The 57,671-nt window shown below is 47.1% G+C and carries 47 protein-coding genes, 1 tRNA gene and 1 riboswitch (2 of these 49 running past the window's edge); of the genes, 21 read left to right on the top strand and 27 right to left on the bottom strand.

Annotated elements, in window-relative coordinates:
- From B5D42_RS08915 to B5D42_RS08905, 3 genes are all read left to right on the top strand, one after another.
- On the top strand, positions 1 to 468 hold the 3' portion of the coding sequence (locus B5D42_RS08915) for a complex I subunit 4 family protein (RefSeq protein ID WP_078831134.1). The gene continues 963 nt to the left of window position 1, outside the view; 468 of the gene's 1,431 nt are visible here — the last part of the coding sequence; its start codon lies off the left edge, out of view; its stop codon occupies positions 466 to 468.
- 96 nt (positions 469 to 564) lie between these two features.
- Positions 565 to 1,959, top strand: a complete 1,395-nt coding sequence (locus B5D42_RS08910; RefSeq protein ID WP_078831133.1) for an NADH-quinone oxidoreductase subunit N — start codon at positions 565 to 567, stop codon at positions 1,957 to 1,959.
- A gap of 86 nt (positions 1,960 to 2,045) precedes the next feature.
- A complete protein-coding gene (locus B5D42_RS08905) occupies positions 2,046 to 3,320 on the top strand; it encodes an ABC transporter permease (RefSeq protein ID WP_078831132.1) in 1,275 nt (424 codons plus the stop codon).
- An 80-nt stretch (positions 3,321 to 3,400) separates the two neighbouring features.
- On the opposite strand, the gene B5D42_RS08900 is transcribed toward B5D42_RS08905, so the two are convergent.
- Complete coding sequence (locus B5D42_RS08900; RefSeq protein ID WP_078831131.1) at positions 3,401 to 5,029, bottom strand: amidohydrolase; 1,629 nt, start codon at positions 5,027 to 5,029, stop codon at positions 3,401 to 3,403.
- Positions 5,030 to 5,102: 73 nt separating this feature from the next.
- Entirely contained in the window at positions 5,103 to 6,026 is a 924-nt protein-coding gene (locus tag B5D42_RS08895) for a helix-turn-helix domain-containing protein (protein WP_078831130.1), read from the bottom strand.
- 197 nt (positions 6,027 to 6,223) lie between these two features.
- Here B5D42_RS08895 and gyrB point away from each other — a divergent pair, with 197 nt between their 5' ends.
- The 3 genes from gyrB to B5D42_RS08880 all read left to right on the top strand — a co-directional run bounded on the left by gyrB (position 6,224) and on the right by B5D42_RS08880 (position 9,967).
- Positions 6,224 to 8,203, top strand: a complete 1,980-nt coding sequence (gene gyrB / locus B5D42_RS08890; RefSeq protein WP_078831129.1) for a DNA topoisomerase (ATP-hydrolyzing) subunit B — start codon at positions 6,224 to 6,226, stop codon at positions 8,201 to 8,203.
- A gap of 117 nt (positions 8,204 to 8,320) precedes the next feature.
- Positions 8,321 to 9,673, top strand: coding sequence for a hypothetical protein (locus B5D42_RS08885; RefSeq protein ID WP_078831128.1), 1,353 nt, complete (start codon positions 8,321 to 8,323; stop codon positions 9,671 to 9,673).
- Positions 9,674 to 9,760: 87 nt separating this feature from the next.
- A complete protein-coding gene (locus B5D42_RS08880; protein WP_078831127.1) occupies positions 9,761 to 9,967 on the top strand; it encodes a hypothetical protein in 207 nt (68 codons plus the stop codon).
- 60 nt (positions 9,968 to 10,027) lie between these two features.
- Here the strand turns inward: B5D42_RS08880 and mfd are convergent, their stop codons facing one another.
- Positions 10,028 to 13,432 (bottom strand): transcription-repair coupling factor, encoded by a 3,405-nt coding sequence (gene mfd / locus B5D42_RS08875; RefSeq protein ID WP_078831126.1) that lies wholly within the window; start codon positions 13,430 to 13,432, stop codon positions 10,028 to 10,030.
- A gap of 69 nt (positions 13,433 to 13,501) precedes the next feature.
- On the bottom strand, positions 13,502 to 13,921 hold the full coding sequence (locus B5D42_RS08870; RefSeq protein ID WP_139367070.1) for a carboxypeptidase regulatory-like domain-containing protein: 420 nt from the start codon (positions 13,919 to 13,921) through the stop codon (positions 13,502 to 13,504).
- A gap of 134 nt (positions 13,922 to 14,055) precedes the next feature.
- Between B5D42_RS08870 and B5D42_RS18240 the strand changes: the two genes are divergently transcribed.
- Entirely contained in the window at positions 14,056 to 17,886 is a 3,831-nt protein-coding gene (locus tag B5D42_RS18240) for a S8 family serine peptidase (RefSeq protein WP_078831124.1), read from the top strand.
- Between the two features lie 85 nt (positions 17,887 to 17,971).
- The gene (locus B5D42_RS08860) at positions 17,972 to 18,688 is read left to right on the top strand and encodes a carboxypeptidase-like regulatory domain-containing protein (protein ID WP_139367069.1); all 717 of its coding nucleotides are present in this window, start codon (positions 17,972 to 17,974) and stop codon (positions 18,686 to 18,688) included.
- Between the two features lie 66 nt (positions 18,689 to 18,754).
- On the opposite strand, the gene fumC is transcribed toward B5D42_RS08860, so the two are convergent.
- Entirely contained in the window at positions 18,755 to 20,158 is a 1,404-nt protein-coding gene (gene fumC / locus B5D42_RS08855) for a class II fumarate hydratase (protein ID WP_078831316.1), read from the bottom strand.
- Between the two features lie 207 nt (positions 20,159 to 20,365).
- On the opposite strand from fumC, the gene B5D42_RS08850 reads away from it, so the two are divergent.
- On the top strand, positions 20,366 to 23,302 hold the full coding sequence (locus B5D42_RS08850) for a M16 family metallopeptidase (protein WP_078831122.1): 2,937 nt from the start codon (positions 20,366 to 20,368) through the stop codon (positions 23,300 to 23,302).
- 77 nt (positions 23,303 to 23,379) lie between these two features.
- Positions 23,380 to 24,465, top strand: coding sequence for an alkaline phosphatase family protein (locus B5D42_RS08845; protein ID WP_078831121.1), 1,086 nt, complete (start codon positions 23,380 to 23,382; stop codon positions 24,463 to 24,465).
- A gap of 34 nt (positions 24,466 to 24,499) precedes the next feature.
- Here B5D42_RS08845 and B5D42_RS08840 read toward each other — a convergent pair whose 3' ends face one another.
- Complete coding sequence (locus B5D42_RS08840; RefSeq protein ID WP_078831315.1) at positions 24,500 to 25,276, bottom strand: enoyl-CoA hydratase/isomerase family protein; 777 nt, start codon at positions 25,274 to 25,276, stop codon at positions 24,500 to 24,502.
- Positions 25,277 to 25,382: 106 nt separating this feature from the next.
- Here B5D42_RS08840 and B5D42_RS08835 point away from each other — a divergent pair, with 106 nt between their 5' ends.
- Positions 25,383 to 25,982 (top strand): trimeric intracellular cation channel family protein, encoded by a 600-nt coding sequence (locus B5D42_RS08835; protein WP_078831120.1) that lies wholly within the window; start codon positions 25,383 to 25,385, stop codon positions 25,980 to 25,982.
- 5 nt (positions 25,983 to 25,987) lie between these two features.
- Here B5D42_RS08835 and B5D42_RS08830 read toward each other — a convergent pair whose 3' ends face one another.
- From B5D42_RS08830 to gltX, 3 genes are all read right to left on the bottom strand, one after another.
- On the bottom strand, positions 25,988 to 26,404 hold the full coding sequence (locus B5D42_RS08830) for a cobalamin B12-binding domain-containing protein (protein ID WP_078831119.1): 417 nt from the start codon (positions 26,402 to 26,404) through the stop codon (positions 25,988 to 25,990).
- A gap of 64 nt (positions 26,405 to 26,468) precedes the next feature.
- A complete protein-coding gene (locus B5D42_RS08825; protein WP_078831118.1) occupies positions 26,469 to 28,007 on the bottom strand; it encodes a glycosyltransferase family 39 protein in 1,539 nt (512 codons plus the stop codon).
- A gap of 88 nt (positions 28,008 to 28,095) precedes the next feature.
- Positions 28,096 to 29,625: a glutamate--tRNA ligase gene (gltX, locus tag B5D42_RS08820; protein WP_078831117.1), complete on the bottom strand. Its 1,530-nt coding sequence runs from the start codon at positions 29,623 to 29,625 to the stop codon at positions 28,096 to 28,098.
- A gap of 61 nt (positions 29,626 to 29,686) precedes the next feature.
- On the opposite strand from gltX, the gene B5D42_RS08815 reads away from it, so the two are divergent.
- The 3 genes from B5D42_RS08815 (at position 29,687) to B5D42_RS08805 (ending at position 31,400) form a co-directional block, all read left to right on the top strand.
- Entirely contained in the window at positions 29,687 to 30,328 is a 642-nt protein-coding gene (locus B5D42_RS08815; protein WP_078831116.1) for a polysaccharide deacetylase family protein, read from the top strand.
- Positions 30,329 to 30,509: 181 nt separating this feature from the next.
- Positions 30,510 to 31,277 carry a TatD family hydrolase gene (locus B5D42_RS08810; RefSeq protein WP_078831115.1) on the top strand — a complete coding sequence of 256 codons (768 nt, stop codon included), beginning with the start codon at positions 30,510 to 30,512 and terminating at the stop codon, positions 31,275 to 31,277.
- 36 nt (positions 31,278 to 31,313) lie between these two features.
- Positions 31,314 to 31,400: transfer RNA gene (locus B5D42_RS08805), tRNA-Ser, on the top strand.
- A 173-nt stretch (positions 31,401 to 31,573) separates the two neighbouring features.
- On the opposite strand, the gene B5D42_RS08800 is transcribed toward B5D42_RS08805, so the two are convergent.
- The 9 genes from B5D42_RS08800 to B5D42_RS08760 all read right to left on the bottom strand — a co-directional run bounded on the left by B5D42_RS08800 (position 31,574) and on the right by B5D42_RS08760 (position 38,204).
- Positions 31,574 to 32,755 (bottom strand): TlpA family protein disulfide reductase, encoded by a 1,182-nt coding sequence (locus B5D42_RS08800; protein WP_176112955.1) that lies wholly within the window; start codon positions 32,753 to 32,755, stop codon positions 31,574 to 31,576.
- 380 nt (positions 32,756 to 33,135) lie between these two features.
- Complete coding sequence (locus B5D42_RS08795; protein WP_176112954.1) at positions 33,136 to 33,897, bottom strand: WG repeat-containing protein; 762 nt, start codon at positions 33,895 to 33,897, stop codon at positions 33,136 to 33,138.
- 4 nt (positions 33,898 to 33,901) lie between these two features.
- Complete coding sequence (locus tag B5D42_RS08790; RefSeq protein ID WP_078831112.1) at positions 33,902 to 34,378, bottom strand: hypothetical protein; 477 nt, start codon at positions 34,376 to 34,378, stop codon at positions 33,902 to 33,904.
- A gap of 126 nt (positions 34,379 to 34,504) precedes the next feature.
- A complete protein-coding gene (locus tag B5D42_RS08785; protein ID WP_078831314.1) occupies positions 34,505 to 34,894 on the bottom strand; it encodes a DUF1398 domain-containing protein in 390 nt (129 codons plus the stop codon).
- An 86-nt stretch (positions 34,895 to 34,980) separates the two neighbouring features.
- A complete protein-coding gene (locus B5D42_RS08780; RefSeq protein ID WP_078831111.1) occupies positions 34,981 to 35,745 on the bottom strand; it encodes a response regulator transcription factor in 765 nt (254 codons plus the stop codon).
- A 61-nt stretch (positions 35,746 to 35,806) separates the two neighbouring features.
- The gene (locus tag B5D42_RS08775; RefSeq protein ID WP_078831110.1) at positions 35,807 to 36,832 is read right to left on the bottom strand and encodes an acyltransferase family protein; all 1,026 of its coding nucleotides are present in this window, start codon (positions 36,830 to 36,832) and stop codon (positions 35,807 to 35,809) included.
- A 3-nt stretch (positions 36,833 to 36,835) separates the two neighbouring features.
- Complete coding sequence (locus B5D42_RS08770) at positions 36,836 to 37,408, bottom strand: ankyrin repeat domain-containing protein (protein WP_078831109.1); 573 nt, start codon at positions 37,406 to 37,408, stop codon at positions 36,836 to 36,838.
- 38 nt (positions 37,409 to 37,446) lie between these two features.
- Entirely contained in the window at positions 37,447 to 37,653 is a 207-nt protein-coding gene (locus tag B5D42_RS08765; RefSeq protein ID WP_078831108.1) for a helix-turn-helix domain-containing protein, read from the bottom strand.
- Positions 37,654 to 37,655: 2 nt separating this feature from the next.
- On the bottom strand, positions 37,656 to 38,204 hold the full coding sequence (locus B5D42_RS08760) for a DUF2975 domain-containing protein (protein ID WP_078831107.1): 549 nt from the start codon (positions 38,202 to 38,204) through the stop codon (positions 37,656 to 37,658).
- A gap of 259 nt (positions 38,205 to 38,463) precedes the next feature.
- Positions 38,464 to 38,656: riboswitch (cobalamin riboswitch) on the top strand.
- Positions 38,657 to 38,802: 146 nt separating this feature from the next.
- On the opposite strand from B5D42_RS08760, the gene metE reads away from it, so the two are divergent.
- Complete coding sequence (gene metE, locus B5D42_RS08755; protein WP_078831106.1) at positions 38,803 to 41,121, top strand: 5-methyltetrahydropteroyltriglutamate--homocysteine S-methyltransferase; 2,319 nt, start codon at positions 38,803 to 38,805, stop codon at positions 41,119 to 41,121.
- A gap of 117 nt (positions 41,122 to 41,238) precedes the next feature.
- Positions 41,239 to 41,622 (top strand): acyl-CoA thioesterase, encoded by a 384-nt coding sequence (locus tag B5D42_RS08750; RefSeq protein ID WP_078831105.1) that lies wholly within the window; start codon positions 41,239 to 41,241, stop codon positions 41,620 to 41,622.
- A 53-nt stretch (positions 41,623 to 41,675) separates the two neighbouring features.
- Here the strand turns inward: B5D42_RS08750 and B5D42_RS08745 are convergent, their stop codons facing one another.
- Positions 41,676 to 42,101, bottom strand: a complete 426-nt coding sequence (locus B5D42_RS08745) for an SRPBCC family protein (protein WP_078831104.1) — start codon at positions 42,099 to 42,101, stop codon at positions 41,676 to 41,678.
- A 10-nt stretch (positions 42,102 to 42,111) separates the two neighbouring features.
- The gene (locus tag B5D42_RS08740; RefSeq protein WP_245825621.1) at positions 42,112 to 42,447 is read right to left on the bottom strand and encodes an ArsR/SmtB family transcription factor; all 336 of its coding nucleotides are present in this window, start codon (positions 42,445 to 42,447) and stop codon (positions 42,112 to 42,114) included.
- 111 nt (positions 42,448 to 42,558) lie between these two features.
- On the opposite strand from B5D42_RS08740, the gene B5D42_RS08735 reads away from it, so the two are divergent.
- On the top strand, positions 42,559 to 42,990 hold the full coding sequence (locus tag B5D42_RS08735; protein WP_078831103.1) for a DUF6526 family protein: 432 nt from the start codon (positions 42,559 to 42,561) through the stop codon (positions 42,988 to 42,990).
- On the opposite strand, the gene B5D42_RS08730 is transcribed toward B5D42_RS08735, so the two are convergent.
- From B5D42_RS08730 to B5D42_RS08715, 4 genes are all read right to left on the bottom strand, one after another.
- Positions 42,991 to 44,355, bottom strand: coding sequence for a HAMP domain-containing sensor histidine kinase (locus tag B5D42_RS08730; protein ID WP_078831102.1), 1,365 nt, complete (start codon positions 44,353 to 44,355; stop codon positions 42,991 to 42,993).
- A 1-nt stretch (position 44,356) separates the two neighbouring features.
- Positions 44,357 to 45,034 carry a response regulator transcription factor gene (locus B5D42_RS08725; protein ID WP_078831101.1) on the bottom strand — a complete coding sequence of 226 codons (678 nt, stop codon included), beginning with the start codon at positions 45,032 to 45,034 and terminating at the stop codon, positions 44,357 to 44,359.
- A gap of 461 nt (positions 45,035 to 45,495) precedes the next feature.
- Positions 45,496 to 45,723, bottom strand: coding sequence for a hypothetical protein (locus B5D42_RS08720; protein ID WP_078831099.1), 228 nt, complete (start codon positions 45,721 to 45,723; stop codon positions 45,496 to 45,498).
- 8 nt (positions 45,724 to 45,731) lie between these two features.
- Entirely contained in the window at positions 45,732 to 45,914 is a 183-nt protein-coding gene (locus tag B5D42_RS08715) for a hypothetical protein (protein ID WP_078831098.1), read from the bottom strand.
- Between the two features lie 104 nt (positions 45,915 to 46,018).
- On the opposite strand from B5D42_RS08715, the gene B5D42_RS08710 reads away from it, so the two are divergent.
- The 3 genes from B5D42_RS08710 to B5D42_RS08700 all read left to right on the top strand — a co-directional run bounded on the left by B5D42_RS08710 (position 46,019) and on the right by B5D42_RS08700 (position 51,017).
- Positions 46,019 to 46,522 (top strand): pyridoxamine 5'-phosphate oxidase family protein, encoded by a 504-nt coding sequence (locus B5D42_RS08710; RefSeq protein ID WP_078831097.1) that lies wholly within the window; start codon positions 46,019 to 46,021, stop codon positions 46,520 to 46,522.
- Positions 46,523 to 46,686: 164 nt separating this feature from the next.
- Positions 46,687 to 49,500 carry a TonB-dependent receptor domain-containing protein gene (locus B5D42_RS08705; RefSeq protein WP_078831096.1) on the top strand — a complete coding sequence of 938 codons (2,814 nt, stop codon included), beginning with the start codon at positions 46,687 to 46,689 and terminating at the stop codon, positions 49,498 to 49,500.
- 44 nt (positions 49,501 to 49,544) lie between these two features.
- A complete protein-coding gene (locus tag B5D42_RS08700) occupies positions 49,545 to 51,017 on the top strand; it encodes a beta-helix domain-containing protein (RefSeq protein WP_078831312.1) in 1,473 nt (490 codons plus the stop codon).
- Between the two features lie 306 nt (positions 51,018 to 51,323).
- On the opposite strand, the gene B5D42_RS08695 is transcribed toward B5D42_RS08700, so the two are convergent.
- The 3 genes from B5D42_RS08695 to B5D42_RS08685 all read right to left on the bottom strand — a co-directional run bounded on the left by B5D42_RS08695 (position 51,324) and on the right by B5D42_RS08685 (position 54,802).
- Positions 51,324 to 51,785 carry a DUF983 domain-containing protein gene (locus B5D42_RS08695; RefSeq protein ID WP_078831095.1) on the bottom strand — a complete coding sequence of 154 codons (462 nt, stop codon included), beginning with the start codon at positions 51,783 to 51,785 and terminating at the stop codon, positions 51,324 to 51,326.
- 51 nt (positions 51,786 to 51,836) lie between these two features.
- Positions 51,837 to 53,114 (bottom strand): UDP-N-acetylmuramoyl-tripeptide--D-alanyl-D-alanine ligase, encoded by a 1,278-nt coding sequence (locus B5D42_RS08690; RefSeq protein ID WP_078831094.1) that lies wholly within the window; start codon positions 53,112 to 53,114, stop codon positions 51,837 to 51,839.
- 122 nt (positions 53,115 to 53,236) lie between these two features.
- The gene (locus B5D42_RS08685) at positions 53,237 to 54,802 is read right to left on the bottom strand and encodes an SUMF1/EgtB/PvdO family nonheme iron enzyme (protein ID WP_078831093.1); all 1,566 of its coding nucleotides are present in this window, start codon (positions 54,800 to 54,802) and stop codon (positions 53,237 to 53,239) included.
- Between the two features lie 331 nt (positions 54,803 to 55,133).
- On the opposite strand from B5D42_RS08685, the gene porU reads away from it, so the two are divergent.
- Positions 55,134 to 57,671 carry the 5' portion of a type IX secretion system sortase PorU gene (porU, locus tag B5D42_RS08680; RefSeq protein WP_078831091.1) on the top strand. 873 nt of this gene lie beyond the right edge of the window, so 2,538 of the gene's 3,411 nt are visible here — the first part of the coding sequence; it begins with the start codon at positions 55,134 to 55,136; its stop codon lies beyond the right edge, outside the window.

Genomic DNA, 57,671 nt, shown 5'->3' with positions numbered 1-57,671 from the left:
CAAATGTTTAACCATGGTATCAACGTGATCGGTTTGTGGATCGTGGCAGATGCGATTGAGAAACAACTGGGAACCCGCAGGTTCAGTGAATTGGGTGGTCTGGCGCAAAAAGCACCGGCACTGGCGATCCTGTTCGTGGTGATGGCATTCGCCAATATTGCACTCCCGCTCACCAACGCATTTGTGGGCGAGTTCCTGATGTTCAACGGATTGTTCCGTTATAATATATGGATCGCCGCGGTAGCAGGGATCAGCATTATACTGGCAGCAGTATATACGCTGAACAGTGTGCAGAAAATATTTTATGGCAACACGGTTACAGCAACAGCGAATGCGCAGGAAGCGAATAAAAATGTGCAATGGGTACTGGTGATCATCACCCTGCTGATCATTGCGCTGGGTGTATATCCGCAACCGCTGATCGATCTTACCAAAGACACGGTGAACGCGGTAATGGCAGGACGTTAAAAGCAGGTATTCTAACGGATACCGGGAAGAAAAAATATTCTATCATTTTGAAAGCTGAAAGGCTTTCAGCAAAAGCCCCCCGGGGTTTTGGGTTTTATGAATGCAATTATATTTTCGGCATTAGCAGGTGTGGTGATGATGTACAGCGGCATTATCACAAGCAAAAAGACTGTAATAAAATACATTGCAGCTATCGCGCTCGTGGTACTGATCGCGGCGAACCTGTTGCAGGTATATGGTATCTGGCAGATCAGCGTGGATACACGCGATATGCTCAGCTTCGAGAAGTTCGGACTGGTATTCAATACACTTGCATTCACTGCAACGCTGATCTATGTATTACTGAGCGGAAAAGAAATAGAGAATGCCGGTGTAAATGTTGCTGAATATTTTGCGCTTATCTTCTTTGTATTGTGCGGTGTGAGTATACTTTCATCGTTCAACGGCCTGCTGATGATGTTCCTGGGTATCGAGATCCTGACGATCCCGCTTTATATCTTAACCGCATCCGACAAACGCAACCTGAGAAGCAATGAAGCATCACTCAAGTATTTCCTGATGGGATCATTCTCTACAGGAATCATGCTCATGGGTATTGCACTGGTGTATGGTGCCACAGGTTCTTTTGCATTACATACCAATGCCCCGGTCGCGCTTTCCGCAACCGGAGGTATCAAAGCATCCTTCCTTGAAGTAGCAGGTATGATACTGATGTTTGTGTCGATGGCATTCAAAGTATCGGCTGCTCCCTTTCATTTCTGGACGCCGGACGTGTACGATGGTGCTCCGGGCGTATTCACTTCCTTTATGGCTACAGTGGTAAAAGCTGCCGGCTTTATCGCCTTTATCCGCCTGTTTGAAGGACATACAGCGATATTGGGACCAACCTGGAAAATATTACTCGCATTCGTGATCGTGGCCACCCTGCTGATCGGTAACGTTACTGCAGTATTCCAGCAGAGTGTGAAAAGGATGTTGTCGTATTCAAGTATTGCGCAGGCGGGCTTTATGCTCTTTGCATTGTACAGCAGCAATGATATGGCGAAAGAAGGGCTGTTGTTATATTCTGTAGCCTACAGTCTGGCCACCATCGGCATCTTCGCCGTGCTGATCAAGCTGAAGGATTATGCTTTCGATGACTTTAACGGACTCGGAAAAACGCACCCTGCACTTGCTTTCGCTACAACGGTTTGCCTGTTGTCGCTGGCCGGTATCCCGCTTACGGGTGGTTTCTTTGCGAAGTACTATATGCTGGCTTCTATGGTAAAAGAAGGCGGACCACTCTGGCTGCTGATCGTTGCGGTATTATTTGCAGCGGTTAGCGTGTACTATTATTTCAGGGTAATACAGGCTATGTATTTCAAAGAAGGTACCCCATCCGTACAGACAGAGATCACATCCGGCTTTAAAGCGGGCATGGTACTACTGGCGATCCTCATCATCCTTTTGGGAATTGCGCCTTCGCTGGTACTGAACCTGTTCTATTTTTAGCCATTCCTCATATTTATCCCGGCAGTCTTTGCCGGGATGGGCAATCTCAGCTATCTTAGTGGGAAGTTGAATGAAATATTGTTGACATGACAACGCTCGATTCTCTTTCACTGGCCTGGCGGACTGTACGCAGCAATAAACTGCGCACGGGGATCACTGTTGCTATTATCGCTTTCGGTATTATGGCGCTGATCGGTATTATTACCGCCATTGAAGCCATGAACCAGAGCCTGAAAGAGAGCTTTTCTTCTATGGGTGCGAATGCCTTCAACATCCGGTTCAAAGAATCACGGGTGCGGATAGGAGGCGGGAATACGGAAGTAAAAAAAACAGTACGCGGCCGAAAGGCAAAGAAATCAAACCTCGGCAAACCCATCCGTAAAGAAGACGCAGAGTTCTTCAAGAATAATTATCACTTTCCGGGAGCAATGGTGAGCATATACAGGCGGGGCCCGGGTGCACAGGAGATTCATTACGAAGAGAAAAAAACCAATCCGCAGATCAATTTATGGGGTGGTGATGAGAATTACCTGCAGGTAAACGGTTATACTGTACAGGCAGGACGGAATCTCAACAGCCTCGATGTGCAGAGCGGAAGAAACGTTTGCCTGATCGGCAGCAATGTGGCATCCACACTTTTTGGCGAAAGACCGGAACGGGCAGTGGATAAGATCATCCGCATCGGAAGTATGCCATACCGCGTGGTGGGCCTCCTGAAAAGCAAGGGCTCAAGTGCTATGATGCGTCAGGATGATGTGATCATCACCTCCTATACCAATATCCGCCGGTTCGAAAATATTACACCTTCCTATATGGTAGGCGTAATGGTTGGCAATGTAAATGAGCTGGAAGCCGCTACGGATGAAGCCACTTCGGTTTTCCGTGCAGTGCGCAAACTGGAACCCATGGAAGAAGAGAATTTTGTGATCGAACGCAGCGATAAGTTTGCAGAAATGTTCATCGGCTTCCTGAGCAGCATTACCGGTGCAGCCAGCGCCATCGGTCTTATCACACTGATCGGTGCGGCAATCGGGTTAATGAATATTATGCTTGTGGCGGTAAATGAACGCACCAAAGAAGTAGGACTGATCAAAGCCATTGGCGGAAAGAGCAGCAATGTACGGCAGCAGTTCCTGTTCGAAAGTATGATCATCAGTCTGCTGGGTGCTTTATTCGGTATCATACTCGGCGTCCTGGTCGGAAATATATTCGGCATCATTCTCAAAACCGGCTTCATAGTGCCCTGGGCCTGGGTGATCATTGGTATTGTGATCTGTTCGGTTGTTGGTCTGGCCGCAGGTATTTATCCTGCCATGAAAGCCGCAAGGCTCAACCCGATCGTGGCACTGCGTTATGAATAGGAAAAGATATATTGAACGATAATAAAAAAGACTGCATGTATTGCAGTCTTTTTTATTATATCCGGATATCTCAATAAAATCTAACCGTGTACTTTCTTACCACCGAGATAGGTGGCAGTTACTTTTACTTTGAGGATGGATGTATCGGCAACTTTCATCAGGTCCTGGTCGAGCAGGATAAAATCAGCTTTCTTACCTGCCTCCAGGCTACCGGTTTCTTTCTCCATGAAATTGGCTTTTGCTGCCCAGATGGTCATTCCCCTGATCGCTTCTTCACGTGAGAGTGCATTATCCATCTGGAATCCGGCTGCAGGATATCCGCTTGCATCTTTACGTACCACAGCTGCCAGGAAGGTTTTAAACGGTGAGATATCTTCTACAGGAAAATCCGTTCCCAGCGGGAGCCAGCCATTCTGCTGTAACAATTGTTTGTATGCATAAGCACCTTTCAGTCTTTCAGCGCCCAGTCTTTCTCCTGCCCAGTACATATCACTGGTACCATGCGTAGGCTGCACGGAAGGGATAACGGATGCTGAACCAAACAGCGGGAAGTCCTGCTGACTGATCACCTGCGCATGTTCTATGCGCCAGCGCTTATCGTTTTTGCCTTTCAGGTATTTGTTATAAATGTTCAGGATGGCCCTGTTGGCGCTGTCGCCGATCGCATGTGTACACATCTGGAAATCCGTTCCGGCCAGTACCTGTGCCAGTGAGTCATAATGTTCTTTGTTGCGTAACAGGAATCCCTGCCAGCCCGGCTTGTCGCTGTAAGGCTGTAACAGGCATGCGCCCCTGCTGCCAAGCGCTCCGTCGGCATATACCTTGATCCCTTTTACAAAAAGCTTTTCTGTTTTGTAAGGACCTTTTTTCAGGTATTTATCGTAGTTCTCCTGGTCGTCGCTGAGCATGACATATAAACGCATATCCAGTTTGCCCTCCTGCTGCAGAGCGTCAATATAATCCACATCTCGGTAGCTTAATCCGCAGTCCGTAATGGTGGTCAGTCCCTGCGCAAAACAGTTTTTCTGTGCAGCTTCCAGCCATTGGGCATAGGTTTCTTTAGAGGGTGCTGGAACCTTTGCATATACCTGGCCACAGGCATTATCGATCAGTACGCCTGTCAGTTTTCCGTTGATGGTTTCGATAGAGCCGCCGGTGATGGTTTGTCCGGCTTTGATACCTGCAAGATCAAGCGCTTTCTGGTTGGCAATAGCCGCATGTCCGTCTACGCGTGTGAGTACTACCGGTTTGTCGGGGAAAGCCGAATTCAGCATATCGTTCAGCGGGAAACTTTTACCGGGCCATTTGTTCTGGTCCCAGCCGCGTCCCTGGATCCATTCGAGGTCAGGGTGTGCGGCAGCAAAGGCTTTAACGCGTTCAACCGCTTCCTGCCAGCTGGTGGTACCAAAGAGGTCTACCTGGAATAACGAACGGCCATAGCCTACAAAATGTGCGTGTGCATCTGTAAAGCCCGGGTAAATGGTTTTGCCGCCGGCATCCACGCTGTTGGCAGATGTGTACTTTTTCAGAATGTCATCGTTGGTGCCGGTTGCAAGGATTTTACCGTCTTTCACAGCCATGGCTTCGGCAACGCTGAAACTGCTGTCTACGGTATAGATCACTGCATGATGAATGATCAGGTCTGCCTGGTTACTGCTGCTGCAGGAGCTCAGCAATAACAGGAGGGCAAATGCAAATATGTTTCTCATAATGGTTTGGTTAGCTCTATAAAGATAGACGCATAAACCTATATGATAAAACCGCGGGGATGAGCGGGGGAAATCATTTCAGCAGTTCGCAGGGTTTGATACCGGTATGTTTTTTAAAAGCTGCCGAGAAATGTGAGATCGACGAATAGCCGAGCAGTGCGGATACATCGGTTACGCTCAGGCCTTTTTCGTAGAGCAGGTATTTGGCATGCTCCATGCGCTGCTGCTGGTAAAAATCGAATATAGTGGTACCGAAGACCTCTTTGAATCCTTTCTTAAGGTAACATTCGTTCATAGCCACTTTACGGCTGAGTTCCTTGATGGTGATAGGGTCGCCAATATGCTGGAGCAGGATCTCCCGGGCCTGGTAAATGCGATCGCGGCCGCTTTCGTCTGCCAGGAACTTACAGGTAAAGCCTTCTTCTTTCTCGTCTACCAGACATTCCAGGCTGTACAGCAGGAGTTCGTGTACTTTGGCGTTGACGAAGATATTTTCGAGCGCACCGGAATAGCTGTGGTTCAGCAATGAATCGAGCGCGTTGCGTTTACGGTTACAGAGGGGGAAGATCTTGGTAAAAGCGTGCGGGTGTTTGAATGCCAGCACTTCATCCTTCCTGTTACTCAGCTTTACATTATGTACAAACTGCTGCAGGAAAGTACCCGTAAAATGAAAAGTGAACACATCCACCGTCTGGTGTTTGCCGCTGCAGTTGTCTGTTGGCAGTTCCGCACAGCCGCTGCAACTTTTCTGGTTACAATACCGGTTGCCCGTAGTACAGTAACGAAGCTCCAGGTAATTCTCCTCCGAGCGGCTGGTACTGTAATGATACACCATCATACCCGTATCTTCCGCCACCCACGGGTGATGCGCATAATACCGTTTGATGTTGTACTGGATAGAACCCGGCACATGCTGGTCCTTCTGGTATAACAGATCCATTTCCATCTCACTTGCCGGCTTGCCTGTCATCTTCAGTATATCCATTACCTGTACCATAGCTACAAAATTAATGTACAAACATTCAATTACCTAAAGGCGGGTTGTGAATATGCGTCATAAAACGGTCATATCAGGTAAATTACAGGCTTCGGGATGGGGAAAACTAGGCTTGTTTCCATGCCTGAAAGCCCTATATTTTCATTAACTTTGTACACTTGTCAAATTCACTAAAAACACAGGATTATCAAGCATTTATGAGCCAGGAACAATTGAATGAGCAGACTCCGCAGCCGAAGACATATGGTGCAGACAGTATACAGGTACTGGAAGGTCTGGAAGCGGTACGCAAAAGGCCTGCGATGTATATTGGTGATGTGGGTGTAAAAGGACTTCACCACCTGGTATACGAGGTGGTGGATAACTCGATCGATGAAGCGCTTGCCGGCTATTGTAAAAACATTTCGGTAACTATTCACGAAGACAATTCGATCAGCGTGCAGGATGACGGACGTGGTATCCCTACCGGCATCAATACCAAGGAGCAGAAAAGCGCTCTTGAGATCGTAATGACCGTACTGCATGCCGGCGGTAAATTCGATAAAGATACTTACAAGGTTTCCGGTGGCCTGCATGGTGTGGGTGTGAGTTGTGTGAATGCACTCAGTACCACTTTGCATGTAACCGTTCACCGTGAAGGCAAAATATTCGAACAGGAATATAAGATCGGCGTTCCGCAGTATCCGGTGCGTGAGATCGGCACCAGCGATATCACAGGTACACTGGTTCATTTCTGGCCGGATGCAACCATCTTCCAGGATACCGTTTACCGGAAAGACATACTGGAAGCCCGTCTGCGCGAGCTTTCCTACCTGAACAAACGCATCAGCATCACACTTACAGATCTGCGTGAGAAAGATGAAGAAGGTAATGTGTATTCCAAAAACTTCTACAGCGAAGGTGGTATCATCGAATTCGTATCCATGCTCGATAAGAACGGTAACAGAACACCGATCATCAGCAATCCTTTATATGTGGAAGGTCATGACGCCGCCACCAATGTTGCGGTAGAAGTGGCATTGAGCTATAACGACGATTTCAAGGAACATATCTTCTCTTACGTCAACAACATCAATACCATCGAGGGCGGAACCCACGTAACCGGTTTCCGCCAGGCTCTGACCCGCGTATTCAAAAGCTACGGTGACAGGGAAGGTCTCTTTGAAAAAGCGAAAGTAGTAGTAGAGGGCGATGATTTCCGTGAAGGACTGAGCGCCATCATTTCTGTTAAAGTACCCGAACCGCAGTTTGAGGGTCAGACCAAAACCAAACTCGGTAACAGTGAAGTAAGCGGTGTTGTACAAACCACCGTTGCGCGTGTACTGGAGGCTTATCTCGAAGAGAACCCGAAAGAAGCGAAGCATGTTATATCCAAGATCGTTCTTGCTGCACAGGCGCGTGTTGCTGCCAAGAAAGCAAGGGATATGGTTCAGCGTAAAACTGTATTGAGCGGCGGTGGTCTCCCGGGTAAACTGGCCGACTGCAGTGAGCGCGATGCTGAAAAATGCGAACTCTACCTGGTGGAAGGAGACTCGGCAGGCGGTACGGCCAAACAGGGGCGCGACAGAAGCTACCAGGCCATCCTGCCTTTACGCGGTAAGATCCTGAACGTGGAAAAAGCAATGGAGCACAAGATCTACGAGAACGAAGAGATCCGCAACATGTATACTGCTCTTGGTGTAACCGTTGGCACACCGGAAGATCCGAAAGCCCTGAACATTGCAAAACTGCGTTACCATAAACTCATCATCATGACGGATGCCGATGTGGATGGTTCGCATATCGCCACGCTGATCCTCACTTTCGTTTTCCGTTATATGAAAGAACTGGTAGAACAAGGCTATGTATACATTGCTCAGCCGCCACTCTACCAGGTGAAGAAAGGAAAAGAGAATGCATACGCCTACAATGAAGAGCAGCGTAAATTCTGGATCGAAAAACTGGGTGGTGGAAAAGAAGACAGTGTTACTGTTCAGCGATACAAAGGTCTTGGTGAAATGAACGCAGACCAGCTCTGGGAAACCACCATGGATCCTGCACGCAGAACATTGAAACAGGTTACCATTGAAAGCGCCGCTGAAGCAGATCGTATCTTCAGTATGCTGATGGGGGATGATGTTGCACCACGCCGCGACTTCATCGAAAGCCATGCCAAATACGCAAAGATCGACGCATAAGACTGCTGATAAACAGTACAGATATTTCAGGGCCGGTTTACCGGCCCTTTTGCATACCACAAAATCGGTACATGCCGGCCCTTCTTTGCACAGTATCTTTCGGTCCAAAGACCACTTATGAAAAGCATGATCCGGCTGCTGCTGTTATCCGGCCTTATAGCAATATCAGCATTGCTTTCCGCCCAGAGCAAAGATTACAAAGTAGAAACAACACAGGAACTTTTCTACGAAGCAGACTCATTTCAAAAAGGCGCTGCGGGAAATATTACCGTGAAGATCACGTATGATGTTTTTTTCGGAGATGCTACATTCAAAGCACTGGCAGGTCGTTTCAAACCCGGCAGCTATTTTTATTATGGCGGGAAACGCTATCTCATGAGCATCCTGCCCGCAGCAGTTGCGGAAAAGATAAAACTGTCTTCCGTTGATGTCTGTTACGATATCAGCAGCGGCGGAAAAACAGTGGTTACAAACATCTGCAAGAAACAGCTGATGGATTTTGATATGGCCGGCAGTCCCAACTGGTCGCAGGTATTTCCCGGCCTGAATGCACAGCAGGCAAAAGATCTTTATAAAGCCGGCTTTACCATCATCAACCTGCGGATCACAGGCGTGTCTATGAATTATCCCTCAGACATCAGCAAATACCTGAATGGTGCCAGTACTTCCGGTCCGGGTAATAATACTTCATCTTCCGGCAGCAGTGAAGTGCAATGGGAAGCGGTTCGTTATTACCGTAAAGGCGACAGTCTTTTTATCTATCACAACAATAATGTCATTGAGAAATTCCGCATATGCGGAACTCCTGCTACCGCTACTCCCGGAAGAAGACCTGGCACAACTTATACAGGCACAGATCTGAGCGGTATCAATTTCCCGCCACCGATCTATTATAACCAACAGACCGGTGAGATCTATATTCCCGGCCAGGTGGATACAAGGAATACAGCGCAGCAGCCCGGATCGAACAATAATACATCCACCTCCGGAAATACAGCACCTGCCAGTACTGTAACAATTCCCCTGTTGTCACCCTATTACGATGGTAATGCAATTGTGTGGGGTACACAGCTTCCATCCGGTAAATGGAAAGTGGTAAAACGTAACACAACCATTTTTTCGGAAGTGAGCAGAACAGATTACGAGAATATGAAAAAGGAGAGCCTGCTTACCATGGATAAAATGGATGGCGACTGGGATGAACCTTCCGGTACATTCGGCAAAGGGAGACTGAGTCCTAAATACCCTGTTAAGCAGCCTGTTGGCGCAGGTGCGGCCCCCGGAAGATTCGAGCCGGATTATGTGAAGATGATCGTAGTACGTGTATTCGATGGCAGCAGGTATGTGGATGGTATCGGGCAACCGGGGAAGAAATGGCTGTTCATGGAATCTAATGGGTTCACTTTCAGTATCGATGAAACCTTGTTTAAAGAAATGATCAGCCGGCAGCGAAAAGATGTCCGCTATTGAATTGCTGTAAAAGAACTCTTCCGTATTTGACGGAAAAAGTCTTATTTTACAATGGCTGATATTTATTAACCTGTAAATTCAAGAACTATGGACACTTCAAAGATGATCAAAGCATATTGCCTGAAAACAAAAGAAAAAAATGTTCCTATGCATGATGCTGTGGTTACCAAAACCGCCCGCGGTGGTTATATGGCTTCCGGTCATGACGGAAAAGGAAATAAAATGGCGGCTATTCTCAGCGAGGCTAAAGCACTGCAGGCAATCGCTGACGGTGTAGCTAAGAAAGACTTCTAGTTTGCCCTGATAACCTGCAAAAATGAATTACTTCCGGCAGTACATGTACTGCCGGATTTTTTATACACCTGCAACTGCGGGAATTACATGATCGTGCATATGTTGCAGGAAACGATGCATGGCTTCCATATCTTTTATATTATCTGCAACGAGCAGGAAATTCTTTCCGGCCTGTTTCAGCCTCGCTTTATTGGTGCCTGTTTGCAGGTAATGTAATACCTGTTTAAAGAGTTCTGACTCGAAATAAGGCGAGTCGGGTTTGTTGATAAAATAACAACGCATGGTCTGGTCTTTCAGCGTCATTTTTTCAAAACCTATCTTCACCGCGAGCCAGCGGCATCTTACAGTAGTGAAAAGATCTTCCACCTGTGATGGCATTGGTCCGAAACGGTCTGTCATTTCACGATGGAAATCCTGCAGCTCTTCTTCTTTTTCGCAGTTGTCGAGCCTTGTATACAATGAAAGCCTTTCTGTGATACTTTCTACATAATGATCAGGGATCAATACTTCAAGATCGGTATCAATGGTACAGTCGCTTACATAATCATCCTGCTTGCTGATCTCTTCCTTGAACAGATCCTTGAATGAAGTCCGTTTCAGCTCCCTGATCGCTTCTTCCAGGATCTTCTGGTACATTTCAAAACCGATATCGGCCATGAAACCGCTTTGTTCACCACCGAGCAGGTTACCCGCACCACGGATATCCAGGTCACGCATTGCAATCTGGAAGCCGCTTCCCAGGTCGCTGAACTGTTCCAGTGTCTGTAATCTTTTTCTGGAATCGTCCGGCAATGTGCTCATCGGGGGCGACAATAAATAACAGAATGCTTTTTTATTGCTGCGTCCTACGCGTCCTCTCAGCTGGTGCAGATCGCTCAGTCCGAAATGGTGTGCGTTATTGATGATGATGGTATTCACGTTCGCAATATCCACGCCGCTTTCCACGATATTGGTACATACCAGCACATCGTACCTGCGGTCTATAAAATCGAGGATCCGTTCTTCCAGTTCATGCCCTTCGAGCTGGCCATGTGCAAAGCCGATACTCAGATCGGGGCACAGACCCTGTATCAATGCGGCCATTTCCGGAAGCCCCTGTACACGGTTATGAATGAAGAACACCTGCCCGCCGCGCTCGGTTTCGAAATAGATTGCATCGCGGATGAAGTCGTCATTGAATACATGCGCTTCTGTCTGTATCGGTTGCCTGTTCGGCGGCGGTGTGTTGATGATGCTGAGATCACGCGCACCCATAAGGGAAAACTGCAGCGTTCTCGGGATGGGCGTTGCAGTAAGCGTAAGACAGTCTACATTCGTTTTAAGCGTTTTCAGCTTTTCCTTATGCGCTACACCAAATTTCTGCTCTTCATCAATTACCATGATGCCGAGATCTTTGAACTTTACTTCTTTTCCAAGCAGACCGTGTGTTCCTACAATGATATCGATCTTACCTTCTTCTAATTTTTTAAGTGTTTCCTTTTTCTCTTTTGAAGATTTGAAACGATTGATATAATCAACCGTAACCGGAAAATCCTTCAATCTTTCTTTAAACGTTTTATAATGCTGGAAAGCCAGGATAGTAGTTGGAACAAGCACCGCAGCCTGTTTACCATCTACCACCGATTTGAATGCTGCGCGTACTGCGATCTCTGTTTTGCCAAAACCCACATCGCCGCAGACAAGCCTGTCCATCGGCGCCGGATTCTCCATGTCCTTTTTCACATCTGCAGTTGCCTTGCTCTGATCGGGCGTGTCTTCATAAATGAAAGAGGCTTCCAGTTCGGTCTGCATGTAGTTATCCGGCGTATGTGCAAAGCCATGCTGCGATTTCCGTTGCGCATATAACTTGATCAGGTCAAAAGCCACTTCTTTTACCTTGGCTTTTGTTTTGTCCTTGAGTTTGGTCCACACATCACTGCCCAGCTTGTTGATCTTCGGCACCGTTCCTTCCTTGCCGGTATACTTGGAGATCTTGTGCAGTGAATTGATGTTCACGTACAGGATATCACTGTCCTTGTAAATGATGCGCACTGCTTCCTGCAGCCTGCCGTTCACTTCCAGTTTCTGCAGTCCGCTGTACGTTCCCACACCGTGATCGATATGTGTGACGAAATCTCCCGGTTGCAGGTCGCGCAGGGTTTTCAGTGTTAGTGCCTTGTTCTTGTTATAAGCCTGCTTTACACGGTATTTATGGTAGCGCTGAAAGATCTGGTGATCGGTATAGCAGATCACTTTCAGGTCTTCATCGATAAAGCCCTCATGTATGCTTGTAGCCACGGGAACAAATTGGATCTCTGTATTGAGATCTGTGAAAATGCTGTTCAGTCGTTCCAGCTGGCGGGCCTGTTCTGCAAAAATATAAATGCCGTAACCTGCACTTTCATGCGCTTTAAGATCCTTGATCAGCAGGTCGAATTGCCTGTTGAATGCGGGCTGTGGTCTTGTATGGAAAGAGATCTCGAAATTGGATAACTGCGCCTTGTAACCGAATTCCACCAGGTGACGTTTGTTCAGCTGTTCCGAAAGCTGATCGGGTAACACAAAGTCTTTCTGACTTACCTGTTTTACAATTTTGGTATCGTCTTCATCTGTCTGGGTGGAAGTCTCGCCGCCATTGGCCAGCAGCTGGATAAAGTTTTCAAGATCTTCCTGCTGCTGCCTGATCCTTTCATCGATCACATCCCAGTCTTTCATCCACACCACGGTATTCTCCGGAAGGAATTCTGCGAGTGATACTTTCTCGCTGCTTTCGAATTGTGTTTCCACATTCGGAATAATGCTTACCTGCAGCAGCTTCCGTTCGCTAAGCTGTGTTTCGGGATCGAAGATGCGGATGCTGTCTACCTCGTTGCCGAACAACTCTACCCGGTAAGGTTTTTCATTACCAAAAGAGTAGATATCGAGGATCCCGCCCCTGATCGCAAACTGGCCGGGCTCATAAACGAAATCGGTGCGCTGGAATCCATACATTACAAACAGCTCCATCAGGCTTTCGGGGTTGATGGTGTCGTTTGTTTTGATCTGGATGATGTTACTGTTAAGCGTATTGGGTAATACTACTTTTTCAAATAATGCCTCGGGGTACGATACGAGTATTTTCCTGTTGCCTCCGGCCGATATTTTGGTAAGGGCTTCTGTGCGCAGCATCACATGTGAGCTGTTCAGCACTCTGAAATTCCGGCGATTTTTAAAGGAAGAAGGAAAATAGAACAGGTCCAGTGCATTCGTCAGATTTTCCAGTGTATTGTGGAAATAAGCGGCTTCTTCCGCATCGTTCAACACCACCAGGTGGTTAAGCTGCTCGGTTGCGGGATGCATAAAAACCGAACTCACGATGAATTCCGCACTGCTGCCCTGTAAGTTTTTCAGGAAGATTTTCTGGGTATCGGCAAAAGAAAGCCTGTCCGCCAGCTGGAAAAGGCGGGGGTCGTTTTTAAACTGCTCCAGCAACACATTCAGGTTCATAGTTGCAACTCCTGTTCTGCAAAAGAGGTCCTTTTGCCCCAAAGGAATGCAAAGATAACCCGTTTACGGTTAATAAACGGCGCCGGTATTGATGGTAAGCTTTACGCGGGTAAGCTGGCCTTCGCCCACTGTAAAAAGGGCAATATTGTTCTGGGTATCGAAAAGGTTGCCGTAATATTCCCTGCCCTGTTTAATGAACAGCGAATAGGAGCCGGGTGCCAGCGCTACGGTAAAATAGCCTGTGCTGTCTGTCTGTACCGAATCAATCAATTTCGTGTGAATAGCCGTATATAGGGGGGCTGTGCCGGTGCGGGTTACCTGGCTGATATTGGTTGGTTCATATATAAGTACCTTGACCTTCACGCCTTTAGGTTCCGGAAGCTGGGCGCCTACCATGGGCATGCGGTTGCCGGTTTCCTCCACCACCCGGCCGGTAATGCCCTGCTCGATTGCCGGCGATTTGGCTATTTTATGCGATGAACAGGCCATAAATGTTAAACAGGCTGAAAAAATGAAAAAAAGAATCTGCTTCATACATCACATTGAATGGTGAAAGTATCTAATTTAGTAAACATTCTTGAGGAAAATGCCGTTTATCCCCGGGCAAATAAACTAAACCGGTTATGCTGAAAAAAATTCTACTTGCTTTAACGTGCACATGCGGAATCTTTTATACTACTCATGCGCAGGTCGTTACCAATAAATCTGTCCTGGAAGAAAGCGCCCGGCAATTCAAACTGAAAGATGAAGTGGATTATGCCCGTACGCTTTCCATGGCCAGGCAAAAGGGCTGGGAGCTGACCGTCCGCGGCAGAAACAATACCCGCGGCGTACTGATCGGTGTTGATGCTTTTGGCTTCCCGAAATATTATATGTCCAGCAGCAATGCCATCGCTGCGGCTACCACAAGGGCAAACCAGTTATGGCCGGGTGGTAGTTCAGGATTATCGCTTAGCGGCAATTCTGCTTTCCTGAAAAACAAACTGGGTATCTGGGATGGCGGTAAGGTACTCGAAAGCCACGTAGAACTGAAAGGCCGCGTTACGCAGAAAGATAATCCCGCTTCTTTCGAAGATCATCCTACGCACGTAGCCGGTACCATGATCGCTACAGGGATTAACCCGAGCGCAAAAGGTATGGCTTTCGCAATGCCCGGAATCGTTGCTTACGATTATACCTCTGATATCGTTGAAATGACGGCCGAAGCACCAAACCTGCTTTTGTCGAACCATTCCTATTCCGTTATTTCAGGCTGGAACTACAATTCCTCGCAATCCCGCTGGGAGTTCTACGGTCGTCCCAATGAAAATGAAGATTATAAATTCGGTTATTACAGCGACGATGCCCAGTCGCTCGATTCAATTGCCTATAACGCACCTTTTTACCTGATCGTGAAATCGGCGGGAAACAACCGCAACGAGAACGGTCCCGCGGTGGGTGAATCTTATTACAGGTATAACGCCAGCAACCAGATGGCTGCAGCGGGCGCAAGGCCGGCTGGTATCAGCAGCAACGATAGTTATGGTTCCATTACCTGGGATTGTAACGCGAAAAATATTCTTACGGTAGGAGCTGTACAGGGATTGCCCGGCGGTTACAACCGTGCACAGGATGTGGTAATGAGTTCTTTCAGCAGCTGGGGGCCAACAGATGACGGACGAATCAAACCGGATATTGTTGCAGATGGTGTAAGTGTATTATCAACAGTAGCCGGCAGTACTACCAGTTATGCGAGCCTGAGCGGAACATCTATGGCAGCGCCCAATGCAACAGGATCATTACTGCTGCTGCAGGAATATTACGGCAAGCTGAAAAGCGGCTCATTTCTGCGTTCGGCAACACTGAAAGGACTGGCCATTCATACTGCAGAAGAAGCAGGAGCAGCGCCGGGTCCGGATTACCAGTATGGCTGGGGTTTGCTGAACGTGGAAAAAGCAGCAGCTGTGATCACTGCGGCGGTTCCTTCCAATAACGCAGCTACGAGTGCACATTTGCTGTATGAAAATGTATTGAATAACGGCGGCAGTTTTTCAATACCGGTGATAGCATCAGGTAAGGGAGAACTGCGTGCAACGATCTGCTGGACGGATGTAAAGGGGGATGTGGAGAAAACGAATGTCCTCAACAACACAACACGGAAACTTGTTAACGACCTGGATATACGGATCACCCGTGGCACAAGAACCTACATGCCCTGGATCCTTGATCCTGCCAATCCAGCGCTTGTGGCAACACCGGGGGATAATATTATTGATAACGTTGAAAGGATAGACCTCGACAGCACCATTGCAGGTCAGACCTATACCATCACTGTATCGCATAAGGGAACACTGGCCCGCGGTTCACAGGCCTATTCGCTGCTGGTGAGCGGTGTGGGCGGAACGGCTTATTGTGCATCGGCACCGGCATCAAATACCGGCTCCAGGATCGACAGCGTGAGCTTCAATAATATTAAAAAACAGAATCCGGCAGGAAATACCAGCTATACCAACAATACCAATATTGTAACGGATGTAGAACCATCACAGGTGATCCCGCTTGCAGTGAAAGTGGGAAGCTCAGATGCAAGCAATGCCAACAAGATCGTAAAAGTATTTATCGATTATAACAACAACGGCGTATTCACCGATGCCGGCGAACTGGTGGCAACAAGCGGTGTACTTTCCAATGGCGCGCTGTTCACTGCCAATGTTACAACGCCTGCAAGGTTAACAGTAGGCAGTGTAAGCATTATGCGCGTGGTGGTGCAGGAAACATCCGTTGCTTCCGATGTAACATCCTGCGGTACTTATAATAACGGAGAAACACAGGATTACCGCATTCGTGTAGTACCAGCTTCTACCGATGTTGCAGTAAGTGATATCGTGACACCCTTATCCGGCGATTGTGAGAATGCATCACAATACGTGACCATCCGCATCAAGAATAACGGAACCGCAGCGCAATCCAATATACCAGTTGCGCTGGATGTTAAGAATGGTGCCACAACTGTTGCTACGGTATTCAGCACTTATAAAGGAACCATTGCAGCGTTAAGTTCTGCAGATTTTACCTTCCAGACATCTTTCGCTGCGGTGGCGGGCACAACTTATACCATTACCGGTACGGCAACTGTTACAGGTGATCAATCACCCGCCAACAATTCGCTTGCTGCGAGTATTTCCATCAGCCAGAGACCGGCCGGGCCAACAGGTACAGCGGATATCTGCGGTACCAGTGCAAGCCTCACCGTAACCAACCCGCTTACAGGCGGCAATTATTTCTGGTATTCTTCTGCAACGGCAACATCACCACTGGCAACGGGAACTACAGCATCAACAACAACCATTCCTTCCAATAATACCTATTACCTGGCAAAAGAAGCGAGCGCGAATATCGGTCCTGCCAACAAGCTGGTATATACCGATGGAGGTTATAACAATTTCAGGGGTAACTATGTACGCTTCAACAACAGTGTTCCTGTTATTCTTGAAAGTGTGCGCCTGTATATCGGTAATCCGGGAACCATAAAGATTACGGTGGGTAACCTGGTATCGACCAATGCAGACGGCTCATTCAGGTACACGATCCTGTCATCCACCACACTGGATGTGGCGGCCACGCACCCGAACCCTACACCCGCACCGATCGTTACCGCTGCCGATGGCTCACAGACCACGGCGGAAGTACCTGGTAACAGTGCTGTTGATCCGGGTGCAGTCTTTATGCTGAACCTGCCGGTAACACAAACAGGAGATCATATCCTGCTGGTGGAATGCGACAAGAATGGTGCTACCATTTTCCGTAACAAGAATATCGCAGGTACCACAACTTATCCGCAGGGTGTTCCCGGTCTTATGACTATTACAGGTAACAGTGCAGGTACTGATCCGAGCGCTTATTCACCTTTCTATTATTTCTTCTATGATATGAAAGTAACCACCGGCGCATGCGTGAGCGACAGAACAGCGATCACTGCTACAACGGTAGCTGCGCCTGTGATCACGCAGGTAGGTGATGAACTGGTATGTAATACTGCAACCAATGTGCAATGGTACCTGAACGATGTGGCGCTAGCCGGTGCAACATCACAACGGTATAAACCAACACAGTCAGGCTCCTATAAAGTTGTGATCGGCGATCCGCTCGCATCATGTCCTAAAATTTCCAACGTGATCGCTGTGGTTGTTACAGCATTGCCGCCGGAAGTACTGGCTCAGGAGATCAAGCTGAGCGTGTCACCGAATCCGAACAATGGCCTGTTTAACCTGTCCTTTGAAGTGACCAATAAAAGCGATCTGTCGATAGAAATCTACAACGCTTCCGGTCAGCGCGTATACAACAGGTCTTACCCTGGTTTCTCAGGTAAGTTCTCGAAACCGATACAGCTTACCAATATCAGTTCATCTTTCTATGTGATGAAGATCCATCACGATAAGAAGATTTACACACAGAAGATCCTGATCCAGCGATAAAATAAAAAAGACCGGCTTGCCGGTCTTTTTTATGCGCATTACCGGACGATTCTTTAACAGTGGTATCTTTGTAAAAAAGGGATATATGAGGATTCTAATGACATTGCTGCTCTGCATCCCGGTTATGCTGGCAGCAGCACAGAAAAGAACGGTAAAATGGGGTTATCTCCGCGACAGCGCAACAGGACATCCGATCGCGCTTGCAAGCGTGACCAATGCGAATACAGGAAAGACGGTAATGACAGGGAGTACCGGCCGCTTCTCTATAGAACTGGCTGCCGGACAGGTATTGTCTTTTGCAGCGGTGGGTTATCATTTCGATACACTGCGTTATGATAACCGTTATGCAGAACAGGATACCTTGTCGTTATTCCTTTCATCTTTATCGGGTGATCTTACCATGGTTACCGTGAATACCAAAGGCATGAACCAGTACCAGCGCGACAGCCTTGAGCGCAGGAATGATTTACTGCAGGATATCGGCGGCAGGATCATTCCATCCGTTGCTGCATCCAATTCCGGAGCAGGTATAGCGCTCAACATCGACCGGTTTTCCAGGCGCGAGAAAGCAAAAAGAAAGGCATACGAATTTTATGAATCTTTTGAAAAGGAAGCGTATATCAATTATCGTTTTACACCAGCGCTTGTGCATCAATATACCGGGTTAAAAGACGATGCTTTACAGGATTTTATGCAGCAGTATCGTCCTTCATACCAGTGGCTGCGCAGTCATACTACGGAGGAAGATCTTAAATATTATATCAACGATAAGCTCAAGCTCTATTTCAAACGGGCCAACTAAGCAGGAAGGAAAGAAAAAGCCGGGTTCATCAGAGCCCGGCTTTTGTATACAGTTATTCTTCAGATATTAACCGTTGAGTTCACCAACCATGTCGGCAGGAATTACCCAGGCATCGAACTCTTCAGGAGTCAGGTAGCCCAGTTTTACTGCCATTTCTTTCAGGGTAGTGCCTTCCTTATGCGCTTTCTGCGCGATCTCTGCAGCTTTATAATAACCGATTTTCGTATTGAGTGCGGTTACCAGCATGAGGCTGTTGTCTACGTGTTTTTTGATGTTCGCTTCGATCGGTTCGATGCCGGTTGCGCATTTATCGTTAAAGCTCACACAACCATCACCGATCAGTCTTGCGCTGTGCAGGAAGTTGTAGATCATTACGGGTTTGAACACATTTAGTTCGAAATGACCTGTAGCGCCGCCGATACCGATGGCAACATCGTTACCCATTACCTGTGCAGCGATCATGGTAAGCGCTTCACATTGCGTAGGGTTTACTTTTCCAGGCATGATGGATGATCCCGGTTCGTTATCCGGTATGAACAGTTCGCCGATACCGCTGCGTGGGCCTGAGCTGAGCATACGAATATCGTTGGCGATCTTCATCAGGCTTACTGCTACGGTTTTCAGGGCTCCATGTGCTTCCACGATCGCATCGTGTGCAGCCAGGGCTTCAAATTTATTTTCAGCAGTAACGAAGGGTCTACCTGTCAGTTTTGCAATATGTGCAGCTACGTTTACCGCGTAGTTCTTTGGTGTATTGATACCGGTACCTACTGCTGTGCCGCCCAGCGCAAGCTCAGACAGGTGTGGCAAGGCATTCTCGATGGCGCGGAGACCATGGTCGAGCTGGCTTACATAACCGCTGAGTTCCTGGCCAACGGTTAACGGTGTGGCGTCCATGAAGTGTGTACGGCCGATCTTCACCACATGCATATACGCCTTGCTTTTTGCGGCAAGTGTATCACGCAGTTTTTTAATGCCGGGGATCGTTACTTCCTGCAGGATATTGTAAGCCGCAATGTGCATGGCGGTAGGGAAAGTGTCATTAGACGACTGAGACTTGTTTACATCGTCGTTCGGATGCAGGAATTTTTCCTTATCGGTGAGGCTGCCGCCCTTGATCACGTGGCCGCGGTAAGCGATCACTTCGTTTACGTTCATATTGCTCTGGGTACCGGAGCCGGTCTGCCAGACCACGAGCGGGAACTCGTCGTTCAGTTTGTCTTCCAGGATCTCATCGCAAACCTGGCCGATCAGTTCGGCTTTTTCCTGCGGGAGTACGCCGGCGTCGAAATTGGTAAGGGCGGCTGCTTTTTTCAGGTAAGCAAAAGCCTTGATGATCTCTTTGGGCATTTTGTTGATGTCCTGCGCAATTTTGAAATTCTCAATGCTGCGCTGTGTCTGGGCGCCCCAGTAAACCTGAGCTGGCACTTTTACCTCGCCCATAGTGTCTTTCTCAATCCTGAATTCCATGATCTCTGTTTTAATTGGGATATGATCGATGTTTTTTTGACGCTGCAAAGGTAAGCGGGAATGGGAAAACAGCCACCGCAACCCGGAAAAACAGTAAAAATCGAAAACTAACCGCGATTCAATCGCCGAAACCATCCGGCGCACGCGATCAAATTTATAGCTGGCGATATGATATTTTTTCTACCTTGAAGTTTCTAAAATACTGTTATGAAACCTATGAAGTTATTATTGATTACTATGTTGGCGTTGAGCGTACAGCTCGTGTCTGCGCAGAGCAAATACGAGTGGAAGCAGGCCACATCGGGCGGGTACACATACAAATATGTGACCAATGACCCGATGAAAGCCCGTTTCTATACCCTCAAGAATGGCCTTACCGTTGTTTTATCCGTAAATAAAAAAGAACCCCGTGTGGCAGTCCGTATCCCGGTGCGCGCGGGCAGCAACACCGACCCGAAAGACCATACAGGTCTGGCTCACTACCTGGAGCACCTGTTGTTTAAAGGAACCGATAAATACGGTTCGCTCGACTGGGCAAAGGAAAAACCATTGCTCGACAAGATCGACGGACTGTATGAGCAGTATAATTCAACCAAAGACGAGGCCAAAAGAAAAGAGATCTATAAAGAGATCGACAGGGTATCGGGAGAAGCAGCAAAATTTGCCATCGCCAATGAATATGATAAGATGATGGCAGCCATGGGCGCACAGGGAACCAATGCGCATACATGGGTGGAAGAGACTGTATATGAGGAAGATGTGCCCTCCAACGCGATCGACAAATTCCTTGATGTACAGGCAGAGCGTTTCCGTAACCCCGTACTCCGTATTTTCCATACCGAACTCGAAGCGGTTTATGAAGAAAAGAACCGTTCACTGGATGAGGACGGCTGGAAAATGCAGGATGCGTCGCACTATTACCTGTTCCCCACACATAATTATGGTCAGCAGACCACGATCGGTACTATCGAGCACCTGAAAAATCCTTCACTGAATGCGATCCGTGATTATTATTACAAATATTATGTGCCTAACAATATGGCTATTGTAATGGCAGGTGATATCGATCCGGACAAACTGATCAAACAGATCGACGACCGCTTCAGTTACATGAAGAGCAAACCTGTTCAGGAATATAATCCTGCTCCGGAAAAACCACTGGCAGGACCGATCATCAAAGACATCTACGGCCCAAGCGCAGAAAGCATGCAGCTCTGTTACAGGGTAGGTGCTTCCGATTCAAAAGAGGCGCTGATGGCAGTGCTGGTTTCTTCCATCCTTTCTAACGGTAAAGCCGGTCTGTTCGATCTGAACCTGAACAAACAACAGAAAGTACTTCGTTCAGGCGCAGGCGTAAGGCAGTATAAGGATTACGGCGTATTCTCTATTTCTGCTGCACCAAAACAGGGCCAGACGCTGGAAGAAGTGAAAGACCTGCTGATGGAACAGATCTCGATCCTGAAAAAAGGAGATTTCGATGAGTCACTGATCAAAGCGATCGTTGCCAACTACAAACTGTTCGAATTACAAGGGCTGGAAAATAATGCGAATCGTGTAGAAAGCATTACCGATGCCTTTATCAAGAACAAAGGCACCAAATGGATCAACGATGTTGAACAGCTGGATGCGATGGGCAGGATCAGCAAGAAAGACGTGGTGGCATTTGCCAACCAGTTTTTTGCCGACAATTATGTAGTGCTTTACAAACGCAAGGGTGAAGACAAGAATGTAGTGAAAGTTGAGAAGCCAACCATTACACCGGTAGAAACCAACGCTACCAAACAATCACCGTTTGTAAAAGCGATCAACGATAAACCATTAAGCGCAGTAAAACCACTCTGGCTGGATTTTGATAAAGACATCCAGAAAGGAAAAGCGGGTAATGCAGAAATACTGTATGTGCCGAACAAAGAGAACAGTCTCTTCCGCATGTATTACTATTTCGATATGGGAAGCTGGAACAGCAAGCAGTTATCACTTGCATTACAGTACCTGCAGTTCATCGGCACTGATAAATATTCTGCAGAACAGATCAGTAAAGAATTCTACAACCTGGCATGCAGCTTCAGTGCTTCCGCAGGAACTGAAACCACCACTTTATCATTAAGCGGTCTGAACGAAAACTTTGAAAAAGCAGTGAAACTGTTCGAAGAACTGGTACGCACCTGCAAGCCCGATGAAGCTGCGCTGGAAGGACTGAAAAATCGTCTTGTCCGTACCAGGGCAAACAATAAACTGAATAAGAATGCGATCATGAGCGCACTGAGGAGCTACGGTTCTTATGGTGCACTGAATCCTTTCAACTATACGCTCACCAACGATGAGATCAAAAACCTGAAAGCGGCAGACCTGGTAAACATCCTGCACTCGATTTTCTCATTCGAACATAAGGTGATCTATTACGGTCCGAAAACCTTACCGGAACTCACAGCCAGCCTGAAGACCAATCACCAGTTACCTGCAACCTGGACTGCAGCACCTGCGCCTGTTAAATTCGAGCGTACCATTCAGAAAGAGAACAGTGTATTGTTCGCTGATTATGACATGGTGCAGTCGGAGATCTACTGGGTAAGGAACCTGGAACAATATGATCCGAAGAAGGAAGCAGTAACAAGCGTATTCAATAACTATTTCGGCGGCGGCATGGGAGCGATCGTATTCCAGACCATCCGTGAATCCAAAGCGCTTGCTTATTCAACATTTGCGGCTCTGCAGACACCGGGCAAGAAGGAAGACAAGTTTGCCTTTATCGCTTACGTGGGCAGCCAGGCAGACAAATTCCACGAAGCGATCAATGGTATGAATGAGCTGATCAACGACCTGCCTGAAGCAGAACAGACTTTTGAGAATGCGAAGAAAAGCCTCCTGAAGGATTATGAGACCGAAAGGATCACCAAAGATGCGATCGTGTTCAATTACCTCGCCGGAAAAAGAAAAGGTGTAGATCATGATATCAGGAAAGATATCTATACACAGGCATCGGCCATTACATTCAATGATCTGAAAAAACTCCATGATACGGAACTCTCAAGAAAACCATACACTTATGCAGTGGTGGCTTCAGAGAAGAAAGTGACCATGGATGACCTGAAGAAATATGGCGCAGTGAAGAAAGTAAGCCTTGAAGAACTCTTCGGTTATTAATAACAATTAAAACATTCCGAAAACCACCGATAATCCGGTGGTTTTTTTTATGTTTAAGGAAGCATAAATCGAGCTATATGAGAAGAATACTGATTCCTTTGCTGATGCTGATGACTATACAGGTGAATGCACAGCAAACAGAAAATGTGATTATCATCACTACAGATGGTTTCCGCTGGCAGGAATTATTCGGCGGACTTGATACCGGTGTAGTCAGCGCGATGCGTATCAAAGGCAAAGACAGTACACATATTTACAACCGCTACTGGTCTGCCGATGTAAATGAGCGACGCAAAAAACTACTGCCATTTTTCTGGAGTACGATCAGCAGTAAAGGGCAATTATACGGTAACCGCAACAAAGGCAACCTGGTAAATGTGTCGAACCCATACTGGTTCTCTTACCCCGGCTACAGTGAGATCATGTGTGGTTATGTGGATGATTCGATCAATTCGAATGATTATAAACCGAACCCCAATACCACGCTCACAGCCTTTTTCAACAAACAGCCAAAACTGAAAGGAAAAGTAGCTGCGTTTGGTGCGTGGAATGCGTTCGACAGGATACTCAACGAAAAAGAAAGCGGTGTGCCTGTTTTTTCGGCGTATGACAATATCGGCGGACAACATCCCAATGCGCAGGAAAAACTCGTTAATGCAATGCTGCAGGATTCACACCGGCAATGGCATGAAGATGAATGCTTCGATGTGTTCACGCATTACGGTGCACTCGAGTACCTGAAAAAGAACCAGCCCAAAGTATTGTATATCGCTTACGGCGAAACAGATGAATGGGCTCATGCCGGTAATTACAGCGCTTATCTGGATGCAGCTCACAGGGTAGATGCATGGATCGGTCAATTATGGGAGACAGTACAGTCTATGCCGCAGTACCGTAATAAAACCACCTTATTCATAACAACCGATCATGGCCGTGGCGATAAGCAGAAGAATAAATGGACATCCCACGGTGCATCGGTAGAAGGCGCTTCAGAGATTTGGTTTGCTGTGTTAGGACCTGGTATACAGGCATCGGGAGAAATGGGAGCGGGCACACAGTATTACCAGAAGCAGTTTGCGCAGACGATTGCGCAGCTGATGGGCTACCGGTTCAAGGCAGAACATCCTGTTGCAGATGAGATCAAAAGTGTAACAGCACATTAATAGAAAAAGGCGCGGTATTGCTACCGCGCCTTTTTTATTTACCCGTGAAAATCGCTTTTCGTTTTTCAAGGAAAGCTGTGGTTCCTTCCGTTTTATCTTCAGTTCCGAAGCAATAGCCGAAAGCCTGTGCTTCCACGTTATAACCGTTCTTCGTTTCATCAAAAACAGCGTTGGCGCTTTCAATACACTTGGCAATGGCAAGCGGGGCTTTGCTGTTGATCAGATCCAGGATGGAAACAGCTTTGGGTAACAGTTCTTCCTGGCTTACCACATAATTTACGAGTCCGAATTGCAGCGCAGTGGCTGCATCGATCATCGAAGCGCTCATCAGCAGTTCCATTGCTCTTCCTTTACCGATGAGCTGAACGAGTCGCTGAGTACCACCATAGCCCGGGATCAGGCCGAGGTTCACTTCCGGCTGACCGAATTTTGCATTGTCGGATGCCAGCCTGAAATGACAACTCATCGCCAGTTCGCAACCACCGCCCAGTGCAAAACCATTCACGCAGGCAACAACAGGTTTGGGACTGTTTTCGATCTTTGCAAAAATGGCCTGTCCTTTTGCCGCAAGCTGGGCACCTTCTTCAACCGCTAAACCGGTAAATTCACTGATGTCTGCACCGGCAACAAAAGCTTTAGGACCGGCGCCGGTGATGATCACGGACCTGATAGCTGCATTCTGATAGACTTCATCCATAACAACATTGAGCTCAGCCATTACATCACGGTTGAGCGCATTGAGCTTGTCGGGCCGGTTGATGGTAATGGTATAAATGCCGTTGTCGAGTGTAGTCAGTAAGGTTTGATACATGGCGGATATTTTGCGTAAAGGTAAGTCAATTGTGATCCGGGTTGTCATTGAGCGGGTGAACCGGCAAACAGGATGTTTTTACCGGCTGATGTTCGTAATTTGAGGTATGAACCTGATCCAGACACTGCTTTATACCGGTATCTTTTTCTTTGCCATAACAGGTGCTTTAAAAGCGCGTACACACCAGATGGATGTTTTCGGCGCCACTGTACTGGCATTTGTAACAGCTTATGGCGGAGGCACCATCCGCGACCTGCTGATCAATGTGCCTGTAAACTGGGTGAACGATTATTTTGCGATGGGACTGGTGGTGGCAGCAGTGCTGATCATTTCTTTATTCAGGATCAATATGGTACGGTTCCGGAAGCTGATCTTTTTTACGGATGCGATCGGGCTTGGCCTGTTCACTGCCGGGGGAATAGAACGGAGCCTGATGTTCGGGATCAATGAAGGTTATGCAGTGATCATGGGCGTGATGTCTGCCACATTCGGCGGCCTGGTTGCAGATATTATCTGTGGTGAAGTACCGAACCTGCTGAAACGCGGGGAACTCTATGCAACCGCCTGCCTGATCGGGGGAATTATTTATCTCCTGCTGAAAAAAGCAGGCATCGAATACAATACAGGATTGTTTATCTGCGTGGTGATCATCGTAGCGATACGCATTGTTTCAAAACTGAAAAGACTCACACTGCCGGAGATCTGACCGGATCAGAAAGAACGCTTCTTTCTTACTTCTTCCGTAATATATGCGGCAATATCGGGTGTGGATGTTCCGGGCGGAAAGAGCCTGCCTACGCCCATTTCGTTCAGTGCCTGCATATCATCTTCAGGAATAATGCCGCCGCCGGTAAGCAGCACATCCCTCATTTCTTTTTCCTTAAGCAGGTTGATGATCTTTGGGAATACAGTCATGTGAGCACCGCTGAGGATACTGATACCGATAGCGTCAACATCTTCCTGGAGAGCGGCATTGACAACCATTTCCGGGGTCTGGCGTAAACCGGTATAGATCACTTCCATACCCGCATCGCGTAAAGCGGTGGCAATCACTTTTGCTCCACGGTCGTGTCCGTCGAGTCCAACTTTGGCAACCAATACTCGTATAGGGCGGTTTGTTAAGCTCATCGTGGAGTAAAAGTAGGGATTAGAAATCAAATATGAAAAATCAGTAATTCCCTGAATGATCAGCTTACCGGCCGGTTCGTGTGAATTTTGCCTTTTCTTTTGCAACAGTAGTTTCGATGATATGGTTTATCCGGGGATCGGCGTCTTCATACAACATAATACGGATCCCGTTCTCTCTTGCCAGCGGGTTGTTAAGCGAATCCATCATGGTTCCCGTGCTGAACTGACGGAATACCGGGTCATTTTCATCCGGGATATTATGCGCAACCAGCAACAGGTGCTTCACGTTATAACGATCCGGCATCCAGAAAAGAAAAGAAGCATTGGTGGATAAGGCTTTGGGCAAACCCAGTGCTGGTCCGTAAAAGTTTAAAGCACCTGCAAACGCGTAACTCGGGCAATAAATCACCGTATAAGGCCTGTCGGCCGGAGGAATGGTTTTATAAGCAGCAGCTGTTTTCAGCACTGTTTCTTTCCAGCCGAACATATCTGCAAAATCCTGCGGCAAAGGATGTTGTTTAAGGTCTTCCCATTTGAAGCCGTTCTTTTGCAGCCCTGATCTCTTATAATAGCCGGCCAGTTGTTCCGGCTTCATAACGGGCATTATCAAAGGCAATACATAAATGGCAAGCGCGCAGGTGAGACCAGCCAGCACATATGGTATTGCCCTGAGCCTGCGCGCAGTAAGCGTTTCAATATAGTAAGCGCCGATAGCATGCAGGATGGGATAAACGCCAAGTACATAATAAGCTTTGGCATGCATCCATGCCATATAACTGATCAGCAATACATACGCGATGCCGAAGATCCTGAAGGGTTTGCCCTTTACCGTAAACATAAAAAGGAAAGCGGCAAGCGGCAGGTAAATAACCAGCGTGTTGTTTTTCAACTGACCCAGCAGGAACTCTTTTCGTGAAACAAACTGCAGCTGCGTCTCCTGCAGTTCCTTCATATGTGTGAACACCGGGAAACGATGCATATACTGCCAGTAAATATTGGGCGCGATGATTACCAGGGCGAGTAAACCTGCGAAATATAAATGCCTGTTCAGGAAAATTTTACGGTAGGGTGTAAACAGCAGGGCAATCAATAGGGATGCCAGGTAAAAAATGGATGTGTATTTGCTGAGGATGGCCAATGCGGCGCTGATGCCAAAAAAATACAGCCAGCTGTTGCGCTCTGAAAGGATATAATTGAGCAATGTAAAAGCACAGAGCGTCCAGCAGAAAACCTCCAGGAAGCCCGGCTGGAAAAGAAAATTCAGACGCAGGAACTGTGTGGCGAAAGGAAGAAAAGTGAGGAACAAGGCAAGACTCCTGCCACCAAGCATTAATACAATGCGGCCTGCCAGGAAAAAAGTTAAGCCGCCGAATAAGGCCGGCCATATTTTGATCCAGAATAAACTGCCGCCGAAACAATGGGTAAGCCATGCAAAAAAAGACAGCAATGGCGGCACTTCCATATAACCCCAGCTCAGGTGCTGACCTTCGGCCAGGTAAAGAAATTCATCTCTGTGCGGTTGGTAATAGCTATGTTGTAAAAGAAAAGGCAGAATAATTTTCAGGACGGTCAGCAGGTACAATACCTTTTTCGCGTTCGGCATGCATTACATATTTGTTCCAAGATAGAAAAAGAAAAGGCAGCGTAACTATTGTACACTGCCTTTTCCACCAACGGTAAATGAAATGAAATTATAACAACTGTAAGGTATGTTTAATCCGCGCCAGTGTTGCTTCACGGCCGATGATTTCTGCAATGTCGAATACACCGGGACCGTATTTACCCCCAACGAGCATAATCCTGAATGGCAGCATTAATTCGCCGGGTTTCAGCTGGTTAGCTGCTGCCAGTTCCTTGAATTCTTTTTCGAGATCTGATGCTTCCCATAAAGTGCTGAGTTCCCATGCCCTGATGAGTTCTGCGAAGAACAGGTTCTTTTTATCATCCCATTTGGGTTGTATCGCACTGATTTCAATGTTTTCAGGCTGGCTGAAGAAGAAGGCAGATTGCTGCACAAAATCCGGCAGGAGCGTGCATCGTTCTTTAACGAGGCCGATCACTTTTTCCAATACAATATCATCAGTAACCGGAACTGCATTTGCAAGCAGGGCAGATTTTACTGCAGGCAACAACTGGTCAGCCGGAGTCTTTTTGATCCATTCGTGGTTAAACCATTTCGCTTTTTCATAATCGAACTTGGCGCCGCCTTTGTGCACTCTTTCCATGGAGAACTTCTCTACCAGTTCTTCCAGGCTGAACAATTCCTGGTCGGTGCCATCGTTCCAGCCAAGCATGGCCAGCATGTTTACAAATGCTTCGGGAAGGAATCCGCGTTCACGGAAACCGGTTGTTTTTTCGGCGGTCTTCGGATCCGTCCAGTCCATCGCAAATACCGGGAATCCGAGCCGGTCGCCATCGCGCTTGCTCAGTTTACCATTGCCATCGGGCTTCAGGATCAGCGGTAAATGTGCCCATTCCGGCATTGCTTCTTCCCAGCCGAGGTATTTCCAGAGCAATAAGTGCACAGGAGCAGACGGCAACCATTCTTCACCGCGAAAAGCATGGCTGATCTCCATCTGGTAATCATCTACCACCACTGCGAGGTGATAGGTAGGCATGCCATCGCCTTTGAGTAATACTTTATCATCTACCTGCGAAGTATTGAAAGAGACTTCACCACGGATCATATCGGTAAAAGTCAGGGTCTCATCCTTCGGCATTTTGATACGGATCACATAAGTTGTACCTGCATCCAGCAATGCCTGTACTTCCGCCTCGGGCATGGTCAGCGAGTTCCGCATCTGTTCGCGGATCACCTGGTTATATTGCGGGGAAGGATTTTCTGCGGTTTTGAATTGTATCCGCATCTGTTCCAGTTCTTCCGGTGTATCAAAAGCATAATAAGCATAACCGTCTTTAACCAGTTGCTCTGCATAAGCGCGGTAACGTTCTTTTCTTTCGCTCTGGCGATAAGGTGCAAACGCACCGCCGTGTACCGGGCTTTCGTCCGGTACCAGTCCGCACCAGGCCAGTGTATCCTGGATATAATCTTCAGCGCCTTCCACAAAACGGTTCTGGTCGGTATCTTCGATACGAAGGATAAAATCTCCGCCATGTTTCCTGGCAAACAGGTAATTGAACAATACGGTCCTTACACCGCCAAGGTGCAGGCCGCCGGTAGGTGAGGGTGCGAATCTTACGCGAACTTTTCTTTTCGTCATGGGGCAAAGATAAGCGATGTGACTTCAAGCCCGGCCGGAGTGATCGCTGTATATTTACAGCATGTATCTCGTAAAAACGCCCTGGTGGCTGCGCATGCTGTATCCTTCCCTGACCTGGCGCATCCCGGCAGAGGAGAAAATACTGTACCTGACTTTCGATGACGGCCCCCACGAGACCGCTACTCCCTTTGTGCTGGACACCCTCGGGCGCTACAATGCCAAAGCCACTTTTTTCTGTATCGGGAACAATGTGAAACAACACCCGGAGATCTACCGGCGTATATTAAATGACGGTCATGCCACGGGAAATCATACCCATCAGCACCTGAATGGCTGGAAAACGCCTGTAAACGATTACCTCGCTGATATTGCTGCTGCATCGGAATACATCAGCAGCCCGCTGTTCCGCCCGCCTTATGGCCGGATCAGCCGTGCACAGCTCAAAGCATTGCGTAAAAAAGGAGCAGACCCGGCCAATATTATCATGTGGGATGTGCTCAGCGCCGATTTCGATACGAATCTCACACCGGAAGCCTGTCTGGCTTATGTGCTGTATCATTGCCGGCCGGGATCTGTGATCGTTTTCCACGACAGCCAGAAAGCCTGGCCAAGGCTCAGTCATGCTTTGCCGCTGGTGCTGGATCATTTCAGCAAATCCGGATACAGTTTCAGGAGTATTACACCGGCAACTTCCGGTAGATAAAAAAGCCGGACTAGGGAGTCCGGCCGGATAATTAGGATTGCAAAGTTTCTATGCGATATTGGATTGTAAAAATTGCAAGGGTTTGCTGCACATAAACGTACAATTGCCCTTTTTTATTATAAAGCTGCTAAAAAAAAGCGCCTTGTTTTTCCCTTAAATATTTAATGCGGAACTTTGCAGTATGAACCTGATCGATACACATTGTCATTTATATGCAGACGAGTTTAAGGAAGACCTGGACGCGGTCATTACCAGAGCGCAGGAGCAGGGTGTAAAACGGTTTTACCTGCCGGCAATCGACAGCACCGCAACTGAAGCGATGTTAGGCCTGGAGCAGGCTTACCCTGGTGTCTGTATTGCCATGATGGGGCTGCATCCCTGTTATGTGAAAGAGAATTATAAGGAAGAACTGGCACATGTGAAATCCTGGCTCGACAAGCGCCCGTTTGTGGCAGTGGGGGAGATCGGGCTGGATTTTTACTGGGATAAAACCTTTGCCGGTGCGCAACGCGAAGCATTCGACCAGCAGATGCAGTGGGCGCTCGATCTCAAGATTCCCATTGTGATCCATACCCGTAATGCCATGCAGGAAACGATAGAAGCGGTGAAGCCTTTTGCCGCGAAAGGCCTGGGCGGCATATTCCATTGTTTCAGTGGCAGTTATGAATCGGCCAGGCAGATTGTGGACATGGGCTTTTACCTCGGTATCGGCGGCGTACTGACCTACAAAAATGCAGGCTTACCAGCAGCACTTGAAAATATTCCGTTAGAGCACATGGTACTCGAAACTGATGCCCCCTACCTGAGCCCGGTGCCATTCCGCGGCAAACGCAATGAAAGCAGCTACCTGCAATATGTGGCAGAGAAGCTGGCAGACGTGAAAAAGCTGTCTGTGGCAGATGTGGCGGCGATTACCACGGCCAATGCAGAAAAAATATTCGGAAACTGACCCTGAAGCCGTTATTTTTGCAATCCTGAAAAAAACAGAGAGGTGTCCGAGTGGTTGAAGGAGCACGCCTGGAAAGTGTGTATACGGGAAACTGTATCGAGGGTTCGAATCCCTTCCTCTCTGCTGAATGAATCCCGCAAATTAGAGGTTTGCGGGATTTTTGTTTTTATACTGTTGGTGTCCGGGTGGTTGAAGGAGTCCCGACTATGTCGGGAGGTCGCAAAAAGCTTTCAGCAGTGGAGATTATGGCCAGATATAAATATTTATAAGTGGCCATAATGGTATAAGGAAAATATCTATTCCCCCACCAACCCCTTCACCTTCTTCTCAATATCATCCTTAACAAACCCCCTGATCACTTCTCTTACCTTCCCGGCCCGGTCAATAAGCAGTGATGCAGGTGCGCCGGTAAACCCGACACTTTGCCAGAAACTGCGGCCATTGTAGAGCATGGGATACACGGGCTGGTATTTGTTATAGAAGAATTTGATATCCTCCACCGGATCTTCCACATTAATAGTGATCAGTGCGAAGTCGGATTTATTAAATGATTGTTGCAACTCATTGTAATGTGGCATTGCTTCCATACAGGGCCCACAGCTTTTAAACCAGAATTCGAGCAGCACTACTTTGCCTGCATATTGTTGCAGACTTAAGCTGTCGATACCTGCAGGTAAGTAAGCTGGTAAAGTAAAACCTGGTGCCTGGGTGCCAGGTTTGATAAGAGGGATCACAGCCGGTGCTACATAGGGTTTGTAAGTGTCGGCATAAGCTGCGTAACTCCAGCCGCGTGGTGCAGGTGTATTGGCGCGGGTATCCATGTTGCTGTAGGTCATCGTTACATAATCACGATCGTCGGTGCCACGGATATATTTGGAAATGAACTGGTAAGGTAAATAGGTCTTTTTATCGATCAGAAGATAATACGGGCGCCTTAACTGCGCATTCTTGTAATACTCCATACCGCCCAGCAACGCGAAATACATTCCATCGCCTTCCATGCGTACATTATAATAGGTTGTTTTGCCGATCAAGGTGTCGCTTACCGATTTCCGGATGCTGTCATTGGCAATGGTACCCGGGATCATTCTGCGTAGCATGGCTAATGAATGATACAGGTAACTGTTATTGCGCATCGAAGCAAAAGTAGCAGCGCTTGCACTGTCGATGGTTTGATTTTCTTTGTCGATGAGTAATCTGTATTGCCCGTCATACACAAAAATAGTTTTATCGCTTTCTGCCTGGAAACGCAGATTCAACGCATTGGACGCGGCAAAATCGATAAACATATCCGCTTTTAAAGTATGCTGGTAGTTGTCTGCGAAATAACGAGTTTCGCGGGTCTGGCTATAACTGACAGTCTTTAATGATTCCAGTTTGTTCAGCGTTTTTTGCAATACTTCAACAGCAGATGCCGATTTTTTCTGGGCCAAAACGGATAGGGGCAGGGCAAGGGTTAAAACGAGCAGTTGTTTCATACCTGCAGGAGATAGAAAACGGCAAAAGGTTGGAAGGAATGAAATATAAAAAATAAGGCCGATTATCTGCTCAAATCGGATATATAACTCCGATTTTACGTATAATTTGAAAATCCCCTGCATAATATCATAAAATCGGTATTATAACTCCGATTTTTCGAAATAACAGACCCTGACATATGGAATAGCTATATCAAAGGACTCAGGCTTTCGTACTAAATCTGCTGCCAGCAGTATAAAAAACGAATGGAATATAAAGTGGATTATTTACGTCTTTATCACAAGTTGAATTCCGGCTTTTCATCTTCAAATGCCGGATATGCATTGCAAATTAATTCCGGGCAATAATATGAACGACTGTTTCCTTCATACACTGCAGTTTATTTAATCTCTTTACCTGTTTTATCGATATAAAAAGATCTCCCGTTTTTTGATACACCCGCTCTGCCGTTTTCAAAATAATCCGCACTGTCGAATTGTGGTGGGATGATGATCTTGCCCCGCGCATTGATGTAACCCCATTTGCCGCCGGTTACACCTTCTTCTTCAGCGTATTCCCCGCCTATGTTTACAAGATATAATCCTTCAGCCATTTCCGCGTCAATGAAACTGTACTGCAGCGGAAGAATGAGCCTGCCTGTTTTGAGATCGATCAGCCCGCATTTGCCTCCGTACATATCCCCGCTGAGTGGCTCTGTGGTACAGCCATTGTTTACCAGTGCAATGTCGAACGCGTCATTGAAATAATCGATATAATCGTAGGCCGGGGTAATGATCTGTCTGCCTGCCTTGTTGATAGCGCCATATTTACCACCACTGAAACTGCCGTCCTCATTTTTTCTGCCGCCGATATTTACAAAGGAAGTCCCGTTTACAAAATAGCTGATATGGTTATAAATATCCGGTGCCAGCACTTCTTTCCCGGTCTGATCTACCAGTCCCACTTTCGTTCCCCGCCATACACGCGCATAACCGCCGCTGAAAAATGAGTCAACACTGTTATAACGGGCCTGGATAATTGTTTTCCCGTTTTCATCCCTGAGTCCCTGTTTACCATCTGCAGCGGTAAACAGTTCGTATTGCTGGGCACTCAGTACAAAACAGGTCAGGCAGAAACAGGCCGAAAGGAAAGCTTTTTTCATGTTGTTACTTGTTGAGGATCTCAACCAAAAGGTTGTTGTCCTTATACAACGTAAAAACAGCAACTTTCTTGCCATTATTTGAAAAATCGAGCACGTCGATCCGCCTTGATACATTGGAGTTGACAATGCCTTTCAGCATGGCGGGTTGTGTATTGCTGTCCTTAAATGTATATACCGTCTCAAGCAGTTTCCCGGATATAGCATCCATGATCTCCTGTGAACCCTGCTGAGTGTATTTCCCAGACAGGGAACTGCCCATGATACTCTGGGTATATGAAAGACTGAAGCCGGTAAGTTGCTGCTTCACTTCATATATTGCTGCCACCTGCTGGCGTTCAAGCTCTTTGCCTTTGAGTTCACTAACCGGAAGGGTTATCAGGTTTTTCAATTCAGCAGGAAACTGGTTGGAGAGCTGTGCCCGCAGTGTTCCTGAAATGAAACATAAAAGAAATATAGTGCACAGGAAAACAATTCTTTTCATAATGCAGTTTTAAGCTGCAATGTAAAAGACCAGGCTGCAATGTTATATACCCGTTTGCGGGTATATAACATTGCTTAAAGGACCGGCAAAGAAACGGTCAGCATGGTCAGCCTGTTATCAGGAAATTTATCCTGGTATTGTTTCCACCAATATTTCATTGCCCGACCTGTCATAATAAGTACAGGTCATTTTTTCCATACAGACAGTCCATTTTTCAATACCAGTCTGGGCGCAAAGCGTTATGAAAGCAGCATAATCTGTTTTTCCCTGCTGGTGCGCTTTCAGCCCCGCTTTGAATTGTTCCGGTACAGTTGCTGCTGCGATGCTCATCGGTTCATATTTTGCCGGGGATATGATTTTGTAATTATCCGCTCCATAATAATCCGTATGCCCGTCTGTAACATAGGTTTCATAACAGGTCACGCCTAATGCCCTGATTTCTTTGATATAAGCCGGAAAGTCGGCACCTGATTTAACCTTGCTGTGCGCTTCACTGATCTGTTCTGTCGTAAACATGTTCCTGGTTTTATGATGATACAATCACTGTTGACGATACAAAGATCCCGCACCTGTTATGGCGGGAATTGTAAAAAATCGTTTTTCTACAACCCTCGTCTGAATTTTTCAGGAGTGGTACCGGTATACTGTTTGAAATCTTTAATGAAGTGCGCCTGGTCGAAATAGTTATTCTCATAACCGGTATCTGTCAGCGATTCCGGATTGCCCAGCTTATTGAGCACTGTATTGAAACGAATGATGGAGGCAAATTTCTTCGGCGAAGTACCCACGATTTTTCTGAACCTTTTTTCGAGAGGGCTTTGGCTGATAAATAAACGTTGATGCAGTTCTTTGATCCGGATACTTCCTTTGCTTTCCGTGATCAGCCTTGCTGCTTCCGTAACCAGCTGGTCTTCGCCTGTATTTTTTAACTGCGATAACAAAAAATGCGCAACAATATCAAGCCGCTGCCGGTCAGTAATGGCAAAAGCCAGTTTTTCCTCCGTTGCTGCGATCATGCTTTTGTCGAAAATATCATGCAATGAAACACTCAGGTTGAAAAGTTCATGCACCGGCAACGAACTGAACCGGGCAAAACCTGTTTCAGTAAAATAAACCAGGATAGTGCCAATGCCTGCCGAGCTCTTAAAGTTTTTATAGGTGTCGGTGATGCCGGTAATGCCGGCAGATGAAAGTTTGTATTCCTCAGTATTGCCAATAACACAAAGCTGACCGCTGTATTGAAATCCCAATACCAGTCCGGGTTCAGGAAAAACCTTATATGATTGTAAAGACTCATTCTCCGATACAACAAAATACCTGATATAGGGTTTCAGCCGATCAGCAGGTAAATATTTGTCGAATTTCATAAAAGGAAATAAAGCATTGTCTCCCGAAGATAACAATATTGCCGAACAGCTGTTTGGTCCGTTACTCAGATTTCAATCCGAACAACATCCGCATCAGTTTTATCCGCCTGATCACAAACCCGTAAAAAGCAAAGCAGCCTGCACATGTCAGCAATAAAACCAGGATAAACTTGAGCGCAACAGGCATAGTCATCGGAAACACAAGCAATGAAGCAAGGTACAGGAACAGCATATGAACAATATAAACAGGATAAGCTGCCTGGCTTAAATAACGGAGCAGTCTTCCAGGCCTGTTCAGGTAATGGTATCCGAATGCAAGTACAGCGAATACCCAGGATACTGATTCGGCTGCAATTACTGTATTGCCTGTTCCATTCAGGCGGCATGCGTACAGCAACAGGGACATCACTAAAAATAACCAGCGCCATTTCAGTAACATCCGGAGAAATGGATCGCCACCCAGTATAAAGCAGAAACCGAAAAAGAATGCGGTTAATCCAAGGGCAAACCCATGCATAGTCATCGCATACAACTCAAATAATACGGGCTGCACAATCAATGTTTCGATCATGAATACGCCCATGATCATGAACGGGAATAACAGGCTGGTGGATATTTTCTGTATCAGGCTTACGGCATGCCGGCTCTTCTTAAGAAACCAGAATGCAGGCAACAGTAACAGCAGGTACAAAAAAATGTTCCCGAGAAACCACAGATGACCTGCGCCCGGCATATAACCTGTGCGCTGCTGATAATAACAACCTGCGATATATGCCTGTAAAGGAACAATTGTAAAGAAGCCGAACAGAAAGGGTATCAGTATTCTTCCAAACCTTTCCTGCAACAACTGCCGCCAGGTTTTTCTCCTGAATGCCAGGCAGACGCCCATCCCTGAAATGAAAAACAAAATGGGGATCCGCCACACATTGAGCATGGTCATTGGAAGCCATAATGATTCCCACGACTGGTTATTGGTAATGAAGCCAATTAACGGCCCCCACGGCTGGAATGCAATTGCCGTATGATAGATCAGTAATAACCCGATGGCAATCACACGTAGCCAGTCGATATCATATCGTCTGTTCATCTGCTATGGCTTGTTCAGCATCGCAGCGATCTGCGGCCTTGTTTTTCCGATATAGGTATAATCCAGCTTAAGTCCCATTGGCGCCAGCATTTTTTCCATGTTCTCATAGATGCTTTTAACAGCAGCAAAAGGCGTTGATACAATTTCAGCCGGCGTCTGGCCGTATTTGTTTTTAATGGTTTTATCGGCCCGCGCTGCTAATAACATTTGTACAATTTCCGGTCTGCAGAAAAAAGCCGCCGTATGTAACGGTGTAGATCCGTCGTTGTTTTTAAAGTTGATATCAGCACCTGCATCGATCAGTATTTTTGCCAGTTCTGTTTTACCGAAAAGACAGGCAGTGATGAGCGGGCTTGAACCACCGATCGGATCTTTTGTATTCAGGTCGGAACGGGCCGCGATATGTTGCTTCAGTACTGCTGCATCGCCGGTAACGACTGCCGTATGGATATCTGTTTTCGGGGCGGTCGTTTTTTCTTTTATTGTAGTTGTCTGGCCGCAGCCTGCAAATACAAGTAACAGCGGAAAGATCAGGGCAATACAATGCCCCTGCAAAAATTGACTTTGCTTTTTCATGTGATAGGTTTGTGATTAGGAAATGAGGTTAGTTCAGACTATTCATTTTGATATTCAAGAATATCTGCGGGCTGGCAATCCAGCACTTTACAGATCGCTTCAAGGGTACTGAACCGTATTGCTTTCGCTTTACCGGTTTTCAGGATGGACAGGTTGGATAACGTGAGGCCTACCTTTTCAGAAAGCTCATTCAAAGACATCTTCCGTTTAGCCATCATTACATCGAGGTTTACAATAATCGGCATGGTTATACGGTTAATTCGTTTTCGTTCTGAATTTCAATTCCTTTCTTGAAGATCTGTGCAATCACCAGCAATACAATACCCATGAAAAGCCATACATCCGGACCCGCCATATGCATGTCTTGTATATCAGGCATCCTCACACCTTTGCTGCTCAGCGAACTGCTGTATTTCTGACCATATCTTGCAAAGAAACCAATCATCAGTGCAAGGTAAGCCAGGCTTGCAATGAATCTTGTCATCTCATAGCTGAACGGCCGCGACATATCCAGCTTTTTACCATGCAGCAAACGGATGATCAGGTAAAAGATGGTGCATTCTAACAGCACGATAATAATGGTGAGCAGGTTCATCACAATAAAATGTCCCTTATCATGCCAATAAAGGCCCGAAAGATCGATCTGCCGCCAGAAACGGCTCGCGCCATCCGGGTTCAGGATTGCTGTAGCAATTGTGTTCACGATCAGACCAGCTGCTTCAATAGAAAGGCCTGCAAATATGATCCATGAAAGAACAAGTAATACTTTCAGAAGATGATTGGTAGTAATTGTCATAGTGCACCGTTTAATAATTGATAATGCAAAGATGATAATATTTATCGAAAAACAATAAAAATAGATTGAAATATATAAAAAATAAGTTGATAATTGATCATTTTCGTTCTAACTGTTTCAGTAACAGTATTTTGATTGGCCGTACAGATCCTGAAATTGCAGGAAGTCTGATAAGTGTTTACATGAAGATTCACCACTTGTTGAAAATAATTGCAGGCTCCTCAACTCTCATTACCTTCGCGCCGGTTCTTTACTTGATTTCTTTCATCACGGATGAGGTTTTACTTAACGTAAATTAATAGGGAATTGTGTGTAAATCGCAAGCTGTCCCGCAACTGTAAGTAACGCAAAAGTTTTTACCCGTTGTTGTCCACTGTTCTGATTATTGTCGGGATGGGAAGGACGGTAAAAATGTTACGAGCCAGGAGACCTGCCTTCTCTGTATTGACAATGCTTTCGCGGAATGAAGCAGTCTGGTCATTGGTGTGCCCTGTTTAATGATCACGGGCCGTATTATGTCCTTTTCTCATCTTCCGCGCCGGCATGGCGAAGTTCAGCAAAGAGCTTTTAACTGATTATTCATTTTAAAAGCATCATCATGCAAACACACAATCTTGGCTACCCGAGGATAGGCAGCCAGCGTGAACTCAAAAAAGCATCGGAACAGTACTGGGCCGGCAAACTGCCTGTGGAACAACTTATGCTTGCAGCTAAAAACATTCGCAGGGAGAACTGGCAACTACAGCAGGAAGCCGGCATCGACCTGATTCCCTGCAACGACTTTTCCTTTTACGACCAGGTGCTGGATACCTGTTTAATGACAGGCGCTATCCCGCAACGTTACCACGCACTCATGGCAGAAAAACAACTGCCCGAGATAGACCTGCTTTTTGCTATGGCCAGGGGTTGCCAGACAGAAGGATATGATCTGACTGCCATGGAAATGACAAAGTGGTTTGATACCAACTATCATTACATCGTGCCGGAATTCACAGCAGCACAGCAGTTCAGCCTGGTATCTGAAAAAGTCATCAGGGAGTTCAGTGAAGCGAAAAGAGAAGGTTTAAATGCCAAGCCGGTATTGCTCGGGCCGGTTTCTTTCCTGTTGCTTGGCAAGGAAAAGGAAAAAGGATTTAACAGGCTTGAACTGATCGGCAAACTGCTGCCGGTATATCTTGAAGTATTGAAAAAGCTGGATGATTGCAATGCACATTATATCCAGTTCGATGAACCCTGTCTTTCTCTCGACCTGTCTGGCGAGGAAAGACGCGCAATAGAAAAAACCTATAACCTGATCAGCCAGAAATTCCCGCACCTGCATATTATATTAGCCAGCTACTTCGAGTGTTATGGTGAAAACCTTTCAACGGTGCTGTCATTACCTGTGCAGACAATTCACCTCGACCTTGTGCGCTGCCCGTCTCAGCTGGATGATATACTGGCAACAGGTTTTGCCAGAACCAGAACCCGTCTTTCACTTGGTGTGGTTGATGGCCGGAATATCTGGAAAAACGATTTCAGAACTTCCCTTGCACTGGTAAAAAAAGCTGTTGCTGCACTTGGAGAGGAAAAGATCTGGCTGGCGCCATCCTGCTCTTTGCTGCATGTTCCCTGCGATCTTGACCTGGAAACAAACTCAGGCAGTCTGAATACCGAAATAAAACAATGGCTGGCGTTTGCGAAACAGAAAATAAAAGAAGTTGTTACACTGAAAGAGCTGGCCTGCAGTGAAGTGCCTGCAGAGCTTGATGCCAGATGGCAGGAAAATGTGCATGCGAATGAAACCCGGCGTACCTCGCAGCTGATACATGATGAACAGGTAAAGCAACGGATGCGGACTATAACCGATAGTGATGCGAAACGGTATAACGGTTTTGATATTCGTAAACAGAAACAACGCGAAGCGCTTGCCCTGCCTTTGTTTGCAACAACTACGATCGGTTCATTTCCTCAGACCGGAGAAGTGCGTAGCTGGCGGGCAAGACTTAAGAAGGGAGAACTTACACAGGAGAAGTATGATGAACTGATTGCGAAAGAAACAGAAGAGACCATCCGGTTCCAGGAGGAAACAGGCATAGATGTACTGGTTCACGGGGAGTTTGAAAGAAATGATATGGTGGAATATTTCGGAGAACAGTTAAACGGGTTTGCTTTTTCTCAGAATGGCTGGGTGCAGAGCTATGGAAGCCGCTGTGTGAAGCCGCCGATCATTTATGGTGATGTAAGCCGGCCCGTGGCCATGACTGTCCGCTGGTCTTCTTTTGCGCAGTCGCTTACACCCAAATGGGTGAAAGGTATGCTGACTGGGCCGGTAACTATCCTGCAATGGAGTTTTGTGCGTAATGATCAGCCCCGCAACGTTACCTGTACACAGATAGCTTTGGCTATCCGTGATGAAGTGGCCGACCTTGAGAAAGCCGGTATCAGGATCATTCAGATAGACGAACCTGCTATAAGGGAAGGGTTGCCTTTGCGCAAAGACAACTGGCAGGAATACCTCGACTGGGCCGTTCGCGCTTTCCGCATTTCCGCAAGTGGCGTGCAAGATGAAACGCAGATCCATACGCATATGTGTTACTCCGAATTCAATGATATAATCAGTCATATTTCAGATATGGATGCCGATGTGATTACTATCGAATGTTCGCGATCGCAGATGGAACTGCTCGACGCATTTGCGGCATTCAGGTATCCCAACGAGATAGGCCCCGGTGTTTATGATATTCACTCGCCAAGGGTGCCATCAAAAGAAGAAATGGTATTGCTGATGGAAAAAGCAATGGCTGTGATACCGGCAGAACAGCTTTGGGTGAATCCGGACTGTGGTTTAAAAACGCGGCATTGGGAGGAAACACGCAAAGCACTTACAGCGATGGTGGCCGCAGCACATGAATTACGTGAAGCGGTAACAGCTTAATATTACAGGCCGCGGACAATCATTGCCCGCGGCTTTTTTAGATGAACAGCAGCCAGCTAAAGGAAATCATTGTTCCATAACTGATCTGTAACTTTGACCATTAGAAAATGAAGTTTTATGACGCAGGAAGAAAGAATTGAACAATCAACAACCCGGATCTTTAAAGCGATTTTCCCCGAAAGTACCAACCATTACAATACGCTCTTCGGCGGAACGGCTATGCATCTCATGGATGAAGTTGCCTTTATCGCAGCAACGCGTTATTCGCGGAAAAGAGTAGTAACGGTATCTTCAGACCGGATCGACTTTACACAGCCGATCCCGGCAGGAACCATTATTGAGCTGATCGGAAAAGTTGAAAAAGTAGGGAATACCAGTCTCAAAGTGAGAGTGGAAATATTCATCGAAGAAATGTACAGCGATAAACGTGTGAAAGCCATTACAGGCACTTTCACATTTGTTGCTGTTGACGAACAGAAAAGACCAGTGTCGATCCATTAATACTGTTAGCCGTCATCAGTCATTTGTAAACAACTGATGACGGTTCAATATGTTTATTGATTTTCCACATATTGCGGCAGCGACTTACCAATGATGGCATTCCAGCCGGCTTCGAAATTGGTACGTGCGAAATCCGCATTGTCCTGCGGAAAGCTTTCCAGTCCTGTATGCGTTAAGCGAACAGCTGTGCGGTTGCCGGGTAATTCCGTCAGTTCAAAACTAACTACCGAATAGCCTTCATAACCTTCATAGGTCCAGCTGTAGGAAAGCTTGTGCGGCGCATCAGCTTCAAGTACGGTGCAGATATGCTTAAAACTGCGGCCTTCATTTTCGCCATAGAAATGGAATACGAACCCAGGCTCTGCCCTGAATTCATCCAGCTCGAAATACCAGGCTTTCATTTCTTTATGATCGGTGATGGCCGACCATACTTTCGCGATCGGTGCGTTGTATTCGCGTTCAACGATAAGTGGATTCATGGTTTTGATTTTATGGTTCAGGAAATGGATCCGGCATGTTGTCAAGGTGTTTTTCAAGGGCATCCAGCTTGCGGTTCCAGAAGTGCCTGTACTGGTTCAGCCAGCGGTCTACTTCCCGCAGTTTCGCTGTATTCAGGCTGCAATGTCTTTCACGTCCCTGGTTGCTGATCTGCAGCAATCCGCACTCTGTAAGAATGCGCACATGTTTGGAAACTGCAGGTCTGCTCATATCAAAATGAGCAGCTATTTCGTTCAGGTGCATCGGCTTCCTGCTCAGTAACCGGATCATATCACGCCTGCTCGGGTCTGCGATTGCCTGGAAAACATCTCTTCTGATTGCTTGCATATATGTAACCGTATGGTTACGTAAATATACACATCTTTACCGGTTAACCATTTTTATTATCTTGATACAAGAGCGATCTTTACATTCTTTCCACACCCTAATCACCTGATCATGCAATCGTACAAAAACCACCGGCGCTATTACATTCCCCATCATTTTATTTATCACCCGGTTATGCTGGCGCTGATCATCTGGTCGGTTTACCAGGCTTGTGAGCAACCGGAGTACCGTTCTTTATGGTTGTTCGGAACTGCTTTAACCGTTATGCTTTCATGGCTTTCCGTTATGCTCAGGCAGCATTATGCCTTGCTGGTGCAGGATCGTGTTGTGCGGCTTGAGATGCGCCTTCGCTATTACCAACTCACACAGCAGCGCCTGGAAGTTGTTGGTGCAAAATTGTCTTTCGGACAGATTGCCGCACTTCGGTTTGCTTCGGATGCCGAATTGCCTGGTCTGGTTGATAAAGCCATTACAGAAAACCTTTCGCCCAATGCCATCAAAAAAATGATCGGAAACTGGCAGGCAGATACAATGCGTGTTTGATCAGGAATCGATGAAGGGAAGTGATATACGTGCTGTTGTTCCCATTCCCTGTTCGGAAAAATAAGTGATGGTGCCCCTGTGCAAACGAAGGATCTTCTGCGCCAGAGGCAGCCCTACACCATAACCATTGTAATCGGCCGTATTGGACGCTCTGAAGAACGGATCAAAAATATAACGGATCTCGTTTTCCGGAATACCAATGCCACGGTCGTTCACTGTAATGATGCAATGGTTGTCGGTTGCATATAACAGCAGCGTAACATCTTTGTTATCTGAGTATTTACAGGCGTTCTGGACGATATTAGACAGCGCAAGCTTCAGCAGCCCGTGATTACCTGCTACAGTGATCCTGGCCGGGTCTTCGGGTAACAGCTCAAATGAGAGCTGCACCCTGTTGTTCGGCATAATCGTATCGAGCTCGGCCTTCACCGCGAGTACGAGTTCATCCAACCGTACTTCTCTCATAAACGGCTGGTGCTCGTCATTACCTGCCCTGGCAAGCTCCAGTAATATATTGATCAGGTGCCCCAGTTGTGCTGCCTCATGTGAAATAATGCGCAGTGACGACTGGTAATCGGCAACACTGCGTTCTTTTACCAATGCCAGCTCAGCCTCACCCATGATTGCCGTTAAAGGTGTTCTGAGTTCATGAGATGCACGGTTTACAAAATTGCTCTGGGTCTCAAATGAAGTCTCCAGACGGTCGAGCATATCATTGAAAGTCTGTGCAAGTGCAAATAATTCGCCGCGGCGTGTTTTCGGATTCAGCCTCAGGTGCAGGTTAGACGCACTGATCTTTTTCACATTGTTGATCATGTGTGTGATCGGTTGCAGGATCTGCTTGGAAAAAAGAAGACTTGTGATCAATACGGTTGCAACAGACAGCAGCACACCGAGCAACAGGTTGTTGCCCAGGTTGGCGAGTATCCTTTCACCCACTTCGTTGCGGGCTGAAAGGACCACTGTATATAATGCCTGGTTATGGCGGTAGGGTACAGCCACATAATAGATAGGCCCTTTGTTAAATCTGACGGATTTTCCTGCCGCGATCTGCTGTCCGAAGTCTGCCGGAAGCTGCGTATAAGGAATCTCGTTCTGGTTCGGGATACTGTCGTAGAAGTACTCTTTTTCTTCAGGTAGCCGCTGGAGGTGTTTCTCCCGGATCTTATTATAAATAGAGATGCCCACATCGTTTTCCTCGAAGCGCGCCTGTGCGGCAACACCTGTTCTTACGGAAAGGCGGTGTAAAAAATCCTGTTCCAGGTACCGGCGGGTGAAGTGATAGACCAGCAGGCTTACCAGTGCAACGATAACAGCGGTAAGCACAGTGAAAACAGTGGTCAGCCTTTTGCGTATAGCTGCCATGCTATTTCGCTTTAAAAATGTACCCCATGCCGATCATCGTATGGATCAGCTTCTGATCCCGGTCGCGGTCAATTTTTTTGCGGAGATAATTCACATATACATCCACCACATTGGTGCCGAGGTTGAACTGTATATCCCAGACATGTTCCAGGATTTCCATACGGGATAAAACACGGTTCTGGTTTTTAATAAAGAATTCCAGCAACCTGTATTCGGTGGTGGTCAGCGCCACGCGTTTGCCGCGGCAGGTAAGGTGTTTGGCATGCGTGTCGAGCACCAGGTCGGCAATACGAAGCAGGTGATCTTCATTGTGGTTATGATTGCTGCGCCTGTACAGTGCATTCAGCCGTGCACTTAATTCAGTAAGCTTGAATGGCTTTGTCATGTAGTCATCTGCGCCGCTGTCGAGGCCGGCAACAATATTTTCAGTTGTACCAAGCGCTGTGAGCATCAGGATAGACGAACGGACATTGGTTTCCTTGATCTTACGGCAGATATCTATTCCGCTGATGCCGGGTAACATCAGGTCAAGGATCACTACATCGTAATAATATTCTTTAAGCATTTGCAGGCCTGCATGACCATCCGGAGCGGAATGGATGCGCAGGCCCTTCTCTGAGAGTCCTCTCTCAATAAGCGAAACGACGGCAGTTTCGTCCTCAATAAGCAGTACATTCATATAGATCAACAAAATAAAAAAAATCTGCCGAAGGAAAAATTAAAATTCTGCTAAAATATACGATTTGTATAATATGTTGAGCCGCGCTATCCCTTTACAGTGGCTCATTTCAGCCTGTTGTGCCAGTGTTGTGCCTTCCTTCCGGGTTAGCTGCATTTGCAGTAAATAAAGCAATGAAAGAACTTGTTGAAAATTGACGATGATACAGTTGATGATGATCATCACAGTGATCTCTTTAAAACCTGTTTCGATATTATTATATATAAGAGATAGATTATTATGATGCTAAAGAGTATGCCTGCCAGTGTACATATATTTCCTGCAACCCCAGGGTGCGGGCTGATCATTGCGCCATAAAAAGGATACAAAAAGTTCTGCAGCATACTGCCGCAATTCCATATAATAATAAGGGTAATGCCTGTCTTTTATTAAATACAGGATTCATTGGTGTGGGGATAGGATTACTCAGTTTGGTCAATACAATTACCGATCGCGTCTACCAGGTCCTGCGGGTGTTCCTCAGCCGACTGCCAGGCGCCGTTATTCCTGGTGAGATAATCGAAAAAGACACCATTCAATGTTACGCTGTAAGATACCGGCAGCTTGTATTTGTCTGCATGATCTGTACGCACGCGCCCTTCCATGCGCTCGCCATCGTAAATGAAGCTGATCATAAAATCTTTTTCCATAGTTATCCTCAGGGTTTCTTGCGGTCGTTTTTAGTACTGCTGTGGACTTCTTTGCTGTTATGGGTCCGGTTATCGCCTTGTAAACGCTGTTCTTCGTTTTTACGGCTGTCGAGTGTTTGTTTGTTATCTGGCCTGTTTGAAGCGCCGGTTGCTTTGGAATGCGTTTGACCTGAAGTTGCTGAATTTTTCATGATTTGTTGTTTTATGAATTTCAACCATCAAAAAAGCCGCCAGCCGATCCTGTTGCGTTATTTCCCCGGCATGGCTATTGTGCGGAAAGAGGAAAAAAGGTAATATGTCAGTATCCAATTTATCCAGTACCGAAGCCGTACAGAAGATCAGGGATCTTACTGAGGCTGCCTCCGTGTGTCTGTTCGCTACCGCCCTCGACAGGCAGCCCATTGCAGTAAGACCAATGGGAATCCAGCAGGTAGATGAGGAGGGCAACCTCTGGTTCTTCAGCAATAAATTCAGTGATAAGAATGAACATATAACTGCCAATAGCAAAGTGCAGCTCTTCTTTTCCAACAAGAACGATTACGAGTTCCTGACCATTTACGGTGATGCGATGATCATTGTAGACAGGGAGAAAGCTGAATCCTTATGGACGCCGATTGCCAAAACCTGGTTCCATGAAGGTGCAGATGACCCGGAACTCACACTGATCTGCGTAAGGCCTCTTGATGCTTATTACTGGGATACAAAAAGCAATAAGATCGTTTCCCTGCTCAAGATTGCGGCAGGTGCCATACTCGGCAAAACGCTGGATGATGGTGTAGAAGGAAAAATAAAAATATGATCTGACACCCGGGAGGTGCCAGATCATAACAGTGCTGTGTTATGTTATTGTTATGTCCGATCGTTTTTAACACCTTATCTGACATTGTTAACATGCAGGTAATTTCTGCGTAACAATTCCGTAACAATGCCCGTCTACTTTCGCAGCATTAAATTGTCTACGCTGTGAAGAAATCAGTTCTGTTCTTTATTTTATGCTTACTGACTGCCGGTGCTTTTGCCCAGAAGGCGAAGGTTACGGGTAAGGTTACGAACACCAAAAATGAACCACTTGCCAGTGTTACCATCAGAATTGGTGGCGCAGCTAACGGGTTTACCAAAACAGATATTGAAGGCCGTTATTCTTTTTCTGTTGATGCAGGTAAAAAATACAGCCTCGTTGTTTCTTATGTAGGTTATAAAGACAAAAACATCGATGATATCAATCCTAAAACGGGTGATGAAACTGTGATCGATGTTGTAATGCAGGAATCATCTGATAAATCGCTCGAAAACGTAACGGTAAAATCTGCCAGCCGCAACAACGGCGCAAGGGGAGAGACCGTTAACGCGCTTATTTCCTTCCAGAAAAATACCAACACGGTTGCATCCGTAATTTCAGCGGAAGCGATCCGCCGTTCTCCGGACAAAAATACAGGTGAAGTACTCAAACGTACGCCTGGTGCAAGTATCCAGGATGGTAAATTTCTCATTGTAAGAGGTCTGGCAGAAAGATATAACCTCGCTATGCTGAACGGTATCCAGCTCGGCAGCACGGAGCCGGATAAAAAAGCATTCTCTTTCGATCTGATCCCTTCTAACATGATTGATAATATCATTATCAATAAAGCATTTGTTCCTGAACTGCCAGGCGAATGGGCGGGTGGTCTGATCCAGGTGAATACCAGGGATATTCCTTCCAAAAACTTCTTCTCGCTTCAGGCAGGAACCGGTTTCAATACACAGGCGATTGGAAAGGATTTCTACACTTACCAGGGTGGTAAAACTGATTATCTGGGTATCGACGACGGAACAAGGTCTTTACCGGGAAGCTATACAACCAAATCTGCTTTCGATGCGCTTTCGAGCAAAGACAAGGCAACCATGGGAAGCCAGTTCGAAAACATATGGAACCCAACTGTGAACAACGGTCTGAACAGGCTGAATGGTCAGCTGCAGATGGCCGGTGGTTTTACCGCGAAGCTGAAAGGCAGCGCCAAACTGGGTGGCATCTTCGGTTTAACTTATAACAAAACTGCACGTTACCTGAAATCAACCAACAGTGGTTTCAATTTTATCGGTAACGGAAGCTTTACTCCTGATTTTCATTTCAACGACGATAAATACAGCACAGATATTCTGTGGGGTGCACTGGGTAATGTTACCCTGCAGCTCAACAACAATAACAAGATCTCTCTGAAAACGTTATTCAATATCAATGCTACCGATTACACCACGATCCGTACCGGTGTGGAAGGTAATGGTAATGCTCTGCTCGACAGTTCACGCGGTTATGAAATGAGCTTTAAGCAAAACACCTTCTGGAACTCACAGATCAGCGGTGAGCACAATATCAAGCCAAACGTACTGAAGTTTAAATGGTACGGCTCTTTCTCACTGCTCGACGGGTATGTCCCTGACCAGCGCAGGATCTATTACCTGAAGAATAATTCCGTTGCAAACAGTCCTTACACTTTGCTGTTGTCTAACGTACTCTCTCAGAAAAGCGGTAACCGTTTCTACCAGAACCTGAGCGATTATATCTACACCGGCGGTGGTGATCTCGCTTATACATTCGACGCATTCGGATCCAAGCAAACCCTGAAAGGTGGTTATATGCTGCAGGTAAAAGATCGTCTCTTCGATGCGAAACCTTTCTCTATTTACCTGCCCAGGGATAATGCCGCGCTGCGACTGTTATCTCCGGACAAGGTGTTCGCTCCATCTAATTTCGGCGATGGTTCTGTGAACAGCAACATGCTTGCTTTCGATGCCATCAAGGGTAACCTCTACCGCTACGTGGCCAACACGATCCTGAATGCTGGTTACCTGCAGTTCGATAACCAGTTCGGTTCCAAACTGCGTGTGATCTGGGGTGCAAGGATCGAAGATTATGATCAGCTGGTGGGCAGCACTAAAAAATCTGATCCCCGTTTCAACAATACAAGGGTTACTGATGTATTGCCTGGTATCAACGCTACTTACAAGCTGAACAACCTGACCAACCTGCGTTTGTCTGCTTCTCAGACCGTTGTAAGGCCGGAGTTCAGGGAAATGGCAACATTCCAGTACTACGACTTTGATCTGAATGCTTCTGTACAAGGCCTGCCTACACTGCAGCGTACAAAAGTGACCAATATAGACCTGCGTTACGAACTCTATCCGGGCAGCGGCGAAGTATTCACGGTAGGTGCATTCTTCAAATACTTCGACAAGCCGATCGAAATGATCTACAACTTCGGAAGCGGTGGTGCAAGCGTGTTCAACTATGCTAATCCGGAAAGTGCAACCGCATTCGGTGCCGAGATCGAATTCAGGAAAAAACTCGATTTCGTCAGCGCCCTGAGGAACTTCACTTTACAGGCCAACGGTTCATTTATCAGGAGCAAGGTTAAAGACTCAAACCTGTTCCTCGACAGGCCATTACAAGGTCAGTCGCCTTACCTCGTTAACGTTTCACTGCTGTACGACCTGGAAAAACAAGGTCTGAATGCAACCCTGCTGTACAACCAGATCGGACGCCGCGTAACATTTGTGGGTAGCCTCGATCAGCCGGATATCTACGAGTCTTCAAGACCAGTGTTGGATTTCCAGATCACCAAAAAACTGGCTAAGAACAAAGCCGAGATCCGTCTGAACATCCAGGATATCCTGAACCAGACACTGTATTACTACCAGAACCCGGATGGCAATACATCTCTCGACAAATCAAAAGATCCGTTCCGTCTTACAAGGAAATATGGTACCAGCTTCGGCCTCACATTCGGTTACAACTTTTAAAAAAGCTTCAGATACAAATTATAAAAATGAATAAACAGAATACAATGAAAAAGTCGCTCATTTTGTTAACTGCACTGGCGGGACTGGCTGTTACCAGCTGCCGGAAGATTGAAGAAGATGGCAACACCATCTATGTTCTAACTCCAGGTGGAGGCGGTTCTACAGGTCAGACCATTACCCTGAAAGGACGTATCGACAAGGATACCGTGCTTCGTGCCGGAAACAATTACATCCTGAGTGGCCTTGTATACATGGTGAACAATGCTACGATGAAAGTTGAACCGGGTGTTACCATCAAAGGAGACTACCAGGGTGCAAACGTAGCTGCACTGGTTATTACCCGCGGTGCCAAGATCGTGGCAGACGGTACACAGGATGCACCGATCGTATTTACTTCAAATTCTCCTGTACCACGTTCAGGCGACTGGGGTGGAATAGTGATCTGCGGTAAAGCGAGCGTCAACTCAACTTACACCGGAACCGGCGGCGGTGCAGGTACCTTGCAGGTAGAAGGTGGTATTGATAATGCCTTCGGCGATGGTGTTGCCGGTGGTGGTACAACGCCTAACGATAACGACAGTTCTGGCGTATTACGTTATGTTCGTATCGAATATGCAGGTTACGCATACCAGCCTGATAAAGAGATCAACAGTCTTACCATGGCCGCTGTAGGTCGTAAAACTGTGATCGATTATGTTCAGGTTACTTACGCAAAAGATGATGCGTTCGAGTGGTTCGGTGGTACTGTAAACTGCAGTCACCTGATCACTTACAAAACACAGGATGACGATTTCGATACTGATAATGGTTTCAGCGGTAACGTACAGTTCGGTATCATCCTGCGCGATTCTGCGATTGCGGATATTTCAAGAAGTGAAGGTTTTGAAAGTGATAACGATGCGAGCGGTTCTATCAATACTCCGCAGACAAAAGCAGTATTCAGCAATATCACAGCAATCGGTCCAAGGGCAACACTGGCCAACAACGGCAACAGCCTGTTCCTGGCAGCGGCGCAGATCCGTCGTAACTCAGGTATCTCTATCTTCAACTCTATCTTCCTCGGCTGGCCCGCAGGTCTGCTGATCGATGCAAGAAATGGTCGTGCAGAAGACCTGAACGTGAAAGACAGCACCGTTCGTTTCAAAAACAATACCATTGCAGGTTGCGGTCCGCTGACCGGCACTGATGCAGCTTCTTACCAGTACATCGCTGCTCCTACGCCAACAGGCTGGAACACCGACTCTGTTAAGACCTTCTTCTCAAATGCTTTCTTCAACAATACCGTACTGACCAACGTATCTGATGCGAAGCTGATTGCTCCGTTCAACTACGCAGCACCAGACTTCCTGCCATTCGGCGGATCAAACGGATACCAGCCGATCCTGACCGGCGCAAGCTTTGCAGATCCTAAGCTTACCGGCACAGGTTTCTTCCGTACAGTAACTTTCCGCGGTGCCTGTGATGCCGCGGGTGTAGATGCAAACTGGTGGAAAGGATGGACAAGGTTTGTAAATTAAAGCAACAGTGATGTGAACAAGATCACTGAGTCACATAACAAGAAGAGCGGATCCCCAAAAGGTCCGCTCTTCTTTTATCTGCAAAAAAACTGACGTCAAATTCCAATCCCTAACTAACCAACCCCCTGCGCAATTTCCACCCGTCAAAACCCTCACTAATCCTCTGAACAATTCCACTCCACCAACTCCTCACTAATCCTCAGAACAATCCCACCCCATCAAATCCTCACTAATCCTCAGAACAACCCCACCCCACCAACTCCTCACTAATCCCCTGAGCCATCCATCAAATCCTCACTCCCAATCTCACCAATTATTCATCTGCTCCTTCACAACTCTTTCCGGCTTTTTAATGGGCTTACTTTCCCAGTCAGGATCATATTTTACAAACCAGCTCAGCCACAGGCTTCTTGATAAACGCATGATCAGCGGTTGCGCCGCGAAGAGCAGTACGAAAGCAGTACCCATCCAGTAAAAGATCCGGTTATCATTGATGGAGAATGTCATTCCTATCAGTACCTTCCAGGCTACAAAAGTTGAAACGAGCAGGGCTACTGCCAGAGCATAGCTTACATATCCGGTTCCGTAATAAAACCCCACTTCAATTTCGGTAGGCTGACCACAAACAGGACATTCCTTATGCATCAGCATGTTTTCCTTGAAGTTATAAGCGTTGTCGGTTTTGAAAATTTTACCTTCCCTGCACCTGGGGCACCTGTTGGTAAGTGCGCTGGTGAGATAGAACCTGCGTTTTTTACTGTTAGCCATGCTGCAAAAATACTAAAAATAAAAAGCGTGGCAGGCTGATAATCGTCAGCCTTATGCAAGTATCTTTTCCATCTGCATGCTTCTTGAGCCTTTCACAAGAATATGTGTATGTTCAAAAGCCTGTTGCCTGAACCATTCTGCGGCAGCTTCTGCATTGGCAAAATAAAGGAAAGGATGATCCAGCTTTCCAAAATCACCGCCCACAAGCACAACGGCTTTCCAGTTGTAACTGCTGATCAGCTCAACCAGCTGGCGATGCTCGGAGAGGCTTTCCGGACCGAGTTCCATCATGCCGCCGAGCATCAGTACTTTTTGCCCGGCAGGCAGGTGTGCAAAATTTTCGATAGCGGCCTTCATGCTGGTAGGGTTGGCATTGTAAGCATCAAGGATAATGCTGTTGGTGCCGCGTGTTACGAGTTGTGAACGACTGTTCGATGGGGTATAAGCTTCTATCGCAGCAACGATCTTTTCTGCAGGTACGCCAAAATGAAGCCCTACGCTTACAGCGCACAAAATATTCGGAAGATTGTAAACGCCTACTAATTTGCTGTGGATCAGGCAGGGGGTAAGTCCGCCTGTGATCTCTGCGGTAAGAAAGGGTTCGGCTGCATGTACTTTTCCTGTAACAGCACCGGTTGTTGTTCCGTATTGTTCAATATGCGGAATGCCGGCGCTCATTTCCTGAAGGTAGTCGTAGTCTGAATAGATAAATGCGGTGCCCTTATGTTCCCGCAGGTAATCGAAAAGCTCGCCTTTGCCCTTTTTAACGCCTTCCACGCCGCCGAATCCTTCCAGGTGAGCTTTGCCCACATTGGTGATGATGCCATGCGTTGGAGCTGTATAAACACAATAACCCGCAATTTCGCGCTGATGGTTGGCGCCCATTTCAATCACGGCCATCTGTGCATCTTTCCGGATGCTGAGCAAGGTAAGCGGAACACCGATATGGTTGTTGAGGTTTCCCTGTGTTGTATAAGTTGTAAAATGTGCCGCGAGTACAGCCGATACCAGTTCCTTGGTTGTGGTTTTACCATTGCTGCCGGTAATGGCAATAAAGGGAATACTGAACTGCATGCGATGATGATGTGCCAGCGCCTGCAAGGTTTTCAGCGTATCATCTACACGTATAACACGGCTGTCCGTAAAACCTGTGTCCTCATCTGCAATCACATAAGCGGCTCCCGCATCCAGGGCTTGCCGGGCAAAATGGTTGCCGTTGAAATTCGGCCCTTTCAGTGCAAAGAACAGATCGCCGCTTTTTAATTTTCGGGTATCTGTCTGAACAGAAGGATGGGCCAGGTATATATCGTATAATGCAGAGATGGTCACAGTGTTTATTTTAATGTAAACTTAAGCGGAATTGAGGAATAGGCAATGATCAGGCTGATGTACGGAGATGAAAAAGCCACCTCCGGGGAGATGGCTTTTCGCTGTATTTACCTTTCCTTTTCTTAACGTTTGTTGCGGCGCTGTGGAATGAACTGGCCTGTCTGCGCTTTGCGCGATGTGCCTTCTGCTGCGCCGTAGTGCGTCATGGCACAACGGAAACCGAGTGTATTGGTGCTCTGGTCTTCTTCCAGGAACCTGCGGGAGCCCGGACTTAACCAGTACGCCCTGTCGTTCCAGCTGCCGCCTTTGTATACCCTCGATTTATCTGAGATCAGGGTTGTTACACCATAACCATAGTATACATTGCTTGAAGAGTCTCCATCGAGGTAGTTGGTAGCATAAGAGCGCTGATAGTTACGCCTGTTGCGTAATGCAGAATCATCTTCAGGTATCATTTTGATACGGCCTTTGTCGTCACGCAGGTTGCCCTGACCGCCGCTCATATCTACTTTTTTGAACTCGTTACCACGGAACGGATTGAAATCATCGTTGTCGATGGTGTTCATCGGCCTGTACACATCCGCTACCCATTCACTCACATTACCGCTCATGTTATACAATCCGTAACCATTCGGCATGAATGAAGTTACTTCTGCAGGGATCGCCGCGTTATCGTTCAGACCGCCGGCTACACCCATGTTATCACCCGAACCACGTTTGAAGTTGGCCAGGAATGCACCCTGGTATCCGCCTTTCTGCGTATAACGGGAATTGTCGTAACCATTATTCTTCCAGGAATAGATCTGCTTGTTGGCAATCAGCTCTTCACCGCGTTTGGCACCTTTCTGCTTTTTCTGCGGGTTCTCTGCGATGTAACCATATGCTGCATATTCCCACTCTGCTTCTGTTGGCAGACGATAATCTCCATACAGGATACCATCTTCAAAATTTACTTTGGTCCTTGGTCTGCCCTGTGCATCTTTCAGCGGATTCTTTTTGGAAGCCGCTTCCCTGCCCGGAGTTGCCTGGTATTCATCCATCAGGTAAGCCTTGGTATTGAAATTATCCTGGCCCGACCCGTTCAGTTCTCTTTTGATCTGGCTTTTCTTATCCAGGTAGCCTTTACCCATCAGGGTAAGCTCATTCACCCTGTCCGTACGCCAGATACAATAATCCGTTGCCTGTTTCCAGTTAACACCTACCACAGGATAATAATTGTAAGAGGGGTGACGGAAATAATATTCCACATATGGTTCATTGTAGGCAAGTTCGCTTCTCCATACCAGCGTATCCGGTTTGGCCTGCTCTACAATGGAATCCATACCCGCCTGCCCGAATACATTATCCAGCCAGTACAGGTATTCACGATAGTGCACATTGGCTACTTCCGTTTTATCTATAAAAAAGGAGTTCACTGTAATCCTGCGCTGGATATTATTCCAGTCGCCCATCACATCTTCCTGCGTTGCACCCATGGTAAATGTACCACCCTGTACAAACACCAGTCCCGGTGCCGCCTTGATATCTTTCGGCTTCGACACATTGAAGTTGCCCTGGTCCTTATCGTTATAATTCCAGCCGGTTGCGGTGGATTTATCATGCTTCTTCTTAAACACATTACAGGATGCCACAGCACCTGCAACTGCCAACAGCCAAACGATGTTCCTGGATGTTTTCAATAACTGCATGTCAGAAAATTGGTTTTATAATAGGTTAAATGCTCAGGTAATCCGATTTACCGTATGCGAATATATATGTTTTACCGAAACCCGGATAACACCCGGCAAATGCTTACTGTTAGCAAAAGCCTAATATTCGCCCGTTCCGGCCGGAAAGATACGCTGCCGGCGGGAGCAAAATATGTTGCAGGTCCTTCTTTTATTTGTAGTGCTAATTCTACGGTACCAGTGGTAACTGCCTGCATCCAAACAGCGGAACTGCGGTTTTTCCGGTCTTTAAGCAGGAAAAGCAGCTGCATGCACAATTTATCCGCTGCTTATCCCTAATTTTTCATCCGTAATGATACTCAAACGCCTGCTGATCGTTGTTTTACTGTCTGGTGCTGTCTTCACCGCCAGCGCCCAGCGCCGGTATGCCGCCCATTCGGTGCTGGCTTCGGGCAGCTGGGCCAGGATCGGGGTTACCCGAGGCGGCGTTTATAAGGTTGATCTGCCGCTGCTGACATCGCTCGGACTGGCTTCCGGCAGCATCAGTTCGGCAGGTGTCCGGTTATATGGCAACGGCGGCGCAATGCTTGAGGAGAATAACAGTATTATTCCCCAGGATGACCTGACTGAAAACGCGATCGAAATGTCTGACGGCGGTGATGGTATTTTCAACGGCAGCGACTATTTCCTTTTTTACGCACCCGGCCCGCACCAATGGGTAAAAGACAGCATCAACCAGCAGTTCAGTCACCGGAAAAACCGCTATGCAGATACAGTTTACTATTATATAACCATCGGCGGTAACGGAAAACGGATCAGTCCGCAGGGGAGTAGCCCGGTTGCCAACAGAACGGTTAATAGTTACGACGAACGTTATTACCTGGAAAACGACCTTGTTAACCTGTTGAGCAGTGGCAAGGAATGGTATGGCGAAGAATTTAATGCCGGTACCTCTTCCCGGCACTTTACAGTCAGCTGGTCTGGTTTTGTACCGGGCGAACCTGTCGGTATCAGGGCGGATATAGCAGCAAGAACTGTGGGCGCTGCCAGCAGTTTCAGGCTCGGCGTGAACAATCAGCCTGTACAAACCGTTTCATTGCCCGGGGTGTCGGGCAGTTTCCTTGACATGTATGCGATCGCAACAAATGCCTCCGGAACTTTTATCCCTGCACAGGCAGCCCTGGATGTGGGCTTTACCTTTTTACCAGGTACCGCCGGCGCACAGGCCTGGCTGAACTGGTTCGAACTGCACGGCAGGAAATCGCTCGCCGTAACCGGCAGCGAACAGCTGTTCTTCCGCGACTGGCGGTCGGTAGCAGCAGGCTCCGTGGCTGGATTTACTGTAACCAATGCTCCTGCAGGAAGTGTAGCCTGGGATATCACAAACCTGGCAGACCCGGTAAAAATGAATATAGCCCTGAACAACGGCCAGCTCAGCTTTACCAACGATGCCGCAAGACTGCGCGAATATGTTGTATTCAATAGCTCAAATCTTTTACAGCCTTTTGCAGCGGGAAAAATGGTCAACCAGGATCTCCATGGAAGTTCAGCGGCGGATTACCTGGTGGTAACACATCCGGCATTTTTAAATGAAGCCCGCCGCCTCGCCGCTTTTCACGAGCAGCATCATGGACTGAAAACGCTGGTAGTAACCACCGAACAGGTATTCAACGAGTTTGGCAGTGGTAACGCAGACCCCGTGGCAATAAGGGATTTTGTGAAAATGTTCTACGACCGAGCGGCCGGTAACCAGGCATTGATGCCGAAATACCTGTTGTTATTCGGTGCGGGTTCTTATGACCCCCGGTATCGGTTGAAAGACAATACCAATTTTGTTCCCTGCTACGAAAGTGTGAATTCGCTGGATCCGCTGGTGACGTATAACACGGATGATTTTTTCGGTATGCTGGATGACAGTGATGATATCAATAACATAACAACACCAGCTGCGCTGGATCTTGGCATCGGTCGTATACCGGCAAGATCAGCATCGGATGCCACGGTGATGGTCAATAAAATAGTCCGTTACCATAACCGGCAAAGCATGGGCTCCTGGCGTAACCAGTCTGTTTTTGTAGCTGATGATGGTGATAATAACCTGCATTTATACGATACGGAAAGTTTAACCACAGCCGCGGCAGCTACGAATCCGCTGCAGAACCAGCAGAAGGTCTACCTCGATGCATTCCCGCTGGTAAGCGGAAGCGGTGGTGCACGTTACCCGGCGGTTAATGAAGCCATTGTAAACAGTGTTACGGATGGAGCTTTATTCCTTAATTACAGCGGACATGGCAGTTACCAGCGCCTTTCCGAAGAAGCTGTGCTTACGGCAGATGAACTGGCACGCTTCAGTAATGCAGACAGGCTGCCGCTTTTTATCACAGCCAGTTGTGATTTTGCACCTTACGACGACCCCTTAAAAAAGTCGCTGGGCGACCAGGTGCTGATGGGAGGGGAAAACGGAGCCATCGCCCTGCTTACTACTACCAGGCTTGTATTTGCATACAGCAACCGCATCATCAATGAACAATACCTGAGAGCGGCATTGCAACCGGATGCAAACGGCAGATATCCCACACTGGGAGAATCGGTGATGCGCGGAAAAAACAATACCGTGCAGGTTTCCGGCGATTACCTGAACCCCCGCAAGTTTGCACTGCTCGGAGACCCGGCTTTGCGGCTGGCCATCCCGGAACAGAAAGTGGTGATCACTACAATAAATAATCAACCGCTTACCGGTAATGATACGCTCCGGGCACTGGGTAATTACACAATAGGCGGGGAAGTGAGAGCGATAAGCGGCAGCAGGTTAAGCTCATTCAACGGTATGCTGAATGTGGTTGTGTACGATAAGCCTGCGGAATTACGGACCAGGGGAAACAGCGCGGGA

This window comes from Sediminibacterium ginsengisoli, from assembly GCF_900167075.1.
In the GTDB taxonomy this organism is placed as follows: Bacteria; Bacteroidota; Bacteroidia; order Chitinophagales; family Chitinophagaceae; genus Sediminibacterium; species Sediminibacterium ginsengisoli.
Note: the sequence above shows the minus strand (reverse complement) of the source record. Positions and strands in the feature narration are given on the sequence as shown.

Bases quoted from the DNA above. Each gene is read 5' to 3' on its own strand.
- fumC (WP_078831316.1), bottom strand. From the start codon at position 20,158: ATGGAATTCAGGATTGAGAAAGACACTATGGGCGAGGTAAAAGTGCCA.
- B5D42_RS08910 (WP_078831133.1), top strand. From the start codon at position 565: ATGAATGCAATTATATTTTCGGCATTAGCAGGTGTGGTGATGATGTAC.
- B5D42_RS08725 (WP_078831101.1), bottom strand. From the start codon at position 45,034: ATGAATGTACTGCTTATTGAGGACGAAACTGCCGTCGTTTCGCTTATT.
- B5D42_RS08695 (WP_078831095.1), bottom strand. From the start codon at position 51,785: ATGGCTAACAGTAAAAAACGCAGGTTCTATCTCACCAGCGCACTTACC.
- gltX (WP_078831117.1), bottom strand. From the start codon at position 29,625: ATGACGAAAAGAAAAGTTCGCGTAAGATTCGCACCCTCACCTACCGGC.
- B5D42_RS08845 (WP_078831121.1), top strand. From the start codon at position 23,380: ATGAGAAGAATACTGATTCCTTTGCTGATGCTGATGACTATACAGGTG.
- B5D42_RS08795 (WP_176112954.1), bottom strand. From the start codon at position 33,897: ATGAAAAAAGCTTTCCTTTCGGCCTGTTTCTGCCTGACCTGTTTTGTA.
- B5D42_RS08685 (WP_078831093.1), bottom strand. From the start codon at position 54,802: ATGCAGTTATTGAAAACATCCAGGAACATCGTTTGGCTGTTGGCAGTT.
- B5D42_RS08760 (WP_078831107.1), bottom strand. From the start codon at position 38,204: ATGACAATTACTACCAATCATCTTCTGAAAGTATTACTTGTTCTTTCA.
- metE (WP_078831106.1), top strand. From the start codon at position 38,803: ATGCAAACACACAATCTTGGCTACCCGAGGATAGGCAGCCAGCGTGAA.
- B5D42_RS08895 (WP_078831130.1), bottom strand. From the start codon at position 6,026: ATGGTACAGGTAATGGATATACTGAAGATGACAGGCAAGCCGGCAAGT.
- B5D42_RS08735 (WP_078831103.1), top strand. From the start codon at position 42,559: ATGCAATCGTACAAAAACCACCGGCGCTATTACATTCCCCATCATTTT.
- B5D42_RS18240 (WP_078831124.1), top strand. From the start codon at position 14,056: ATGCTGAAAAAAATTCTACTTGCTTTAACGTGCACATGCGGAATCTTT.
- B5D42_RS08715 (WP_078831098.1), bottom strand. From the start codon at position 45,914: ATGAAAAATTCAGCAACTTCAGGTCAAACGCATTCCAAAGCAACCGGC.
- B5D42_RS08790 (WP_078831112.1), bottom strand. From the start codon at position 34,378: ATGAAAAGAATTGTTTTCCTGTGCACTATATTTCTTTTATGTTTCATT.
- B5D42_RS08745 (WP_078831104.1), bottom strand. From the start codon at position 42,101: ATGAATCCACTTATCGTTGAACGCGAATACAACGCACCGATCGCGAAA.
- B5D42_RS08770 (WP_078831109.1), bottom strand. From the start codon at position 37,408: ATGAAAAAGCAAAGTCAATTTTTGCAGGGGCATTGTATTGCCCTGATC.
- B5D42_RS08905 (WP_078831132.1), top strand. From the start codon at position 2,046: ATGACAACGCTCGATTCTCTTTCACTGGCCTGGCGGACTGTACGCAGC.
- B5D42_RS08850 (WP_078831122.1), top strand. From the start codon at position 20,366: ATGAAACCTATGAAGTTATTATTGATTACTATGTTGGCGTTGAGCGTA.
- gyrB (WP_078831129.1), top strand. From the start codon at position 6,224: ATGAGCCAGGAACAATTGAATGAGCAGACTCCGCAGCCGAAGACATAT.
- B5D42_RS08840 (WP_078831315.1), bottom strand. From the start codon at position 25,276: ATGTATCAAACCTTACTGACTACACTCGACAACGGCATTTATACCATT.
- B5D42_RS08740 (WP_245825621.1), bottom strand. From the start codon at position 42,447: ATGCAAGCAATCAGAAGAGATGTTTTCCAGGCAATCGCAGACCCGAGC.
- B5D42_RS08730 (WP_078831102.1), bottom strand. From the start codon at position 44,355: ATGGCAGCTATACGCAAAAGGCTGACCACTGTTTTCACTGTGCTTACC.
- B5D42_RS08775 (WP_078831110.1), bottom strand. From the start codon at position 36,832: ATGAACAGACGATATGATATCGACTGGCTACGTGTGATTGCCATCGGG.
- B5D42_RS08800 (WP_176112955.1), bottom strand. From the start codon at position 32,755: ATGAAACAACTGCTCGTTTTAACCCTTGCCCTGCCCCTATCCGTTTTG.
- B5D42_RS08710 (WP_078831097.1), top strand. From the start codon at position 46,019: ATGTCAGTATCCAATTTATCCAGTACCGAAGCCGTACAGAAGATCAGG.
- B5D42_RS08815 (WP_078831116.1), top strand. From the start codon at position 29,687: ATGTATCTCGTAAAAACGCCCTGGTGGCTGCGCATGCTGTATCCTTCC.
- B5D42_RS08700 (WP_078831312.1), top strand. From the start codon at position 49,545: ATGAAAAAGTCGCTCATTTTGTTAACTGCACTGGCGGGACTGGCTGTT.
- B5D42_RS08720 (WP_078831099.1), bottom strand. From the start codon at position 45,723: ATGGAAAAAGATTTTATGATCAGCTTCATTTACGATGGCGAGCGCATG.
- B5D42_RS08900 (WP_078831131.1), bottom strand. From the start codon at position 5,029: ATGAGAAACATATTTGCATTTGCCCTCCTGTTATTGCTGAGCTCCTGC.
- B5D42_RS08860 (WP_139367069.1), top strand. From the start codon at position 17,972: ATGAGGATTCTAATGACATTGCTGCTCTGCATCCCGGTTATGCTGGCA.
- B5D42_RS08830 (WP_078831119.1), bottom strand. From the start codon at position 26,404: ATGAGCTTAACAAACCGCCCTATACGAGTATTGGTTGCCAAAGTTGGA.
- B5D42_RS08810 (WP_078831115.1), top strand. From the start codon at position 30,510: ATGAACCTGATCGATACACATTGTCATTTATATGCAGACGAGTTTAAG.
- B5D42_RS08835 (WP_078831120.1), top strand. From the start codon at position 25,383: ATGAACCTGATCCAGACACTGCTTTATACCGGTATCTTTTTCTTTGCC.
- B5D42_RS08780 (WP_078831111.1), bottom strand. From the start codon at position 35,745: ATGAAATTCGACAAATATTTACCTGCTGATCGGCTGAAACCCTATATC.
- B5D42_RS08880 (WP_078831127.1), top strand. From the start codon at position 9,761: ATGGACACTTCAAAGATGATCAAAGCATATTGCCTGAAAACAAAAGAA.
- B5D42_RS08750 (WP_078831105.1), top strand. From the start codon at position 41,239: ATGACGCAGGAAGAAAGAATTGAACAATCAACAACCCGGATCTTTAAA.
- B5D42_RS08785 (WP_078831314.1), bottom strand. From the start codon at position 34,894: ATGTTTACGACAGAACAGATCAGTGAAGCGCACAGCAAGGTTAAATCA.
- B5D42_RS08870 (WP_139367070.1), bottom strand. From the start codon at position 13,921: ATGGCCTGTTCATCGCATAAAATAGCCAAATCGCCGGCAATCGAGCAG.
- B5D42_RS08825 (WP_078831118.1), bottom strand. From the start codon at position 28,007: ATGCCGAACGCGAAAAAGGTATTGTACCTGCTGACCGTCCTGAAAATT.
- mfd (WP_078831126.1), bottom strand. From the start codon at position 13,432: ATGAACCTGAATGTGTTGCTGGAGCAGTTTAAAAACGACCCCCGCCTT.
- B5D42_RS08885 (WP_078831128.1), top strand. From the start codon at position 8,321: ATGAAAAGCATGATCCGGCTGCTGCTGTTATCCGGCCTTATAGCAATA.
- B5D42_RS08765 (WP_078831108.1), bottom strand. From the start codon at position 37,653: ATGCCGATTATTGTAAACCTCGATGTAATGATGGCTAAACGGAAGATG.